The sequence below is a fragment of the Listeria cossartiae subsp. cayugensis genome (genome assembly GCF_014229095.1).
Lineage (GTDB): Bacteria > Bacillota > Bacilli > Lactobacillales > Listeriaceae > Listeria > Listeria cayugensis.
Genome location: NZ_JAARZC010000002.1, coordinates 403,699 through 461,369, shown reverse-complemented (window position 1 = coordinate 461,369; position 57,671 = coordinate 403,699). Strand labels below are relative to the sequence as shown.

Genomic DNA, 57,671 nt, shown 5'->3' with positions numbered 1-57,671 from the left:
TTAACGATGCGATAATCGAAGCCGTACCATCCGCGAGCAAGGAACGATGAAGCCCTGGGTCTTTAAAGAAGTTTTTATTTGTAATTCGATTAAGTAGTAATTGATGTCCCATATGTTCCGCCATCGTAACAAACGCAAGTGGCGCCATACTGAGAACAACTGTAACCGTGATAACTGGGTCAATATTAACGAATGGAATACTGAAATCTGGAATTTGGAAGAAAGACGCATTTTTGATTAACGTATAATCCACCATTCCGAATGCCATACTCGTTAAGTAACCGACTGTGAAGCCGAATAAAATTGGAATTAAGCCCATAAATCCTTTGAAAAACATCATTGCGATAATGGTTGCAAGGAGCGTAATTACTGCTACTGCCAAGGTTTCTAAACTGTATTTACCATTGTTCGTCCCCATCGCCATCGCCGCTGCACTTGGAGCAAGTGACAAACCGATAACCATGATTACTGGTCCAACAACAATTGGCGGTAAAACCTTTTGGATCCAGTCAACACCCGCGTAGTAAACAATCAAGGACACAATCGCGTATACAACTCCGACTGAGAACGTTCCGACCATAACAGCGCCCGGCCCTCCGCCAGATTTTGCTGCAAGTAATGCGGTGATTGGTGCAATAAAAGTAAAGGAAGACCCTAGATATGCGGGAATTTTCCCGCGAGTAATTCCTAGATAAGCTAGTGTCCCGAGCCCGCTAGATACAAGCGCTACTCCCGGACTTAACCCTGTCACACTTGGCACAAAGATAGTGGAGCCAAACATGGTGAAAAGGTGCTGGATGCTAAGAATAATCCATTTATTAAAGCTTGGTCGTTCGTGTATATCTAGTACTGGTTTTGTCACTGTTTCTGTCGTTTCTGTCATTTTCTTCCCTCTTTCTTCATAAAAAATACCCCTTGTCTGTGTCGACAAAGAGTATAGAATAATCCCCTATAGAAATTAATCACTCTTTGTCAGCCTCACAGGACTGCTTTTAAAAAAGTGTTACATTGTTATTCATTTTTGTTAATAATAACCGCATCTTCTTCGTTATCCACATCGGTTAGGCGAACTTCTACTCGCTCGTTACCTGATGTTGGAATGTTTTTTCCTACGTAGTCTGCTCTAATCGGTAGCTCTCGATGGCCCCGGTCAGCAAGTACTGCAAGGTGAATTTGCGCTGGTCTGCCTACATCCATTAATGCGTCCATTGCGGCACGCACGGTGCGACCAGTGTAGAGCACATCATCTACAAGGACGACCTTTTTCCCACTTATATCAAATGGAATGTTCGTTCCGTGTACAGCTGGCTCGCGAGATTCGTTATCTTTGAAAGATAAATCATCTCGGTAAAGTGTGATATCAATATCCCCAACAGGCACATCAATACCTTCGATTTCAAGTATCCGTGTATGCAAACGCTCTGCAAGATAGATACCACGAGTTTTAATACCGACAAGCGCTAAATTCTTCGTGCCTTTGTTTCGCTCGATGATTTCGTAACTAACCCGAGTGAGCGCACGTTTGATTGCCGCCTCGTCCATGACAACTACTTGTTTTTGCATCCGAAATCTCTCCTTTTGTGCAAAAAAATAACCCTCTGCCAGTGTAAGCAAGGGAACGCGTACGAGTATACAAATAACCCGTCAAATTATCGTCACCTTCTTAGCCTCTCTGGACTATGTTAAAGGACTTTATTTCATTAGACTTATCTTAACTGATAGAACTTCTCTTGTCAATCAAAAAAACAGAAAATATGTTATACTACATATAATAAAATAAAGGAGGCCACATCTATGGCTACATCTAAAGCAAAAAAACAGCGCCAAAAGTTAGTGCGTGAGGGTCACTTAAATCCTGAAATCAAACGCAGCCCCTTCGCCCTAATCGATTTAAGCTCGAAACAAACGAAAACAAAAAAAGGATATCTTTATAGTAAGAAACAGCAGAATCACCAAAGAGATGATTCTTTTTTTGTGACCTTTTTTAAGTTTTCACAATTTGTACATATTAGCAGCTTAAAATAATTGTCTCGGTCCGGAAATCAGTCCATTTCATTAGCGCTTTGTGCTATGCTGTAATAGCTAAAAACATGTACTTATAGAGGTGAACAAAATGAGCATTATGAAAAGCTTATTACAACAGAAAGAAACCGTTGTGAAAGGCTGGCTTACGTATTATGTATCGGTTGATGATCCGTACATTTTTACACTCAAAAACGATGAACGTTTAATGGATGAAACGGGCTTTGTTTTAGAAAATTTATTTATCGGGATGACAGAGGATTTGGGGCAAATGAACACTTTCGCCCATGAGTTAGGAAAAGCGCAGTTCATTACTTCGCTTGGCATTTCGCATATTTTATTCCATATTCGTTTGCTGGAAGAATTTCTGCTTGATTATGCTTCCGAGAATAATGTCGAACCCACGAACTTCCGCGAATTGTATTTATTTAGTATTAAACTGCATCAAGTCTTTAGTAGCTTCACCCAACATTTAATTGAAGGTTATACCTACGCGACAGAGCAAATGATGCACCAAAAAGAAAATCAACTTATTAAAGAATCCACCAAACTCATTTGGATCGCCGAAAAAGTATTTCTTTTGCCATTGATTGGTAAAATCACCGACGAGCGCGCAAAACAAATTACCGAGACGGCGCTTTATGAAGCTTGTGAACAGCCAGTGAACTATTTAATCATTGATTTATCTGGTATGCAATTAGAGTCACCACGCATCGGCGAGTATATTGAACATTTCTTCTCTTCGCTGAAATTAGTCGGCGTCACACCAATCATCACTGGTATGCAACCACAAATGGCCAAAATAATGGTACAAGCTAGTCTTACAGAACAACACGGCATCAAAACCTACGCTACTTTGCGCCAAGCAACGAAAGCACTTATGAAAGAAAAAGAAGCAAGAAACGCCCGTATATAGGTGTTCTTGCTTCTTTTTTTAATCTTCTTGTCGTAACGTTTTTAATGCTTTTTCAAACGAACTCGGTAGTGGCGCTTCAAATGTCATTCGTTCGTTTGTTGTCGGGTGGTCGAATCCTAGTTTCGCGGCATGGAGAAATTGGCCATTGCCTTTAATCGTATTTTTCGGTCCATATTTTGGATCGCCCGCTAACGGATGGCCGATATATTTCAAGTGGACACGGATTTGGTGTGTACGACCAGTGTCTAGTTTACAGTTAATTAAAGTGAAACCGGGTAAACGTTCCAACACTTCAAAATGTGTTCTTGCTTCTTTCCCATCGCGCACGACAGCCATTTTTTGACGGTCTTCTTTTGCTCGGCCAATCGGTGCTTCAATCGTTCCTTTTTGGTGAACAATGTCGCCGTGGACAAGTGCGATATATTCTCTATCAGAAGTTTTGTCTTTTAATTGCTTGGCTAATGATTCATGAGCGTGGTCGTTTTTGGCAACCATTAGTAAGCCTGATGTATCTTTATCAATTCGGTGAACAATGCCTGGACGAATTTTGCCATTAATGCCGGATAAATCATCACAGTGGAATAGTAACGCATTCACGAGTGTGCCACTTGCATGTCCCGCGGATGGATGAACAACCATTCCTTCTGGTTTATTAACAACGAGCATATCTTTATCTTCAAAGTAAATATCAAGTGGAATATCTTCCGCTAATACTTCAAGCTCTTCTGGTTCACGAGCTTCATAATGAATTTCGTCGCCTACTTGTACTTTGTAATTTGGTTTAGCAAGTTCACCATTTACTGTGATATCGCCATTTTTTAGCATGAGTTGAATCGCTGAACGACTTTTTCCCATCATTTCAGCAATCACTTTGTCCACACGTTCGCGCGCGTGGCTTTCTTCTATAATCAATGTTTCATTCTGCATTATTTAATTCCTTTCGTTTTGCGGTCGTCTACAAAAACATACACGAGCATTAGTACGACACCAACTGAAAGCGAGGCATCTGCCACATTAAAGATTGGGAAGTAATAATTTCCCCATACTGTTTGTACAAAATCTACTACCTCTTGATGCAAGACCCGGTCGATAAAATTACCAATCGCACCACCTAGAATAAACGCTAAACTAATAGAAAATAGTCGTTTTCCTTTGGCATATTTTTGCATAATATAAATTATAATTCCAATAACAACAACAGTAATAAGATAGAAAAACCACATATGCCCTTCTAAAATACTCCAAGCCGCTCCGTCATTACGGTAGCTTGTCCAGTATAAGAAACCAGGAATAACTTCTATTTTCTGTCCAATTTCCATATTTTGAACAACAATCCATTTAGTCAATTGATCTAGCGCAACTACAGCTAGGGTGATTAGATAATAATACATTTTCCGAACCCTCTTTTCACATCAGTTAGATAAAAAGTACGCGCTCCCCTGTAAAGATAAGAAGAGCGCATTACTTCTTTGTTATTGTATGATAAATTGAAGCAAAAATAAAGCTGCAATTACATACATGACTGGTGAAGTACGTTCCTCGTTTTTCGTGAAGGCACGAAGAATAGGATACGCGATAAAACCAGCCGCAATTCCGTCTGCAATACTGTACGTCAGCGGGATTAATACAATAATCAGTAGTGCTGAAAAAGTTTCTGCCGCATTCGATAAATCTATTTCTTTAAATTCTTGCAGCATCGACATACCGATAATAATTAAAATCGGCGCAATTGCACTGTTCGGAATAAAAGATAATACCGGCATTAAGAAAAGGGATGCGATAAAGAACAGTCCAGTCGTAATTGTTGCTAGACCAGTTTTTGCTCCACTCGCAAACATCGAGCCACTTTCAAGTGCAGAGATCGTTGGGCTTGTACCAAATAAGCCAGATAAAAAGGCTGTCAGGGAGCTAGCTTTTAAAATCCGTGGTAATTTTTCGGTTTGCTTGAGTTGTCTTACTTGTCCATTTGTAAGTCCAACCGTTTCAAACACAATTACCATCGTCATCGTAAAGACGGCACTCCAAAAACCAACACTCGCCATTCCGGAAAAATCAGCTTTAAAGAGCACATCGCTCCACGGCGCAACGCTTATCGAAGCACCTCCAGCTTTCCCGGCAACACCAAACATCACACCAACGATTGTTCCGATTATTAAACTCCATAAGAAAGCGCCTGGAATTTTTCGAATAACTAAAATCATCGTTAATAGTAGCGTCACAAGTGTTGCTAAAACGAATGGATCGCCTAAATCTCCAACGGCAATGATAGCATGTTTCCCGCGCGTGACGATTCCGCCCTTCTCAAGCCCTAGGAAGATTAAGAATAAACCTAACCCAACCGTAATCGCTTGTTTTAAAATCAGCGGAATAGCTTCATTTAGTTTTCCTGCCAGTGGTGTAAACGCAAGAATCATAAATAGTAAGCCACTCATCGTAACAGCAGCGAGTGCAACCTGCCAACTTAGTCCCATTCCTTGAACAAGGGTGTACGCAAAGAGCGCATTAATCCCCATCCCAGGCATTAGAATAAGCGGTGCATTTGCCCAAAATCCCATAATCAAACAACCTAACGCCGAAATAAAGATCGTCGCAAGGACTGCTCCTTGATAAGGAACTCCAGCCTCCGCTAAAATCGAGCTATTGACGACAATAATATATGCCACCGTAAAAAAGCCAATCATACCAGCCAAAAATTCGGTCCGGATATTGGTTTTATGCTCGTTCAGCCGAAATACTTTGTTGAAAAATTTCTGCATACTTTTTCCTCATTATGAAATTGTCCCTCTCCCAACCCGCAGAGTATTGCCCCTGCCACAGAACTTTATTATAACAAAGATAGTACATATACGAAAGGAAAAGTTTTTTGTTACGCCGCCAGAACGCCTTATTTGTGCTATAATCTGAATGGATGCAAAAAGGAGATGATTACTTGCAACAAACAGTCACATATGGGGCAAAATGGAAACAATTTTTAACGATATTCACACCGATAGTTATCACGCAACTCACGCTTTTCTCCATGACATTTTTCGATACGACGATGAGTGGAAATTATTCAAATCAGGCACTAGCTGGTGTCGCGATTGGGAGTTCGTTCTGGGCTCCAGTAAATGCTGCTTTTTCTGGGTTACTGATGGCCATCACGCCAATCATCGCCCAATTAATCGGGGCAAAGAAAGAAAAACAAGTCAAAAACACGGTGCATAACGGCCTATATATTGCTTTATTTTTAGCATTTTTATTAATTCTTATTAATTTTTTAGTCGTTCCAACGATTTTGACACACATGCCTGTCACAGCAGAAGTTGCGGATATCGCCCGTCATTTCTTGAATGGCATTTGTATTGGGATTCCCGCTTTCTTTATTTCTGCGATTTTACGTTCTTTCATTGATTCGCTTGGTCTGACTCGGGTGACGATGCTGATTACACTTTGTACCGTGCCATTTAATATCTTTTTAAATTATTGCTTTATTTTTGGGAACTTCGGTTTTCCGGAAATGGGTGGTGCTGGTAGTGGTTACGCGACTGGGATTACTTACTGGCTCGTTGTATTGGTTAGTGTAATTCTGATTCAAACGCAAACGAGATTGCGCAAATTTGGTATTTTTAAAAGTCTTACTGCGCTTCGTTTTTCGAAGGTAAAAGAGATTATCGGGATTGGTGTGCCAAATGGTTTAACGATCTTATTTGAAACGAGTATTTTCTCGGCGGTGACAATTTTAATGGGCGCTTTTGGGACAGAAACGATTGCGGCACATCAATCAGCAAATAGTGTTTGTACGTTGCTTTACGCCTTCCCGCTAAGTGTTGCTTCTACGTTAACCATTCTTGGTGGCTACGAAACCGGCGCGAAACGTTTAAAAGACGCCAAACAATATCGCCATATCGGCATGACCGCTGCGATTTTAATTGGTTGTGTGAACGGAGCTATCCTATTTTTCTTCCGCGATACAATTGCCGGATTTTACACGAATGATCCCGCGCTTATTGATTTAATTATGCATTTCTTAGTTTACGCTATTCTGTTCCAATTCGCAGATGCTGTCTTGTCGCCAGTTCTTGGGGCACTTCGGGGTTACAAGGATGTTACGATTACCACCATTGTCGCCTTTATTTCTTATTGGTTAATTGGTCTACCAGTAGGTTACGGATTATCCTTCACGAATTTAGGACCATTCGGTTACTGGATTGGTTTAAGTACCGGCCTATTTGTCGCCGCATTTATTTTATCGCTTCGAGTTCGGAAAACGGAGCAAAAACTTTCCTTAAACGCAAAAAACGCAGAGATTTCAAGTTAATCTCTGCGTTTTTTTATTTCATGAATTTTATCTAGTGAGCTTTACTCGTGTTTGTATGGTTTATTATAGAAGAAAGTCTATAGGCTAGTCTTTATTTTATTTGATAGTTTATTTTATTTGATAGTTTATTTTCCCATATACTTCTTCACTAAGAAAGTCTCTATACGCCAAATCCACTGGTATTTCGTCATCGTCTAATCCATACGCTATTGCGCATTTTACAGTAGCACCTTTTTTTATATCTTCTGATAATCTGGAGGCTGAATCTAAAAACTGAGCATCATCCAAAGTAGTGGATTTAAGTGTATTTAATAAATCAGACCTTGTATCTTGATAGATAGCAATATACTCCCCCCAACTCCCCAGTGCTGAAGTATATATACCTGATTTATTTGATACTTCAAACCAAAAAGCTATTATAGGTTTATTCCCAGACTCGTTGCCCTTTTCTCCAATTGGGATTATTTTATGACTCGTGATTTGGATTTTGATTCGTTCATTCTCTACCACACCATTTTCTAATGTTGGTGCTTCCTTTAATTTTTTCTTCTTGTGTTCTAGTATAGTTTCAGGGTTATATAAAGTCTGTAGAGTCTCCATATCCATTTGATTGATATAAGAAGCCCTTATATTGTTGGAATCAATTGGAGGCTTAACAGGAGATTTACTATTGAAACTAGCTCCATTTACAATTAATAAGCTTATAGCTATTACAGAAATAGTCGTTCCCGAAATGCCTACATCTTTTGGATTCTTAAAAATTCCGATTATCGATAAAATTAATCCTACTGTTAAGACTATCCATCCTAACAAGGGAGTCCACCCCGTAAACATTTCAATAATTGCATAGATTAATCCAGTTAACGCGAGGATAAATCCAGCTGAACCTAATATATTTTCTGTTGTCAAAACTTTGTATTTTTCGTCTTCCATCTTATCTCTACTCCCTGTTGTTGTTTTATGTTTAAAATCCAATTTCGTAAGGGTAACATGAATGATCCTTCTAAAAAATTGGAATGGCAGAACTTAAGTCTAGGTTGTATTCACCAGAGTATTTTACTAAAAGTGGCAAGAAATACCACGGGTATCTAAATAAATCATATCATAATTATTATATATATTATGTAATTTAAATATTCCGACTAATAAACAACTACACACTTAAGAATAATAGGATGCGTATACCCGCATTTGTTCTATACCTTCAAGTTTGGAAAACGGTACACGCAAAAAAACGCAGAGATTTTGCGTTAATCTCTGCGCCTTTTTTTAGTTAGCTAAACCATCATGAATTTTATCTAAATTGTAGCGCATCATTTCTAAATACGTGTCGCCCACTTCACCTTTTTTCGCTGTCGAATCCGTGAAAATTTTCGCGAAAATTGGTACACCGGTTTCTTTAGAGACACTTTCCATACTACGTGGATCTACGCTAGTTTCCACAAATAGATTAGGCACTTTTTCTTTTTCCACAATGCCGACAATTTGTTTCATTTGATCTGGTGTCCCTTGGCTTTCTGTGTTGATTTCCCAAATATAGGCTGCTTTCAAACCGTAGCGAGCTGCAAAATATTTAAATGCGCCTTCGCTCGTTACTAAGGTTTTTTGATTTTCTGGCAAATCAGCGTATTTTTGTTTAGCCTCTTTATCTAATGCATCCAATTTAGCGATGTATTTTGCCGCATTATCTTTGTAAAATGCCGCATTGTCTGGGTCTGCTTTTACAAGGGCATCGCGTACATTTTCCGTATAGATTATTCCGTTATGAAGATCAAGCCAAGCATGTGGGTCTGTTTCTGAGGTTTTTCCTTTTTCTGTTAAGTATTTTGGTTTTACGCCTTTACTTAACTCCACCACTTGATCCTTGTCATCTCTTGATTTGTCCGCAGTTTCAAGCATACGATCAAACCAACCGTTCCCCGTTTCCAAATTCAATCCATTGTAAAAAATTAAATCTGCATCTGCTGCACTTTGTATATTGGCTGGCAGCGGATCATATTCATGCGGATCCACACCAACTGGCACAATACTATGAAGCTCAATTTTGTCCCCACCAACATTTTTAACAATATCTGCTAAGATCGAATAAGTCGCCACTACATTTAACTTGCCATCTGTTTTTTTCGAATCACTATTTTGACTGGAACACCCCGCAAGTACAACTACTAATGCGAAAAGTGCCACAATGAGCATTTTTTTCATTCGATGACCTCCTTCTTTTTAGAAAATAATAAGCCTTGTTTTGGTGCGAATAAAAAGGCGATAAAGAAAATAATCGTCGCAACTAACACCATTGCCGCACCGGATGCTAAGTTGAAAATATAACTAAAGTAAAGTCCAATAATCGCACTAACTGCCCCAAATGTAGAAGCAAGAACAATCATTTTGGATAATTTATTCGTAAGCAGATAAGCCGTCGCTGCTGGCGTAATTAACATCGCCACCACTAAAATAATGCCAACCGTTTGCAAAGCCGAAACCGTTACAAGCGTTAAAAGTAGCATCAAGAAGTAATGCAAGAATTTCACATTAAGGCCGTAAGCTTCTGCCATCACAGGATCAAACGAACTAACGAGAAACTCTTTGTAAAATAATGCGACTAATGAAATGACGATAATGGCAATAATAATCGTCATCCACATATCCGAACTCCGCACTGCAAGCACATTCCCAAATAGAATATGATACAAATCCGTACTACTTTTCGCAAAAGAAATTAAAATAATCCCGAGTGCGAAAAATGCACTAAAAACAATCCCAATTGCTGTATCATTTTTTATCCGGCTTTTTTGATTAACAAAACCGATGCCAAGCGCCGCCGCAATACCAAACGTTGCCGCCCCTATAAAGAAGTTCATCCCCATCATGTAAGAAATCGCTACACCTGGCAACACCGCATGAGAAATCGCATCCCCCATGAGTGACATTCCGCGTAAAATAATAAAACTACCAATCACACCCGACACAATTCCAACCGTCACAGAAGTAATCAGTGCCTTTTGTAAAAAACTATATTGCATCAAACCTTCTAAAAACAACATCTTCTACACCCCCGTCGCAAATGCTACCGGCGCGTCACCGTAAGCAAATTTAATTTTCTCTTCTGTAAATGTTTGTTCTACTGGACCGTGCGCTACTAATTTTTTATTGAGTAAAATAATATCGTCGAAGTAAGCCGCTACTTTATGAAAATCATGGTGCACAACGACTATCGTTTTTCCATTGTCTCTTAGTTTTTTTAACAGTCGCATAATCAGCGCTTCACTCGTCATATCAATGCCAGCAAATGGTTCATCTAAAAAGAAAATTTCCGCATGTTGGGCAAGTGCGCGTGCGATAAACACTCGTTGCAATTGACCACCAGATAGTTCACCGATTTGTCTTTTCATAAAGCCTGTCATTTCCACTTGTTCTAACGCGTCTAATGCGAGTTGTTTCTCTTTCTTTCCGGGACGTTTAATTAGTCCAAGCGCTGGATACGTTCCGAGCAATACCATATCAAAAACGGTAATCGGGAAAGTTAAATCTACTTCACTTCGTTGCGGTACGTATGCGATTTTCTTTCTCCAGTAGGAAAGCGGTTTATCCGCTAAAGTGACTTGTCCTTGTTCGCGGGGAATTAGCCCCATCATTCCTTTTAATAAAGTTGATTTGCCAGCCCCATTTGGACCAACTATGCCAGTTAATTTACCTGCCGCTATTTGAAGTGTGACATTATCAATGGCCACTTTTTGTTTGTACGCTATCGTTAAACCTTGGATTTCCATGTAAACCACCCTTTTCCTTTAAGACTAAATTTTATACACAACTAAAAATGTTTCCTTTGAGCAACTTTCATCCAAAGTATAACGGAGAACCTTTTTGTTGTAAAGTAAAATGTTCATAAAAAAATCCCGCAGTCGATTAGACTACGGGATTTTTACTATTTATTTAATGGAACCGTCTGCTAGTTTTTTGAGTAGTTTGCGGAATTCCGCTTGTTCATACTCGGAAAAAACAGCAAAGCGTTTGACGATCATTTCTTTTTTCTTTTTATCAATTTCTTTGACAAATTCCTCGGCACTTGTGGTCAATCTTAGTTCAATAATTCGGCGGTCTACTTCAGAACGATGACGTGTAATAAATTGTTCTTCGACTAAAGTATCAGTAATGGCTGTAATGTGACTGGCTGAAACATCAAGGGTTTTCGCTAATTCTGATGTTTTCGTAAGTCCGCTAGAAATCAAACTCAAGACGCGGTATTCGCTACCACTCAATCTTTTGTCGAGTACTGCTTCGACTTCATGACGAAAACTATTAAAAATTCGCTTAATCAACGTTTCAATTTCTAAGTATGTTTCCATTTTTTTGCTACCTCCAGTTTTTCAAAAAAGTTGTACGTTTACTTCACCAAGGCTTTTGCTTTTTGTAGTTGTGGATCTATTTCTTTTAGATGTTTTTGCGTTAATTCGACTAATTTATCGGTTGTTACACCTGTCATAATTCCCGTCACATCTATTTTGTTTGCTGCTTGGAATCTCTGAACAGCATATTTTGTATCTATATCGTATAAGCCGTCTACTTTTCCAACGTTATAGTCTAGTGCTTTGAGCATGGTTTCGATGGTTCTTACATCATCACCGAAATCGCCATTTTGGTAGACTTTTGTGGAGGAAGGAATAGTCATGGTTGCGTAATTTGGCATGTTCACAACCACATCTGGCGTAATACCTTTTTCATGAATCCATTCGCTGTTTGGCGTTAACCATTTTGCGACTGTTAGTTTTAGTGTCGACTCATCAGATAAAGTAGTCGCTGTTTGAACAGTCCCTTTACCGAATGATTTTGCGCCGACAAGTTTGATGCCGCCAGATTCTTTCGCTGCTGCTGCAAGAATTTCTGAAGCACTTGCGCTCCCACCATCAATAAGCATGGTAGTTGGTACTTTTACTTTATAATCGCCATGTGAGCTACTATCGGCTTTAATGGCTGATTTACTGCCATCTTTCCCTTGTTCTTGTACGACAACTTTGCCATCAGGAACAAACAGGCTAGAAATTGAAACAGCTTGGTCGAGTAAACCACCAGGATTTCCTCGCAAGTCAATCACAAGTCCTTTCATACCATCTTTTTCAAGGGCTTTGAGTGCTTTTTCAAGCTCATCATAGGTTGTTTCTGAAAATGTGCTGATAGTGACGTGGGCAATTTTATCGCTGCCCATTTCTTTATAAACGGTTTCGATGGGAATTTCATCACGTGTAATCGTAACATCAAATGGTTTATCTTCGTTGGAACGTTGAATCGTAAGCGTTACTTTTGTTCCTTTTTCACCGCGGATTTTTTGGGTTGCTTCGGTTGCGGTATCGCCTTTAACAGACTTCCCGTCTACTTGTGTAATAATATCTTGCGGACGCAAACCAGCTTTTTCGGCCGGAGAATTTTTGATAGGAGAAACGACTACGATGGCGCCATCTTTTTCTTGAATTTCTGCACCAATTCCTTCAAAACTAGCAGAAATCGTATCGTTAAAAGCCGATGATTCTTTTTTCGACATAAAAGTGGAATAAGGATCATCAAGCGAATTCACCATACCGGTAATGGCTCCGTCGATCATGTTGCTGGATTTTGTATCTTTATAATATTTATTCGTAATTTCGTCATATACGTCATATAGTTTAGTAAATTCTTTTCGTTCTGGAATACTCACTTTTACTTGCTTGTCATCCCCTAAAGACATCACGATGGTTGTCACTAATGCCGTAACAAAGACAAAAGCGAATAATAGCATGATAAATGGGAATAACTTCATTTTTATATAACCATTGCCAGGTTTTGATTTTTGTTCTTCCTTTTTCTCCACTTTGTCTGGTTCGTTTTGTGGGGATTGTTCCATCTTTCTTCACCACTTTCTATGTAAAATGTGGCTACTACTAGCACATTTTATTTAACTCATTTATTTTACCAGTTTTCGGGTCATTTTGGTATCTTTTTTTCATGACATATAAAAAAGGAGAATTCCGCTAAGAATCCTCCTTTTTGCTTTTCAATTAAGCGACTTCATATCCTGCTTCTTCTACGGCATCAATAAGCGCATCTTCTGTTACTTGTCCTTTTTCGAATTCAACTGTAGCCGTTCCTTCATCCAACGAAACTACCGCATTTTTCACGCCACTTACTTCGGATAAAGCTTTTGTTACGCGAGCCTCACAGTGCCCACAAGTCATACCTTCTACATTTAAAATTAGTTTTTCCATATTTTTCTCCTCCTAGGATTTAAATTTATATCTTTTTAAGCGTAGTGCGTTTGTTACAACCGAAACGGAACTAAATGCCATTGCAAGACCTGCTACCCATGGTGCTAGTAGGCCTAGTGCGGCAATCGGAATACCCGCACAGTTGTAAGCAAGTGCCCAGAAAAAGTTTTGGCGGATATTGCGCATAGTTGCTTTGGAAAGTTCGATTGTTTCCGGAATCAATGTCAAACGGTGACTTACGAGTGTTACGTCACCTGTTTCAATTGCGATGTCTGTTCCTGTTCCGATACTAATCCCAATATCGCTTGCTGCAAGGGCTGGCGCATCATTAATACCATCACCAACGAAAGCAACGATATGGCCTTCTTGTTGTAATTTTTCTACTAGAGCACTTTTATCATTTGGCAATTGTTCAGCAAAAAACATATCCGTTCCTAAATCTTTCGCCATATTTTCTACAACTACGGATTGGTCCCCAGAACAAATTGCCGTTTTGATACCTTGTGCTTGCAGCTTTTGAATGGCTTCTTTCGCTTCTGGTCGTGGTGTGTCAGATAAAGCAAGTGCGCCGGCATAGACACCATCAATTGCCATCGCTACCACAGTTTTCCCAGCATGCATCCAGCTTCCGATTAACTTATCTGCTTCTTTTGGAATCGTTGTAAGGGACGAAATATAGCGATAAGCGCCCAGTTCCACTTTACTTCCATCAAGCATTCCTGTCATTCCGTGCCCAGCTTTTGCTCGAATTTTCCCTTGTTGAATCGCGGAAACATCGATATTCTCAGACGCTAACATCTTAATAATCGCTTTCGCAATCGGATGCTCTGATTGTTGTTCCATCAAGAATACATAAGGGAAAAATTGGTCATGTGCTGCTTCTTTATCACTTACTTCTAGTTTACCTTCTGTTAAAGTACCTGTTTTATCAAAAACGATAGTATCAACTTTCGATGTACGTTCTAAATGTTCGCCACCTTTAAATAATATCCCACTTTCGGCGCCTTTACCAGTTCCAGCCATGATAGCAGTTGGTGTTGCGAGCCCGAGCGCACAGGGACAGGCGATAACTAATACAGCAATCGCGGCTTCGAGTGAGCCATCCACAGTACCAGTTACAAGGTACCAAATAATAAATGTCACAGCAGCAATCCCTAGTACAATCGGAACAAAGATACCAGAGATTTTATCGGCTAAACGTTGAATTGGTGCTTTAATCCCTTGTGCTTCCTCCACCAAACGAATAATCGATTCTAAAACTGTTTCTTCCATCCGTTTCGTTATTTTTGCTTGAAAAGCCCCGTCAAAGTTAATTGTAGCCCCAATAACCGAGTCACCTGGCTTTTTCTCTACTGGCACAGGTTCACCAGTAATCATCGCCTCATCAATACTCGTTTCGCCGGAAATAATTTCTGCGTCCATTGGTACTTTTTCACCCGGACGAACTAAGATGATATCGCCAATTTTCAAGGAATCTACTGGTACTAACCATTCTTTACCTTCCCGAATAACGGTCGCTTCTTTCGCTTGTAGTTCGAGCAGACCCGCGATAGATTCTGTTGTTCTAGAAGTTGCATATGATTCTAGTAATTTACCTAATAAGATTAACGTAATCAGAACCGCACTTGTCTCAAAATAGTAATGTGGCATCACGCTTGGATCAATCATGTGACGAATATATTCCACCACACTGTAGAAATAGGCAGCTGACGTACCGAGCGCGACTAAAACGTCCATATTCGCGCTTTTACCTCGAAGTGCTTTATAAGCCCCATCATAAAACCGCCAACCAATATAAAATTGGACAATGGTTGCGAGTACTAATTGGATTGTCGGATTAATCCAATTACCAATCGTTTCCGCAAACGCCATTTCATGAATGTACGGAATATGCGTCACCATCGTAAGCAATAATGGTAATGAAAGCACAGCAGAAAGAATGAACCGTCGCACTTCTTTTTTGAAATTCTTTTCTAAAACAGCATCTTTTTCTTCTTTGGTCATTTTTTCTGCTGCATCGTATCCGGCATGTTTGACGACTTTAATTAAATCTTCTGTGGATGTTACTTCTGGATCGTAATAAACGGCCGCATTTTCTGTTACTAAGTTAACATTAGCTTTTTCTACGCCTTCTGCTTTATTTAACGACTTTTCAATTCTCGTGGAACAGGCTGCACAAGTCATCCCAAAAACATTTAAATCTTGTCTTACATATTTATCACTCATCGTATATACCCCCCTCAGGTTTTCGAAAATTGACGTATTGCTTTAAGTAAGTCCTCCATTACGTCATCTTCCCCATTTTTCGCTGCATCGACAACACAGTGTGCCGTATGATGCTCGAGCACTTGCAAACCAACATTTTTAAGTGCTTTATTGGCTGCTGAAATTTGAACTAAAATGTCTGTACAATATCTATCATCCTCGACCATTTGAGCAATACCGCGGATTTGGCCTTCGATACGTCGCAAACGATTTTGAAGTAATTTCGTTTCGTCTTCTTTGCGTGGAACAATTGGTTGGTCGTGTTTCATTTTTTCTCCTCCTTTGTTTCTACAATTAACAGTATACCCCCTATAGGTATTTTTTGCAAGCATTTAATTTCTACCCACAATAAAAAAAGCCATAAACAAATGCTTGTTTATGGCTCAAAAGCTTGTTATTTAGCGGCATCTACTTTCTTTTGAAGTGCCTCAACTTGCTCAAAAAATTCTTCCAAAGTCCAGTTGTTTTTGTAAATAATTGTTGCAGCATCTTTGCCGACATAACGATAATGCCACGATTCGTATTGATATTTTGTAATGTCTTCGCGGCCTTTCATATAACGTAGGATAAAACCGTAATTATGGGCATTTTCCTGTAACCATTTGCCTTCAGGGGTATTTCCGAAAGCTTCTGTTAGTTCATATGATTGGTTTTCTGACGAGATATCCATCGCTAAACCGGTTTGATGCTCACTTGTGCCTGGGTATGCCACTGCTTCCCTAGCTTTTTGGTCCCCTTTAGCATTTACTTCGGCTTGGAATACTTCTTGTTGGCGCTTGTATGAACGATAGCCAGAAACAGCAAATAGTTTCTTCCCATCTTTATTCGCAGCTGCAAACATCTCTTCCAAACCTTTTGCTGCATCTTTTCGAAGTTGTGCTTTTTCGACTTGCTGCTCGCCAAACGAGAACGTTACATTAGGGCGAACTAAGTCTGGGGGGGTATATGTTGGTTGCAAGGAGAAATCTTTGTTGGCCAGAACCAGCATGTTTTCCTCGTTTTCGATATACTTAATCCCATTTTTCTCCGTTAATTTATTTTGCTTATCAATATACGGATAAAGTGGGTCTTTTTCTAGTTCCGCAAGTGTTTGGTTGCTAGTCGCTTTTTGTTCTACGTTAGCATTTGTGCCACCGAAAAATTGATCTTCTACCGTGTGCACACAACTAATACTGATAGCTAAAGCGATTGTTAATAAAGAACTCATTGTGTTTATCAACCTTCCTGTATACATTAAGTCTGCTTCTAAGTTAGTAATTTAAATTTATTTAATGGCTGCTTCTAATGCTACAACAATCATATCATTAAAAGTAGTTTGGCGCTCTTCCGCCGATGTTTCTTCCCCAGTAAAAATGTGGTCACTTACTGTTAAAATGGCTAATGCACGACGACCATATTTTTGTGCCAGTGTATAAAGTGCGGCTGCTTCCATTTCGATACCAAGTACCCCGTAATCAGCTAATTGTTGTTTGTCTAGTTGATCATTATAAAAACGATCTGCTGAGAAAACATTACCGACTTTAAGAGATAATCCTTTTTCGATACCTGCATCATAGGCTTTTTTAAGAAGAGAGAAATCAGCTACAGGCGCAAAGTCTACTCCTGCAAAAGTATTGCGGTTGATTTGTGAATCTGTCGAAGCCGCTTGCGCAATAACAACATCACGAACTTTTACGTCCGCTTGAATTCCGCCCATTGTACCAACGCGAATCAAGTTTTTCACATCATAGCTTTGAATTAATTCATTGACATAAATCGAAATAGATGGAATACCCATCCCTGTTCCCATGACAGAAACTTTTTCGCCTTTATATGTACCGGTAAATCCTAGCATACCTCGCACTTGATTGAATAAAACAACATCTTCCAAAAATGTTTCTGCAATGTATTTCGCTCTTAGCGGATCTCCTGGTAATAAAATAGTTTCTGCAATTTCCCCTTGTTTTGCTTCGATATGTACGCTCATCTTTTTTTCCTCCTAGTGTTTGTTTTTCTCTTCATCTAGCAAATAAGCATCCCAAAGTTCATCGAAAATAGACATTCCCGGCAAATATGGCGCGTTAAACTCTAGATAATCACAAAGAATATGGTAATTTCTCGTTTGCTTTGGAAAACTATGATCTCGGTATGCATTGTTGGCAAATTCCGTTTTCTGATCTGTTAGTTTCGGGTCCCGATATGTCATTAAAAAATGATAAAATGATCTTCCCAACGTACAACACACTCCGCTCTTTTTATGCTTTAACTATAGTTGATTTCCTGAAAAAAATAAAGTTAATTTTCGATTTTACGTAGAATTTCTTCTGCAAGTCGGTGCGTTTCTAGTGCATCTTCCTTAGAAATTGGTGCTTTCTCGCCATTTCGAACGGCTGTTAAAAAGGCTTGGATAATTGATACAAATCCTCTTTTATAAAGTGTCGTCTCCCAGTCACCAAAACGCTCAAAACGTTCTGTCGTGCCTTCATAAATATGCGTTTCTGTGACATTTTCCACTTCATATTTGGCGTTAGGCGTCATCACTGCTAAGCGTTCTTCATTTACGCCACTATCGCGATTCATAATGGCAGTCGCCACTTTTCCTCCCGCTGAAATTTGCACGGTTACACTTGCCAGAAGCTTCTCCTGCCATACCGGAAAGACATTTAATTGTTCGATTTCGGCATCTAGTAAAAATCGCACAGTGTCAATAACATGAATAAAATCGTCATAAATAAATGTGCGCGGCTCACCTGGTTGCGATGCGCGATTTTTTTGCATAATAATCATATTGGTATCTGTTAATGTTTTTAATTCTTGGTATTTTGGCGCATAACGGCGGTTAAAACCAGTCATTAACAGCGTGTCTTGCTCTTTTGCTAGACGCGTTAATTCTTCTACTTCTGCTAAATTATCAGCAATCGGTTTATCGACATATACCGGAATATGATGCGCTAAAAAAGTCCGGATAACTTCTGGATGGCTTGCCGTAGAGGAATGAACAAACGCGGCATTCACGCCTGATTCAATCATCGAATGAATACTTTGGTGATAATGATCAAAACGATATTTCTCACTTAAATGTTTCAACTTCTGCGCATCCCTTGTATAAAGATGTACCTCGATGTTTTCCATTTCTGCAAAAACTGGCAAATAGGCTTTTTGCGCGATGCCGCCAAGACCTACAACTGCTACTTTTAACATGTATATCGCTCCTTTTCATAACAATGCCAGAGAATGATTTCGCGATATTATTCTGCGCATTTCATTTTCTGGCATCATTTGTTTATTCAAAGATTTTCTTATATGCTTGGTAGCCTTCTTCTTCCAATTTATCCACAGGAATGAATCTAAGCGCTGCAGAATTGATACAGTAGCGAAGTCCACCTTTGTCTTGTGGTCCATCTGGAAAAACATGCCCTAAGTGGGAATCAGCATCAACGGACTTTACTTCGGTCCGAATCATGCCATGGGTCAAATCTCGATGTTCGATAACTTCTGCTTCGTCAATTGGCTTAGTAAAGCTCGGCCAACCACAGCCAGCATCGTACTGGTCATTGGATGAAAAAAGTGGCTTCCCTGAAACGATATCTACATAAATGCCTTTTGCCACATTATCATAAAATTCATTTTGAAATGGGCGTTCAGTACCCGCTTTTTGGGTTACATTATATTGTATATCTGTAAGTTGTTGAAGTCGCTCATTTTTTTTACTTTCATCCATTTGACTTCACCCTTTCCAGTTGGCATCTATGAATGCAGCACGACCGGAAGCAACTTGATAACCTTCATAGTGCGCTTTTTCTTTTTTGTAGAAATCTTGGTGATATTCTTCTGCAGGATAAAATGTTTCTGCTTTAGCAATTTCTGTGACAATTGGCTTTTTAAATCTACCACTTGCATCAAGTGCTGCTTTTGATTTTTCAGCGATTTCTTTTTGCGCTTCATTGTGGTAGAAAATAACTGGTCGATACGAATCACCGCGGTCAACAAATTGGCCTGCCGCATCAGTCGGATCAGTTTGTTGCCAATATACTTCGACTAATTTTTCATATGGAAAAACCGCCGGATCAAAAGTGATTTGAATTGCTTCTGTATGTCCTGTTGTCCCGCTGCAAACTTCTTTATAGGTTGGATTAACCGTATGACCGCCTGTGTAACCTGAAACGACTTTCTCGATTCCCGGTTGCGTATCAAAAGGTTTTACCATACACCAAAAGCACCCTCCAGCAAATGTTGCTATTTCAAGTGATTCTTTTGTCATAAAAATGCCCCCTAACTAGGATTCAGCCAGCCAAATTACTTAACTGGTACTAAAAGTGTAAACGAAATATCGTCTTTCTTCAAATTTAGCGTATCGGCGCGTACTTTTGTATCCCCTTGGAGTTTTAATTTATCTAAAGATAGATAGATTTTTTCTTTTTTAGGGATGATAGTCACCCAATCTGGGAATTTAAAGTTCTTGTTTACATAGTTCATTACGTACGATACAGGCAGCGGTAAAGCTCCAGCAGACATGTCTTTAAGTGTTAATTCTACGTTGCCATTATCGACTACTTTCGGTGAGAATTTCAGATGAAGCTCCACTGGTTCACCGAAAATTTTGGCTTCTGCTGTGAAGTTAACGTTATCTGCTACGAAAACTTTATAGCCGATTTCCTGATCTTTACTAAAATCTTCTATATAGGAACTGATCAATTGGTTTAAATCTGCTTTTGTTGTACTCGTTTGAAATTCAACTGTTGATTTATTGCTAATAAGTGTTGGAGTTGGTTCTTCTTGTGGACTGAGTTTGAATACTACTACATAAACCCAACCTGCGGAAAGAAGTAACAACGTGATTAATGTAATACAAATCCATTTCCAATAATTGCGTTTTGGTTTTTTGGGAGCCGATCGTGTTTCTCTCTGCACGATTTTAACACCTTTCTATTTGGGAATATTGCCATCGTTTAATTGTTTTACAATAGCTTTGTCTAATTCCGCCGTCATTTTTTCATACCCTTTATGATTAGGATGGAAATAGTCATCTGACAGTAGCGGATTAGGTTTATCTTTACTTGCTTCATTACGATCTTCTATCACACTGGCAATTGGTACAAAATAGGCATTACTGTCTTTGGCGATAGTCTTTTTAGACGCATCGTTCCAATCTGTAATTACCTCATCAAATTGTTTAATGTGACCGAAGTAAGTCGTATATGGATTATAAATGCCCATTAAGAAAATGGCTGCATCATCGTTGTAAGAGCGAATATCTTGAAGCAGTGTTTCTAATTCTTGTTGGAATTCTTTATTGGCTTCTGTAAAATCATCCACGTCGACCTTTAAAAGACGCGATTGCAAAATAGCCATGACATCATTGCCGCCAATGGTAATTGTGATAACATTCGCCTTTTTGACGTCTTCTTGAAATTTCTCGTTGGTTTTTAAGCGCTTTTCTAATTGGCCGATTTTATTTCCGGATACGCCGTAATTACTCGTTTTTACGCTTGGAATATTGGGTTCTTCTTCTAGTTTTTCTGGAATAATACCGACATAGCCGCCTGCTTTGTTTTCATCACCAACACCTTCTGTTAATGAATCACCCATGGCAACTAGGTTAATCGGAGTTTCTTTGGATGCTTTATAATACTTGATACCAAAAACTGCGCCAACTAGAAGCGCGATAACGAGCACGCTTCCTGTTAGCCACAGCCATTTTTTCTTTGTCATATGCAATCACTCACTTAGTCAGTATAGTACATAAATGCAAACGCGCCTGTTCCAGCATGTGTGGAAATGACTGGGTCTGCAAAAAATAGTGGAATTTCTGTTAAACCGGTTATTTCTTTTGATTCTGCGATAAAATCATCCGCCAGATTCAGTCCATTCGCATGAACAACGTCTAGCTGTTGAATTTTTTTCGGCTCATCTTTAATTAAATTCAAGCAATATTGTAGCACTTTTTTGTTGCTGCGGACTTTGGTTTCTTCTTCCAGTTGTCCATCTGTTAGTTTGGCAATTAATTTGATGTTTAAAAGGCTGCCTAGGAAACCTTGCATTCGGCCAACACGACCACCTTTAATTAAATTATCGAGTGTTACAACAACGATATATAGTTTTGTTTTGTCGCGGATATCATTAATTTTGGTGTGGATTTCTTCCACGGAATAATCACCTGATTGGGCCATTTCCGCTGCTTTTAATACTTGGAAAGCTTGACCGCGCGCTGTGTAATCGCAGTCTACTACAGTAATGTTCCCTTCCACCATATCAGCAGCTTGGCGAGCCGCATTAACGGTACCACTCAATTTTTCAGTTAAGTGGATAGAAAGGATTTCGTAGCCTTCTGCTGTATATTTTTCATAGGCTTCCACGAAAGAACCAATTGCTGGCTGAGAAGATTTTGGTAATTCTTTCGTTTCTGCCATGCGCACCATGAACTCTTCTGGTGTAATGTCTGTTTTCGGGTTATAAATTTTCCCATCGATTTCTACCGTTAAGTATAAAACATCAATATTCCATTTTGCTGCTTCTTCTAATGTTAGTCCAGCAGTTGAGTCTGTGATAATTTTTATTTTCCTCATATAGCCACATCCATTTTTGCTTATTTTATCTTATTATAACATTCCCGGCGGTATACACAACCTATAAACTAGTTTTAAGAAAAGAGAAAGAATTGGTATTTGCCTTTCTATTCTTCATTTTTTATCGTATGATAGACCTATACTCATCCCAAAATTTATAGAAAAGTATGGTGATAAAATGAATGTCACTTCTTACAATTGGAAAGAAGAACTTGCGAATGCGATTACGCACGGGATTGGATTTATCCTTAGTATTCCCGCGCTCGTCTTACTTATAATATTCGCCGCTGGGAAAGATAATCCTCTTTATTTAACAAGTTTTTTAATTTATGGTATTTCACTGATGTTGCTTTATATTTGTTCCACTTTGCTTCATAGCTTTAAACCTTGCAAGGCGAGAACTGTTTTTAATATTATGGATCATGCGGCAATTTATGTGTTGATTGCTGGTAGTTACACGCCATTTGTGTTGATTACGATTCAAGGTACACTCGGCTGGACACTGTTTGGTGTTATCTGGGGGCTCGCGATTGCTGGGATTATTTATAAAATATTTATGACTGGTAAATTAAAATTGTTGTCGACGATTGTCTACTTACTGATGGGCTGGATGGTGATGTTTGCGATTAAGCCACTTTATGCTGGATTAACGCCAACTGGCTTTTGGCTCCTCGCAACTGGTGGAATCATGTTTACCGTAGGCGCGATTTTTTACAGTATTCCACGCGTTCCTTATATGCACGCAATTTGGCATGTGTTTGTCATTGCGGGAACAGCTTTTATGTATTTCTGTATTTTATTTTATGTCTAAATAACGCTTTTAAAACCTTCTCGACGGCGAGGAGGTTTTTTTATATAGTGTGACACATTTAAAGCTTGTTTTTAATTATGTCATACTATATAATGATTAGCATAACATAATAAAAGGATGTGATTCCCATCGAACTTTCTCCTAGACAACACCAAATTGTTGCCTATGTTCGCGCGAATGAGCCCGCCACTGGTGACTCAATTGCCGCCCATTTAAAATTAACACGAGCCACCATTCGAGCTGACTTATCAATTTTAACGATGACTGGAATTTTAGATGCTCGTCCAAAAGTTGGCTACTTCTACTCTGGCTTAGAAAATAACCCAATTCATTTTGATGAAATTCGTCAATTAAAAGTAGCAGATATTATGACCCAACCATTTTTCGCAAAAAAAGAAACAAGTGTGTATGATGCAATTGTCATGCTATTTATGGAAGATATCGGTAGTTTGTACGTTGTTGATGAGGACCAATTAGTTGGACTTGTCTCGAGAAAAGATTTGCTTAAAGGTGCGCTTGCTGATGCGGATACGAAAGCAACTCCGATTGCGACCATTATGACGCGCATGCCAAACCTAGTCACTGTTACGAAAAATGATAACGTCTTGCACGCCGCAGAACAACTCGTTTTCCATCAAATTGATTCGCTACCTGTTCTCGAAAATACAAAAGTCGTTGGAAAAATTTCAAAAACACGTATCACTGCACTTTTTGTCGATACGATAAAAAAGGTTTAATAGGAGGAAAATATGGAAAATCCGGTTATTATATACGTTATTTCAGATGCTATCGGTGAAACTGCTCAACACATTATTCGCGCGGTGACTGCGCAGTTTTCACTGAATAAACCTGCAGATATTCGACGTCATGCTTTTATTCGCGATGAAAGCGCTTTACTTGAAACGTTGCAAGAAGCAAAAGCAGCAGATGGAATTGTAGTCCAAACGCTTGTTCAATCCGCTTTAGCCGAATATGCAACTGACTTTTGTGCGAAAAACCACCTTCCTAACGTAGATTTATTACATACGCTAACTGCGGCTGTAGAAGCAAAAACTGGCCTAAAATCCAAACAAGATCCCGGCAATATGCGCCGGCTTGATAGCAATTATTTTGACCGTATTGCCGCGATTGAATTCGCTGTAAAATATGATGATTGCAAAGATTCCCGTGGCCTACTGGACGCTGATATCGTTCTCGTTGGCGTTTCCAGAACAAGTAAAACCCCACTAAGTAGCTACCTTGCCAATCAAAACTGGAAAGTCGCTAACGTCCCGCTTGTTCCAGAGATTCCAATACCCGCTGAACTTTTTCAAATCCCTAGCGACCGAATTATTGGCCTAACAACGACGCCTGAAAAACTAGCGCAAATTCGCAAAGTCCGCTTAAAATCTATTGGTTTAGATGAAGCAAGTAGCTATTCCAGTGAAAAACGTATTTTAGAAGAATTGGAATATGGTTACGATACATTCAAAAAACTTGGTTGCCAAGTCATCCATGTAGAAGACAAAGCCATTGAGGAAACCGCCGCCCTAATCACGGAAATTATCACGAGTTACCATTAATTAGAAGAGGTGAATAATGTGAGAAAATTTGTCTATCAGTTCAGTGAAGGTTCTAAGGAAATGAAAAATCTTTTAGGAGGAAAAGGAGCAAATTTGGCAGAAATGACGAATATTGGTTTGCCCGTCCCTCCTGGTTTTATTATTTCGACCGAGGCTTGTAATGATTACACGGCTAATAATAAGCATCTTTCCGAAGCGATTTTTGAAGAAGTGAAGATTCATTTGGCGCAACTCGAAAAGCAAACTGGAAAAATTTTCGGATTCGCGGAAAATCCACTGCTCGTTTCGGTTCGGTCTGGTGCCCCCTTTTCGATGCCGGGAATGATGGATACGGTATTAAACCTTGGCTTAAATGATCAAGCTGCGAACGGACTAGCTGCCCTAACTGGGGATGCTCGTTCGGCGTTTGATTCCTATCGCCGCTTTATTCAAATGTTCGGCGATGTTGTTTTTGAAATTCCAAGCTACCAATTTGAACAGGTGCTTGCTCGAATAAAAAAAGCAAAGGATTATCGCTTAGATACAGAACTAACTGAGGATGATTTAAGCGAACTGATAGCTACTTACAAACTGATTTTCCGGCAAGCGACTGGGAAAGATTTTCCACAAGAGCCACTTGAACAACTACGACTGGCGATTATCGCTGTCTTTGATTCTTGGATGAACCCGCGGGCCATTATTTACCGTCGATTGCATGAGATTGACGCAAGTTTTGGTACAGCGGTGAATATTCAAGCGATGGTTTTTGGTAACACAGGTGAAACTAGTGGTACCGGAATTACGTTCACTCGCAATCCATCCACTGGTGAAAAAGAAGTGTTTGGTGAATTTTTGCTTAATGCTCAAGGCGAAGATGTTGTAGCTGGCATTCGCACTCCTGAGCCGATAAGCGCGCTAGAAGAGAGAATGCCAGCCGTTTATAAAGAGTTGATTCACACATGTAAACTTCTCGAAAACCATTATTTAGATATGCAAGATATTGAGTTTACAATTGAAAAAGGCAATCTCTATGTCCTACAAACAAGAAGCGGCAAGCGCACAGCCAAGGCTGCTATTCAAACAGCAGTCGATTTTGTTCATGAAGGTAAAATTACTCGTGAAGAAGCCATTATGCGTGTGGAAACTAAACAACTGCATCAATTACTTCATCCAGCCTTTCATGAAAACGCTCTTAAAAACAGCCAAGTTATCGCAACCGGCTTACCGGCGAGTCCCGGTGCGGCTACAGGTCAAATTTTCTTTGAAGCAAAAGAAGCTGTTCAAGCAGCTGAGCTTGGAATGTCAGTCATTTTAGTTCGTAATGAAACTTCTCCTGAAGATATTGAAGGTATGGCACGGAGTAACGCTATTTTAACTGCTCATGGTGGTATGACTTCTCATGCAGCTGTTGTGGCGCGAGGTATGGGAAAATGTTGTATTGCTGGATGCGCCGAACTAACTATTAATGAAAAAGAAAAAACAGTTATCCTTGCAACTGGTGAAACACTTCATGAAGGAGATTTTCTTTCGCTTGATGGCAGTTCTGGTAAAGTGTACCTTGGTGAAATCGCGTTTACAGAAGCTTCGATTGGCGGGCATTTTGACGAGTTAATGGCGTGGGCTGATGCGGAGAAAAGATTAATGATTCGTGTCAATGCTGATACACCGACTGATTTTAAAAAGGCGCTTTCGTTTGGCGCAGAAGGTATTGGCCTATGTCGCACCGAGCATATGTTTTTTGATGAAAAACGGATTCCTTATATGCGACAAATGATTTTAGCAGAATCGTTACAAGAGCGCGAGTCCGTTTTAGCCACTTTAAAAGAAATGCAAAAAACGGATTTCAGCGAATTGTTCCGAATTGCCGATGGACGAGCGGTCAATATTCGCTTGCTTGATCCGCCACTACATGAATTTTTACCGAAAACGAGCCGTGAAATCGAGCAATTAGCGAGCGCAATGAATCGAACAGTGCCGCAACTAACAAAGCGTATCCAAGCACTTGCCGAGTCCAATCCAATGCTTGGTCACCGCGGTTGTCGGCTTGCTATCACCTTCCCAGAAATTTACCGGATGCAAGCAGAAGCGATTATGGAAAGTGCTGTTATCGTTCATGATGAAGGATTGGATGTTCACCCGGAAATTATGATCCCGCTCATCGCGACGAAAAGCGAACTCAGCTATATTAAAACAGAATTGAAACAAGCGATTCATGCCATTTTTGATAAAGAGCGCGTGGTACTTCCGTATGATATTGGCACGATGATTGAAATTCCGCGTGCTTGTGTGACTGCGGACGAAATCGCCGAAGAAGCGCAGTTTTTCAGCTTTGGAACAAATGATTTAACGCAGCTAACATATGGTTTTTCGCGTGATGACGCTACTAAATTCCTTGCCGATTATTACGAAAAAGATATTTTGCCAAAAGATCCATTTGTAACGATTGATAAGGCTGGTGTTGGTGCGCTCGTTGAAATGGCGGTGACTCGCGGTCGGATGACTTCGGAGCATTTAAAAATGGGTGTTTGCGGAGAACATGGAGGCGATCCAGCGTCCATCCATTTCTTCCATCAATTAGGATTAACGTACGTATCCTGTTCCCCGTACCGCGTCCCAATTGCACGACTAGCAGCAGCTCAAGCAGCATTATCCGAAAGACAATTAGTCGCTACTATATAAAAAATCCAGATGGCAGCCGCATTGACTGTCATCTGGATTTTTTTATTTTTCGCAAATCGCAAAATAATTCCCTTCGTTATCCGCAAAATTGAAGACACGCCCCATCGGCAAGTCCACTAAATCGCCAACCGTAATCCCTCTCTTTTTATAAATTTCATACAGTTCCGCGAGATTCGTTCCAAATAATAAAATCGATGGTGTGCCAAGATTCATATCTGGATTCATTTCCGCGACTTTCTTTTTATTTTGCAGGACAAAGCTAGTTTCTAATCCTGTTGTTGGCGCGATTTCAATCCATTGAATCTCACCATTTACAACCTCTTCTGCCACGACAACAAAATCCAATTTTTCTACCCAAAAATCTCGTACAGCTGCTTGATCTTCCACGTATAACATTACTTGTCCAATTTTTTCAATCATCGTTCATCGTCCCCTCGTCATTTCTTTTTCCTTCAAACCAAACTCCGCATAAAAGTCACGCTTCATTTCTAATAAATAGCGCAAATCATTCATAAATTGGAATAAAATCGCTCTATTTTCAAATTCTGCCCGAGTTTCTGGAAGTTTGCTGCTTCGGAATTCATGCACCATCGTTGTAATTTCTGCCACTAAATCTTCTGCCGTATTATGCTCATCTAGCGTTTGGGCCGTTTTCTCGGTAATTTCCGCTAACGCCAGACTTTGTTCCGAAGAATGATCAAACGCGATTAAATGTCGTTTCATTTGCGTCAAAATCCGGTACTGCACAAGTCGCATGTCCACATATTGCGAATAATAATGAGACGAAGCAAAAAACTGATTATCTAAGTTTCGCGCTGCTTTTTCTTGTGCATAGTCTAATGTACCCTTTAATTGATGTAATAAGCCAAATTCATCGTGATATTCCGATTGATTCCGAAGTCCTTGCGTCATTTCCGTTAAAATTTGCCGCATAATCGCTTCGATTTTTTGTTGACTGCGTTTCAATTCGTCTTCCATTTTCGGCATGTATAAATTTAAAATAATAGCAATACCCGCGCCGACCGCCATGAGTAACAGTTCATTTTTAAACCAAAAGAAAGATAGCGATTGTTCTAATAAAATGTGTGATACGAGTACGGAGCTAACAACAATTCCGTCCGCAACATGTAGTTTTACAGCAAGTGGAATAAAAATCAGTAAATAAAGTCCAAAACTCACCGCATTATAGCCAATGAGCATGAAAAATACAGCGGCAATCGAGAGCGCCAAAACGGTCGAATAAACCCGCTGAATAGCTAATTGTAAAGATCCTTTTTTTGTATTTTGCACACTTAAAATCGCGATAATACCTGCCGAAACAGCATATTCTAAATGTAACCATTCCGCTAAAATAATCGCCAGTGTTGCTGCAATCGCAGTTTTCACCGTTCGCATGCCTATTCTCATATGTCCGTCCCCTTTCTATGTCCAACTTATCATAGCACGAAAGCGAAAATCGCAAAAGAAAAACCTTGAAGATTGCTCCTCAAGGTTTCAGATTATTCTTCATCAAGTGTTTTTTTGAAACGTGCCCGGAAAAAGAAGCCTAGCCCCACAACGACAAGTATCGCAATGACACTATAAATAATCGTCGAAAAACTATCCATAAATACAACAATTTCATTCCAAGACTCACCAAGCATAGCGCCAAGTCCAATTAAAACCGTATTCCAAAGCAAGCTGCCTGCCGTCGTCAATACTAAAAATCGCGACATTTTCATTTTTGTCATCCCAGCTGGAATCGAAATCAAGCTTCGTATTAGTGGAATCATCCGACATAAAAATACCGCCCAACTACCATATTTCAAAAAGAAACTTTCCGCGCGTTCAATATCCGATGCTTTCAAACGCAAAATCCGGCCGTACTTTAATACAATTTTCGTCAGTCTTTCTTTACCAAAATACGAGGCCACTTTATAAAGCAAAATAGCTCCGACAACTGAACCAAGTGTTGCTACAATAATTACCATCACCACATTCAGCGATGAAATAGTCGTCATAAATCCACCAAAAGTTAAGATAATCTCAGAGGGAATCGGCGGAAACAAGTTCTCAACCATAATCAATAAAAAAATGCCTATATAGCCAAAATCAGCCATAATACTTGTAATCCAAGTTTCCAAAAAACACACTCCTGTACTTTATTTCCCTTTTAAAGTAAGTGCTTGCTTTTTAAGTCTACTATATTCGCTCGCTTTTTTCAATTGATTTGGTGAATAGAAAAAGAACTTGGCAGCTAAAACATACCAAGTTCTCTAATTTTCACATTTTCAAATCGGCTTTACTCGCGAAAAATTCTGCTAAGCGGTCTTTCACTTTTTGGATACCACCAGCTTCATCGCTTTCTAAATTCATTGGCATGACAGGCTCATGTAAACTCATGCGTAGCAAGAACCAACCTTCGCCAAGCGCACCGCTCGTATTCACACGAATGCCCTCTTGGTTCACAGGTTCTATTGACATATCCGAATCTGCCTCTACAAACGCCAGAAAATCAGCCAGTACTTCTTTTCCGTAGCCTTTAAAATCAGATGCTGTAATACTTAAACGAATTTCTTCGCTTTCTGCAGGTTCTTTTAAGTCGGCAATTAAATCCGGTAAATCTTGACCATTTTTGCGTAGAGTCGCATACGTCATTAAAATTTTAGCAATTAAATACGCACCGTCATCTAAGAAATAGTTTTCTTTCAATGCGGCATGTCCACTAACTTCGATTGCAATTTCCGAGGCGATTCCATTTTCATTCAGGCGCAGCGCTTCATTGATAACGTTACGATAACCACGTTTAAAGCGATGTTGTTTTCCGCCTTTCGCTTCGATAAATGCTTGTAAATGCCCGGATGTTGTCGAGTCAGTAACAATCGTCGTCCCAGGTTTTTCTTCCAAAATAATGCTCGAGATTACAGCAATTAACGGATTACGATTTAAGCTTTCGCCATTTTTATCCATAATCGCCGCTCGGTCCACATCCGTATCAAAAATCACGCCTAAATCCGCCCCGCTAGCAAGTACCGCTTTTTTCAAGCTCGCCATTGCTTCTTCGTTGTCAGGATTAGGAATATGGTTCGGGAAATTTCCGTCCGGATCTAAAAACTGACTACCCGAAATATCTGCGCCAAGCTCCGCCAATACTTTTTCGGCAAAAAAACCGCCCGCGCCATTACCAGCATCCACAATAATATGGCTACCTTGTAACGGCTTCATTGAATCAGCTGCATCCGTGATTCCCGCTCTAATTTTATCGGTTAAATCTGCTGCATATGTAGAAAGCAAGTCTTGTTTTGTCACTTTACCGGAGTTTCCGCCGTTTTCTAGGAAAGTTTTATCTGCATGTGCCACGATGTAATCAATATCCTCATGTTCCGCCCCACCAGATTTCGTAAATAATTTTAACCCATTATACATAAAAGGCAAGTGGCTCGCAGTAATCATTATGCCGGCATCGCAGTTGTAGTCTTCATATTGAGTCGCCATAAACATCGCTGGCGTCGTTGCAAGACCTACATCCACAACATCGATATCCGCAAAAGTAAGACCTTTTACGAGTGCCGCTTTTAAACGTTCCGCTGAAAGTCTGCTATCATGGCCTATTGCCACCTTCGCCCGACCTTCCACTTGTTTTTCCTCTTTTAGCCATTTCGCAAATCCATAAGCAATCTTTTCTACACGTTCATCTGTTAGCGTAATCTGATACTTTTCCGTGGCAATCGCTATTCCACGTATGTCTGATCCGTTTTGCAGTGCTTCTAACGCTTTCGTTTCTGATTGATTCATGTCATTCCTCCAGCTTCTGTATTTTCCCCCTTCATTATAGCTTATATTGCGCACAATTCACATGGCTTTTACAAAAGATGTGCTCTATTCGCGATAATGATTTGCAGGTCAACGGTTAATTCCTCTGGCGGGTTTCCCAGTAATTCGCTTTTTTTATCCGCTTCAATATGCCAACCAAGCGGCGTCATTTCCAGAAAATCAGCAAATAGATCTTTAGCAATTGGCGCTTTATATGTGATTCGCTCGACATGTTCCACCGTTAATTTTTCTGCCAACCGTGATGTAACCGATTCATTCGAATAACTGCTTTTCTCGTCCACATAAATAAATTCGCGCAATTCCCGTAAATAATTCGCCTCAGGAACTACTTTTAGCAACAAGCCATCCGTTTTTAGCAGCCGTTTAAATTCTTCATAATTCGAAGGCGATAAAATATTTAAAAGGACATCTGCTGTCTCTCTTTGGTTCGGACAATTGGCTAAATCCGCTACCGTCCAAACAATTCCCGGATAATCGCGCGCCGCCTGTTTGACGCCTTCTTTGGCAATATCAAGTCCCGCAGCATGTACTTCACGACCAATTGCTCGCAGTTCCGAAACTACTCGTGCCAAATGACTGCCCTCACCACAACCAGCATCATACATAACGATACTTTCTTTGTTTGTATCGGCAATAATTTCCGTAACCCGCTCGATTAATTTCCCAAAAAAGCCACTCGCAATGACTTTTTTACGTGACTCGAATAACGCTTGATCGTATTTTGTTTTATGCGCTTGCTTCAGCAAATTTAAGTAACCGGGTTTGGCAATATCAAAGCCGTGACGTTCCGGACATACAAACGAATTCGGCTCTTGAAACGTAAATCCCCCGCCACAAATCGGACATGCTAACAGCGCCATATTCTCTTTTATCGCCAGTTTGTTTATCTCCATTTTAGATAACACGGCATCTTCACTCCACTCGAAAAACGTTGCCCGCATTCAGGCAACGTTTTTATTAATTTCTTTCATACGTATAAAAAGTGTAATTATATTTATTTTTTTCATCTTTCTCATGTGCTTCTTTCGCGACTTCCGAAAAATTCTCCCAGTCTACTTCAGGAAATGCCGTATCTGCATCAAATTCCGCATCAATTTTTGTAACAATCAACTGATCTGCCACATCCATAAATAAACGATAAATTTCCGCGCCACCAACAACATAAATCGGTTCTCCCGTCTTAGCAAGTGCCAAAACCTCATCGCGCGAATGCAAGATTTCTGCATCGTCTAACTGCAATGCTTTATCCCGCGTTAACACAATCGTCTTCCTATTCGGCAATGCTTTACCTAGAGATTCATAGGTTTTGCGTCCCATAACAAGCGTTTTCCCAGTCGTCGTTTTTTTGAAAAACTGCAAATCGCCCGGTAAGTGCCACGGCATTTTGTTATCTTTACCGATGTTGCCCGCGCGGTCTTGTGCCCAAACAAAAATTATCATCCAAGAAAACCTCCCTTATACTGAAATTGGTGCTTTAATCGCCGGATCTGGATTATAGCCATCAAGTGAAATATCCGCGACATCAAAATCAAAAATCGTAGCCGGTTTATCGGAAAACACTAATTTTGGAAGCGCATGTGGTGTTCTCGATAATTGCTCTTTCACTTGTTCAATATGGTTATTATATAAATGCGCGTCACCCATTGTGTGGATAAACTCGCCAACATCCAGCCCAACTTCACGGGCAATAAGATGTGTCAGAAGTGCATAACTCGCAATATTAAACGGTACACCTAAGAAAATATCGGCACTGCGTTGATACAACTGGCACGATAATTTCCCGTCCGCCACATAAAATTGGAATAGCGAATGACATGGCGGCAAAGCCATATTCGGAATATCTTCTGGATTCCAAGCAGACACAATCAATCGACGCGAGTTCGGATTCGTTTTAATCATTTCAATCAAATCTGCTAACTGATCAATTGTTTCCCCTTGCGAAGTTTTCCATTCACGCCATTGTTTGCCGTAAATATTACCTAGTTCACCGTATTTATTCGCAAATTCTTCATCCTCTAAAATACGCTTTTTAAATTGTTCCATTTCCGCTTGATACACTTCTTTAAACGCCGGATCACGCTCTGCTCTCAATCCAAAATCCGTCATATCTTCGCCTTTGTAGTCAGCGCTTTTCACAAAACGCTCAAAAGCCCATTCATTCCAAATATTATTATTATGCTGTAAAAGGTAGCGAATATTCGTATCTCCATGTAAAAACCATAGCAGTTCACTTACTACAAGTTTAAATGGTACACGTTTTGTTGTCATAATCGGAAATCCTTCTTGTAAATCAAAACGCATTTGATAACCAAACGTGCTGATTGTTCCAGTCCCAGTGCGATCTCCTTTTTGTGTTCCATTCTCTAAAACGTACTTTTCTAAATCCAAATATTGTTTCATCGTTCGCACTCCTTATTCCGCATATTGTGATAAAAATTCCCAGCGTTCCATCATTTGCTCCAGCTCAGTTTCTTTTGCTGTAATGAGTTCGCTAATTTCTGCTGCTTTTGTAAAGTCGGCTCCGGTTTGTTCCAATGTTTCGTTGAGCGATTCAATCGTTTGTTCTAATTCGCTAATCGCATCTTCAATTCCGTCCCACTCCAGTTGTTCTTGGTAGGTTAGTTTGACTTTCTCCTTTTTCTCAGATGCTGACTTTTCGACCGAAGTATTCGCCATTTTTTTCATTGATTTCGCTGGTTTTCCTTTGGCCTCTAGTTCTTTCAAATAATCGCTATACTCTCCGTAGAAAATTTCTACTTCCCCAATCGCCCGGAAAACGAGCAACTTGTTCACGACTTTATCGAGGAAATATCTATCATGGCTGACCGTAATGACCGTGCCATTGAATGATTCTAAATAATCTTCTAAAACGGTTAATGTTTGCGTATCTAAGTCGTTGGTCGGCTCATCTAGTAATAAGACATTCGGACGTTCCATCAAAATACGCAGTAAGAATAAGCGGCGTTTTTCACCGCCAGATAGGCTACCGATTTTCTTCCCGTGTGAATTTGGTGGGAATAAAAATCGTTCGAGCATCGCGCTCACACTAATTACTTCCCCGCCAGATGTCGTTACTTGCTCGCCTGCTTCTTGCAAATAAGCAATCATTCGCATATCCGGGTCCATCTCTTCATTTTGTTGCGTATAATAACCGATTTGTACCGTTTGACCAGTAAGCACTTCGCCAGCGTCAGGTGCTAGTTTCCCAGCTAACATATTCAGTAAAGTGGATTTACCAGTTCCGTTATTCCCTGTAATACCAAGGCGTTCACCTGGTTGAATAATCAAGCTAAAATCTTGCAACACTTGTTTTTCGTCAAAGCGTTTTTCTAAGTTTTTCAGTTCGAAAACATCTTTTCCGAGACGACTAGTCACAAAATCAATCGCCAGTTCCGAGTCATCTACTTTCGTTTTCACTTTTTTCTCTAAGTCATGGAAACGGTCTTGTCTGGCGTTTTGTTTCGTCGCCCGACCTTGTGGGCCACGGCGCATCCAAGCCAGTTCCTTACGATAAAGGTTTTTATTTTTTTCGGATTCACGAACTTTATTTTCCATCCGAATTGCCTTGGATTCCATGAATTTCTCGTAGTTCCCAACATAGCGATAAGCCGAACCGCGGTCTAGTTCCACCATATGGTTCGTTACGCGGTCAAGGAAATAACGATCATGGGTAACGAGCAAGACAGCGCCTTTAAAGCGATTTAAGTATTCTTCTAACCAACGAATCGACTGAAAATCCAAATGGTTAGTAGGCTCATCCAAAATAAGTAAATCAGGCGTTTCGATTAAAACTTGCGCCAAACCAACTCGTTTTCGCTGCCCACCGGAAAGCGCACTTATTTTTGCTTTTAAGTCCGTAATACCAAGTCTTTCCAAAATCGTTTTCGCTTCTGTGTTCATATCCCAAGCCGCACTAGCATCCATTTCCTGGCTAGCCGCCGTGTAAGCATCATGTAATTTGGTATTTTCCGCGTCAAGCGACATCGCCAGCAAGACTTCTTCATACTTGCGCATAGCCCGAAGCGCCGCCGTATCGCCGTCAAAAACAGCCGCAAGAACCGTATCCTCTTCATTAAACTCAGGATCTTGTGCCAAATAACCAATCGTATAATCTTTTGCTTTCGTAACTGTACCTTTATCCCCAGATTCACTTCCAGAAATAATTTGCAATAACGTCGATTTCCCGGTGCCATTTACACCAATTAAACCAATACGTTCTCCCTCTGTTATCGTAAGCGAGATATTTTCAAACAGGCTTTTTTCACCATATGTTTTTGTTAAATTTTCCACTTTTAATTGTTTCATTTAGTCCCATCCATTTCCTGTTCGTCCTTATCTATTCTAGCTGAAAACATAGAACATATCAATTGCTTAAATTGAAAAAAGTTCCAAAAGCGACGAATCCACTTTTGGAACTTCTAGTTTTAAAATAAACCTTGCGCGTTACCATTTTCATCGACATCCATATTTAATGCCGCTGGTTTTTTCGGTAAGCCCGGCATCGTCATCACGTCGCCTGTTAAAGCAACAACAAATCCAGCACCAAGTTTTGGAATAAATTCGCGAATATGAATCACGAAATCAGTTGGACGACCGAGTAATGTCGGATCATCCGATAACGAATATTGTGTTTTCGCCATACAAATCGGATAGCGATCCCAACCATATTTTTTAAATTCCACGATTTGTTTTTGCGCCTTGCTAGAAAGCTCCACGCCAATACCACCGTAAACCTTCGTCACAATCGCTTCTAATTTTTCTTCAATCGACCAAGCGTCATCATAAATGCGTTTGTAGTCTGCTGCTCCACTTTCCACAGCTGCAATGACTTTATCCGCAAGTTCTAGACCACCGTCGCCGCCTTTTTCCCAAACTTCTGTTAAGGAAAACGGAATGCCATGTTCTTCGCAAAGCGCTTCTAATTTCGCCACTTCTGCGTCAGAATCAGTGATAAATTTATTGATCGCTACCACGTACGGAATACCAAATGTTTGGATAGACTCCGTATGTTTTTGCAAATTAGTAAAACCTTTAGCTAACGCATCAATATTTTCTTCGCTCAGTTCAGTTTTCAAAGCACCACCATGCATTTTGAGCGCGCGAATCGTTGCAACAATAACCACACAATCCGGTGCTTTTCCAAGTGCAGGAACTTTAATGTCTAAAAATTTCTCCGCACCAAGGTCCGCGCCAAAGCCAGCTTCTGTTACAACATAGTCGCCAAGTCTAAGCGCTGTGCTTGTCGCAGAAACACTATTACACCCATGAGCAATATTAGCAAAAGGTCCGCCGTGTACGATTGCCGGAGTATGTTCTAATGTTTGCACCAAGTTCGGTTTCAAAGCATCTTTTAAGAGTAATGTTAACGCGCCTTCATAACCCATTTCGCCAACCGTAATCGGTTCTTTTTTGTAGTTATAGCCAATCACAATTTCGCTTAAACGTTTCTTTAAATCTTTTAAATCACTTGCTAAACAAATGATTGCCATGATCTCAGAAGCAACCGTAATATCAAAACCATCTTCGCGCGGAACACCTTGAATCGGGCCACCAAGACCAACGACTACTTTTCGAAGCGTCCGGTCATTTAAATCAACCACACGTTTCCAAACGATTCTGCGACCATCAATATCTAAGTCATTTCCTTGTTGCATATGGTTATCGATAAATGCCGATAAAGCATTATTCGCTGCTGTAATTGCATGAAAATCGCCTGTAAAATGTAAATTAATATCTTCCATTGGAATAACTTGCGCATAGCCGCCACCAGTTGCCCCGCCTTTAATCCCCATGGTTGGTCCAAGCGATGGTTCACGCAGTGCGATAACTGTTTTTTTATCTTTTTTAGAGAGTGCGTCACCAAGTCCAACTGTTACAGTCGATTTACCTTCACCCGCTGGTGTTGGATTAATCGCTGTTACAAGAACAAGTTTCCCTGGTTCTTTGTCTTTTAACGAGTGAATCGTATCATAGGATAGCTTTGCTTTATACTTTCCGTAAAGTTCGAGTGCATCTGCATCTAGTCCTAAATGTTCGGCAATAGTCGTAACTGGTAGAATTTCTGCTTTTGATGCAATTTCAATATCTGATTTCACTTTATTTGACATGATATCCCCTCCGAATATGTATATTGTAAAAAAGAATTAAGATATTTTGGTCACTTCAGTGCATCAAAAAAGCGCGACACCAAGCGATGTAACACCATTTTGATTCTAAAGTAAAACCTGATTGCGCAATAATCAACATCTCAACCTTGGATTACCGTTATTCCTTTGTTTCTGGTTTCGTCGACTCCATTGCCTTGAGCGTCTTAAGCGCATCCGGATGATTTTCGAAAAACTGAACAACATCCCCGATTCGGTCAATGGAATTCCAACTCAAGTGGTGTTCAATGCCTTCTACATCATGATAAATATGGGACGGATCTACACCAATAATACTTAAAAAACTTTCTAGTAATGCGTGTCTTTCTAGGAGCCTTTTCCCCATTTGTGTTCCTTTAGGCGTCAAAATTAATCCACGGTACTTTTCATAGATTAAATACTCGTCTTTATCCAGCTTCTGCACCATTTTTGTTACAGAGGAAGGATGAACAAATAACTCATCAGCAATATCCGAAACCCTGGCATAACCTTTCGTCTCAATAAGGGAATAGATTTTTTCAATATAATCTTCCATACTAGGTGTTGGCATAGCTATACCCTCCAACTTAAATTCTTTCACATAGCCAATTGTACTATAATATCGCCCTTTCTAAAAGTAATTACCCTTTCGAAAACGAAATTTCTCCTAGGACGTCACTTTGAAAAAAATAACAATTAGTAGTAAAATGAGACAAATTAGTAAAAAGTATGCCCTTACAAGTCCAAAAATTTAAAAAATATCGAAAATCAGCTTGACGTTTATAGGTATTTTGATTTATAGTGTTAGTATCATATGCGGCAACGCTATGAACTGAAAAGGTAGTATTTGCGAGAAATTTTTTTACGCCCTAATGAAAGCGTTTTAACAACTATTTCTAGCAATTATTAGCCATACTTAGGAGGATTTATTTCAATGCAAAATGGGAAAGTAAAATGGTTTAACAATGAAAAAGGTTACGGTTTTATCGAATCAGACGGCGGCGAAGATATTTTCGTTCACTTCACAGCGATCCAAGGTGACGGCTACAAATCTTTAGAAGAAGGTCAAGCGGTAACATTTGAAGTAGTAGAAGGAAACCGCGGCGCTCAAGCAGCTAATGTAGAGAAAGCCTAATCCAGTTGCCAATTAGACACGGACGTAAAAACCGGTAGCGATTTACCGGTTTTTTTATTGCAAAAAAACAGCTTTCCTTCTATAATAAAGCCACATCATTCATACTTTAGGAGGCACAAAAGATGGAAGTTTTTGTTGATGGCGCAAGTGCTGGAAATCCTGGCCCTAGTGGTGCTGGAATTGTTCTGAAAGCAGACGGCATCTATGAGCAACTTGCAATTCCCCTTGCGATCATGACCAACCACGAAGCTGAATTTATCGCGATCAAACTCGGACTAGAAGAAGCCTTGAAAAAACAAGCAACGTTCATTCGTTTGTACTCTGATTCGAAAGTTGCCATTGAAGCAATTCATAAACGACATGCGAAGAACCCTTTATTTAAGCCTCATTTAGAAGCAATTTTAGAAATGGCAGATTCGCTAGAGTTGTTTTTTGCCGAATGGCGTAACGTTAGCCAAAATAAACAAGCCGACCAACTTGCGCGTCAGGCGATAAAAAAACAGAAGCAACCTGGCGTGAAATAACCAGATTGCTTCTATTTTTTATTCGATATCGCGTGTTAATGTTTTTAAACCGTATTTTTCTACTACTGCAAAAGCATCTTTGCGGAAACCGCTATATTTTAAGCTTGGTAAGTCTATTTCTAGTGGAACTTCGGTATGAATTCGAGCTAGTTTTTGACTTAATTCCAACATTGCTAAGTCTTCTTGAATTTTAGTTTGTTGTGCTGGTTTGAGTTTGTCGAGATTGTTTAAGACACCTTCAATAGACTCGAACTCTTGGATGAGTTTAATCGCTGTTTTTTCACCAATACCACGCACGCCAGGATAGCCATCAGAAGTATCTCCCATCAATGCTTTCACATCGACAAATTGTCTTGGGGTAATGCCCATCTCCTCAAAAAATGTTGCTTCATCATATCGTTTATAATTGCCATAACCTTTTTGCATAATCCAAACGTCATTGGTCGGAGCGATTAATTGCAACAAATCTTTATCACCACTTAAAACGGTAGTCGCAATCGTATTACTCGCTTGAACGGTAATCGTCCCAATGCAATCGTCTGCTTCAAAACCCGGCACACCTAAATTAACAAAGCCAAATCCAGCAGCGACCTCTTTCGCTAAATCAAATTGCGGAATCATTTCTTCTGGTGGTGCTGTTCTGCCAGCTTTATAGCCATCATATAATTCATTACGGAATGTTTGTGATCCCATATCCCAGCAAATCAGTGTATGCGTTGGGTTACTTTGACGGATTGCCGCAAACATATGGCGCATAAAACCTTGCACCCCATTTGTCGGTACCCCGTGTTGATTAAACATAAATTGCTTGGAAACGGCTGTTGCATAAAATGCTCGGAAAAGCAGTGCCATTCCATCAACAACGAGCAAATTTTCTCGATTTTCGGTCATATATAATCCTCCAATTTCCTTCTACTGCCATCTATTGTAGCATAATTATATCTGGCTCGCAGAAAAAAGGAGTTTTTTACCAGCTTGCTTTTGTCACGCCGGGTAACTGGCCTTGATGTGCTAGTTCACGAAAACGAATCCGTGACATACCAAATTTACGCATATAGCCATGCGGGCGTCCAGTTAGCTCACAACGATTGTGCAATCGTGATGGCGCAGAATCGCGTGGTAATTTGCGCAACTCATCATAACGACCTTCTGCTTTTAGTGTTCGACGTAGCTCCGCATATTGTTCTACAAGCGCTTGTTGGCGTTCATGTTTTGCAACTTTAGATTTTTTAGCCATAAGTTTCTCCTTCCCTTAAATAATAATCATTCCGATTTATATCATACGCCGCTTTTAAAATGAAAGCAAGTCTTCTGTTTCAAAAAAACCGATACCCACTTTAAATGTGGATATCGGCTATTAGCTTATTTGGTTCCGACAATTGGGCCATATGCGTTAGAGAAACCATTATTATAAGGCACTCCCGCTTTATTCGTACCACCATCCCAGTTAACCGACCAAGTCATGATTCCTTTCACTGGTGTCCCTTTTGCTTGTAAACGATTGAAAACATTTTTAACGATTTGTGGATCTGTGACGTAACCTGTTGCCGCTGCATCCACATTTGCTGGTAAGCCGAACACAAATTTATTCGCAGGAATTTTCAAGTAACCACGAGTCCCATTAATAAACGAGTCCGCCATATAATATAAGAAAGATTCTTTTAATGTATCATTATTTTGCGCAATCCATTGGTTTGTTTCATCGACCCAAACACCATCGCCGCCTTGGTTGTATAGTTGTGGGGCAATATAGTCATAGTAATTAGCAAGCGAAGTTAAGTAGCTTTCATAAGCACTCCCTGGTTTCAAATAAGGAAATTCTGGCGCCATCGTGATTAAGAAGTTTTTACCTTCTGCTTTATAATGATCTTTGACGATTTTTAGCGCTGCTGGAATGACCGTTTTATTATCTCCCGCGGTAATTGCACTTTGTTCTAAGTCAATGTCTAATCCGTCAAAACCATATGTTTCCACTTGGCGGATAATTTCATTTGCGAACGCTTGCTCATCCCCAGCTTTAAGTTCGACGTGGCCATCCGCTCCACCAAGCGCTAACAAAACGGCGCGACCTTCTTTATTTAATGCCCCCACTTGCGCTCTGAAATCGCTATCATTTATTCCCACTGGTTTAAAAGTTGGAATGCGATTAACCCCGTCCCCTTTCATAAAGGAAACATCTACCACGTTATAAGCTTTCGGTGTATCTTTTAATGCAATATCAGCCGAAGTTCCTTGTTGATAGCCATCTTTTCCGGAAGATTTCCAACTGTGCCAGTACCCAACTAGCACTTGTTTGTTAGAAATGTCTGGCATTACAGAAGCATCATCTGTCGCCGCTTGTGCCGTACTCCCAAATGCTCCCAGTCCCGTGCCAACTAAAAGTAAAGACAAACCACCAACCATTACTTGTTTACCATTCATCTACTTTTCCCCCTTACTTTATCTACCCCAAGCTTGCTTTTTTGGAGCTACTAGAAAATACCCAACATAATGAAAATAAAACTAGAAAAACAGCAAAAAAGCGAAATTGATATAGACCAATTCCGCTTTCAAATAAAGGATTGTGTATAAGTATATGAGAAAAAATAGCCCAATTAAAACTGTTTTATTTTTTACTCAGCATGTTGTGGTTCTGGATTAGTTGCTTTTTTATCTTTACGATGTGGAATCATATTGAAGATAATGTTCAGTGCAATCGCCGTCACACTACCTGCAACAATCCCGTTACTCGTAAATAAACGAACAAATGCTGGAAATGCATTAAATAAATCTGGTACAACCGTTACGCCTAAGCCAACGCCAACCGCACAAGCAATGATCAGCAAGTTCTCTTGGGAAGTAAAATTAACTTTTCCAAGCATCTTAATGCCTTGCGCGACAACCATGCCAAACATCGCGACCATCGCGCCACCAAGAACTGGCGTTGGAATAATCGTTGTCACTGCTCCAATTTTAGGAATTAAACCAAGGACAATAAGGAAACCAGCTGCTGCATAGATCACTTTACGTGTCTTAATACCAGAAAGCTGAACCAGTCCAACGTTTTGCGAATAAGCTGTGTACGGGAATGTATTAAAAACGCCGCCAAGCATAATCGCAAGCCCTTCTGCTCGGTAGCCACGCGTTAAATCTTTTTGCGTTAATTTTCGTTCGGTAATATCAGATAAAGCGAAGTAGACACCTGTCGATTCCACCATGCTGACAAGTGCAATTAAAATCATCGTAATAATCGCCGGCCACTCAAAAGTCGGTGTGCCAAAATAAAATGGTTTCGGCATATGGAACCAACTTGCTTCACTCACAGGTCCAAATGAAATCCCTTTGTAAAGCGCCGCAAAAAGCGAACCACCAACAAGGCCAATTAGGACAGCAATTGCCTTCGAAAAACCTTGCCCAAAACGATACACTAAAATAATTAACAGTAACGTCCCGAAGCCAAGACCAAGGTTATACATCGAACCGAAATCTTTTGCTCCAGCCCCGCCAGCAAGATTATTAATCGCCACTGGAATAAGCGTTAAACCAATCACTGTTACAACTGAACCAGTCACAACAGGAGGGAAGAATCGAACAACTTTAGAGAAAAATGGTGCTATTAATAATACAAAAAGTCCTGAAACAATAATCGATCCGTAAATCGCGCCAATCCCCATATCTTGCCCAATCAAAATAATTGGCGCAATGGCTTGAACCGCACATCCAAGTACAACTGGCAAACCAATCCCAAAGAAGCGGTTAACCGTCAATTGTAGCAATGTCGCAATCCCACACATAAAAATATCAATCGACACTAAGTATGTCATTTCTTCTCCGTTAAAACCAAGCGCCCCACCAATTAATAGTGGCACGATAACTGCCCCAGCGTACATCGCTAAAACATGTTGAAATCCTAAAGCTGCAATTTTCCCTTTACCTAACATTTATTCCTATTCCTCCTCTAAAAATAAGATTTCTTCGTTTTCAAGTGAGGCAATTCGTGCTAGTGAATAAACTGGAATCCCTGTTTTATTTAATAATTCGCGCCCTTGTTGGAAAGATTTTTCAATCACAATTCCAATACCCGCGACTTTTGCTCCGGCAAGCTCCGCAATTTCAAGCAACCCTAAAGCCGCCTGACCATTTGCAAGAAAATCATCAATGACCAAAATTGTATCATCTACTGTTAAAAATTGTTTCGACACAGAAATATCATTCGATTCTTTTTTAGTGTAAGAATAGACCGTGCTCGTATACAAATTATCCGTTAACGTCACCGATTTCTTCTTCCGCGCAAAAATGACTGGCACAGAAAGCGCAAGTCCTGCAAACACAGCTGGCGCAATACCTGATGATTCAATCGTTACAATTTTCGTAATTCCTAAATCTTGGAACCGTTTAGCAAATTCATTTCCCATGGCTTGCATTAAAACCGGATCGATTTGATGATTTAAAAATGCATCTACTTTTAAAACGTTACCAGGTAAAACTGTCCCTTTTTCTTGAATAAACTCTTCCAGTAATTTCAAGGCGATTCTCCTTTCAAAATAAAAAAACTGCTTCTCTAAATTTAGAGAAGCAGTATATAAGCCACCAATTTTTTCGAGGTGACTTCTTTATACAAACTACTCATAGTCCGGTTATTTACGGTAACCAGGTAGAAACTCGTCGCCCAATCGCAACTATTATACAAGTATTTCGGTTTTAAGTTATGTTGTTTATTATAGCTTTCTAAAGGAGCATGGTCAAGCTAATTTTTTACTTATTAAATTGGTAAACATAGGCATATCTTTTTTCTAGTAAATCTAGTAAGTACGTAGGATTCAAGCCTTCTCCAGTTGTATCTGTTAGAATTTCTAGTGGTTTCTTCGTTTTACCAAATTTATGGACGTGTTCAGTTAACCATGTTTTTAACTCCGTATAATCATCACTTGCTATAATCGCATCGATATTCGGAATTTCTTTTTGCATTTGGTTGTAGAATTGCGCCGCGTACATTAAACCTAGCGCGTACGACGGGAAGTACCCAAAATCACCACCAGCCCAGTGAATGTCTTGCAGAACACCATTTGTATCATTATCTGGCCGAATGCCTAAATACTCTTCATACTTGTCGCCCCACGCTTTTGGCAAATCTTTCACTTCAAGCTCGCCATTAATAAGCGCTTTTTCTAGTTCGTAGCGAATCATAATATGCAGCGGATAAGTTAACGTATCCGCTTCAATTCGAATCAGCGAACTCTCGGAAATATTCACCGCACGATAAAAATCTTCCAACTTCACATTATCAAAAGCCGGCTTCGTTATCGCCTGAAAATCAGCATAGTTACTTTTCCAAAACGCCAAACTCGAACCGATAATGATTTCATAAAATAGAGATTGAGATTCATGAATACCCATTGAAGCACCGTTCGCAAGTGGTGTTCCTACAAGAGAGGCATCAAAGTTTTGTTCATAAATCGCATGTCCGCCTTCGTGAATTGTACCAAACACAGCCATTTTAAAATCATTTTCATTGTAACGCGTTGTAATCCGAACATCACCAGTATTTAAGCCAGTCGCAAATGGGTGAACGGTTTCATCTAAACGCCCTGCTTCAAAATCAAAGCCCATTTTATTCAAAATACGAATGCTAAATTCTTTTTGTTTCGCTTCGGAAATTTTGGTATTTAGAATCGATGCATCTGGCTTCACGCCTTCGTTTGCAATCTTTTCACGAATCGCCATAATGCCATCACGTACTTTTTGAAAGACAGAATCAAGCACAGAAACCGTCACGCCTGGCTCATATTGATCAAGTAATGTGTCGTATTTATTTTCTTCATAGCCCCAATACTCCACAAATTGGCGTTTCATTTCGAGAATTCTAGTTAGGAATGGTTCGAATGCCGCAAAATCATTTTGTTCACGGGCAGTTGTCCAAGCTGTTTCGGCTTGCGCAACTAGTTTTGTATATTCCGCATATTCCTTGCTTGGGATTTTTTTATTTAAATCATATGTTTTTTGAGATTCTTCTAGAGTTTTACGAGTAATTTCGGATAGATTTTCTTTATCTTGGTTAAGTCCGGCAATAAAAGCAGCCATTTCTTCTGATGTTTGCATATTGAAAATCTCTTCGGAAAGAACGCCAATGACGTCTGAGCGGCCTTCCATTCCTTTTGCTGGCGCGCCTGTACGAAGATCCCAGTAAACTAATGCTAGTGCTTCTTCCAGTGCTTCCATCTTTTTAATATACGCTAAAAATTCCTCTTCTAATGTTCCTACCAAACTTAACTCCTCCATTCAATCAATCTTCTTTTTTAGGACGTGGCTTTCTTGGACCCCAGTATTGATATAAATCTGTGCGCAAGTAACCATTATATAGTTTGCGTTTTTTCGTTGCTTTCTTACCATAAACTTCTTCAAATAATTCATATGAAGTCAGCACGTAAACAGACCATGTCGGCATGCGTTTATACACAATACCCATTTCGCGGTACAGTTGGCGCACTGCTTCCTCGTCCTCTAAACGTTCCCCGTACGGCGGATTCGCAACAACGACCCCGTACTCATCTTCCGTTTGGAAATCGGCTACTTGGAGTTGTCTAAAAGTAATCAAGTCACCAAGACCTGCTTCTACCGCATTTTGTTTTGCAATTTCGATCAAACGTGCATCAATATCGCCACCAATAATATTTAGCGGTTGGTCATAGTTAGCTAAATCTTCCGCTTCTTGTCTCGCATCTGCCCAAATTTGCTTCGGCATCCAGTCCCATGTTTCTGAGACAAACTCACGGTTGAATCCCGGTGCAATATTTTGTCCAATAAGTGCTGCCTCAATTGGAATCGTCCCAGAACCACATACTGGATCGTAAAATGGTCTATCCGGGTGCCAGCTCGTAAGTAACACAAGTGCCGCCGCCATCGTTTCTTTAATCGGCGCGCTACCTTGCGCTAAACGATAACCACGTTTATGTAATCCCGCACCACTAGTATCAATTGTCAATGTCACTTCATCTTTTAAAATAGAAACTTCTAACTTAAATAACGCGCCTGTTTCCATCAAACGACCAGAACGACGATATTTTTCACTGACACGATTAACGATGGCTTTTTTCACAATTGCTTGGCAGTCAGGCACACTATAAAGCGTAGACTTAACTGATTTACCAGCTACAGGGAACTGCGCATCTAGCGGCAAATAATCTTCCCAAGGTAAAGCTTTCGTCTTTTCAAACAGTTCATCAAATGTCGTTGCTTTAAATACACCAACAACAATTTTCACTCGGTCTGCTACACGAAGCCAAAGATTCGCTCTAGCAATTGCGGATAAATCTCCTTCAAAATATACCTTGCCGTTTTCTACTTTCGGGTCATAGCCTAAACGTGCAACTTCTTTCCCAACAATCGCTTCTAAACCAGAAGCAGCCGTCGCCACCAACTGAAATGTTTTCATTGTGTCCCATCCTTTAATTAAATTTCTAATGAAAAAAAGCTGTTTTAAGAGGAGGAGATTTGTTTTAAATAGGCATTCAACCAGGTCGAACACCCACCTTAAAACTTGCGCTCCGGCCTTCTAAAACAGCCTTCAATGTTAAATTAATCCTGAAAATAACGCTCTGTAAGCCATGTTCTGTTCTTTACTACATACAGGGTAATAGTAAAGAGATAACCATCTATCTGCGCGAAAATTAATTCGCACCTCGTCCCTTGTTCTTGATTCCTCGGGAAAAGTGCCCCTACCATAAGTTTGAGTTTCTCGCTCGTGGGGTTTACCTCGTTCCACTTCCGAGCATTTCTGCCGGAACTTCGTCACTGTGGCACCTTCAAGGTTATAAGACCATATCCGAAGACTTAGGTCATTCACCTGCCGTCAAACCGGAAATCCGGAATGCCCTGGCTTATTGTTTGACCAGGCACGATCACTACGGGCATCACAGCACCGTGCGAGCATGGACTTTCCTCTGCTTTCAAAAGAAAACAGCGATTATCCGAACGTTATTCATAAATTCTTAACTTACTTATACTAGCATACCTATTCGTTATCGTCCAGCTTATTTCCAAAAACGTGTTTTTCTAAGTTAGAAAGACGTTTTAGAATATCAAAGTTGGTCGTTCCAGCAGGTTGTGCCGCTGCTTGGAAAGTTGGTGCTGGTTGTGCAGATGATCTTAGTGGCGCACTGTCAAGTTCTTGTACAAGTCGAATATTTTCAGCTTGTAGAGCCTCGATTTCTTGCGTAAACGTACTGTAATCTTTAATTACCATGTCTAAAAACTCATCAACATCTTCCGGACTATAACCACGAAGCCCAGTTTTAAATTCTTTTTCCAAAATTTCTTTACCTGTTAAGTGATACTCAAATTGTTCCGAAGTCATATAACTCCACCTCTATCTCTATTCTTACGTATTTTTGTTCTAATAATATACTTACCCTTATTTTTTCAAATCTCACACCATTTGTCAATCTATTCGAGTAATTTTTATGAAAATAACTATTTGCTTCTATATTAAAAGGTTTGATTCATATCCTCTACAACCTCTTGAAGCGCATAAAAGTCAATACATTCCAAAAAATAATTCGCTTGCTCTTTCGCTTGAGCGGCACGATCATAAAAAAATTTCGGCGAACCTTCTTTTTCTAAATCATACACAAGTAGCGCCCCGTCCGTATTATCGATAATAAAACCATCTCTAGCCGCAAATTGCGCCGGACTTTCATAAGGGCGTTTCGTAATAAACGCATGATAATCCGCTTTTTCTCGTACTTCAGTTGCCCATAATTGATTCGCTTCATTCCAATTAGCGCTTTGTTGTTCAAACGGCTCCAGAATTGCTAGTTTGACCGGATAATCTGTTTTTAATTCCGCAACTACTTCCCCTGCCCAAAGTTCAATCCCTAACTGTCCAGAAATAATCACCCATTCGAGCCCATCTTCCACGTGCGGTAGCAAATGGCGTTTAATTGTTTCTTTAATATAGACGGCTTCATCCGCATCCTTTTTAAAAATGCCAAGTTCAAAATTTTTGTATCCCGTCACTGCGATGGATTTCACATCAATTCCTCTTTTCTTTTTAAGAAATCTCTCACTCTTGTTAGTGTATACTTGGTAGACTGGTAGTGGTCTAGGAAATGTTTGTAAAAAGACTTTCCATTAAATGCACTTACTGCCGTCATCTGAACATTATCACAAGCTTGCCTTAATTGCAGTTCTCCTAAATAAGGAGGGCGCTCTTTGTTTACCCATGGAATCGCTAATTCTAAAAATGCATCCGCGCTATTTTTTGCTTCATCCACAAAAGGTTTCATATCTTTATAAAAATCAAACGGCTGTGCTTCTTCACGGTTACTTAAATAAAGTTCCCAGTTTTTTTCATTCTGAAGAAGCAATTTTTCCGTGCGGTTTAAAAGTTCCATTCTATCACTCTTTTCTTCACATTTTCAGTTACCTCAAGCATAGCATAGGACAGAAAATCTTGCCTAAAATTAGATTATTAGTTAAAATATGGTAAAATAGACGAAGGTACGTTCTATTTATGAGGTAGTTTCTTGCCGAAAAGAGCTATTCTGCATTTAATTCGTACTATCATTTTCATTTTTATTTGTTATAATAGATGATAGTCTAAATTTCAGAATAGAATTTTTCTGATAGAGGTGAAAAAAATGGCTATTGGTTATCCTAACGGCAAAAAGTATGCAGTGAGTCCTGAGGGTCTTCCTCCAAAAAAACGGAAAGCTCCTGTAACTTATGGTAAGCGCGGTATGTCTTTGGAAGATGACTTGAATGATACAATTGCGTATTATTTAACCCACGAAATTGCAGTCATCCACAAAAAACCTACGCCTGTCCAAATTGTCAGCGTGGACTATCCAAAAAGAAGTAGTGCCAAAATTAAGGAAGCCTACTTCAAAACACCATCCACAACAGATTACAATGGTGTCTATAAAGGAAAATATGTTGATTTTGAAGCAAAAGAAACCCAAAATACAACGTCTTTTCCGTTGAGTAATTTTCACGATCACCAAATGACACATATGATTAACGTCTTAAAACAAGATGGTATCGTTTTTGTCATTATTGCTTTCCAAAAACTCGGAGAAACACATTTCATTCCCTTTGAAAAATTTTATCCGTTTTGGGAACGCATGCAAAGTGGTGGTAGAAAATCAGTCACTATAGCAGAAATACAAGATGTATCGGACCAAATTCCTTATGGTCTAAATCCAAGGCTTGACTTCTTGCAATCAATAGATAAATTATACTTCTAGTCAAACCTTTTTTAAAGGAGAGAGATTTTTAATGGCAGATAAACCGCAGACAAGATCTCAGTATCGCAAAAAACCAAGTAGCAATTCTAAAAAGAAACCGCAAAAACGCGGAAAACGAGTAGCGGCGAATATTTTCAAAACTATTTTCTTTGCAGGATTATTTTTCGCTTTCTTTGGTATTGCGGCTGGTGCAACTGTTTTTTACGGTTATGCAAAAGATGCACCTAAACTGACCGACTCCAAGCTACGGGATCCGTTATCGTCCAAGTTACTTGATAAGGATGGTAAAGTTTTCGCAGAGGTTGGAACCGAACGGCGGGAATATATTGAATACAAAGATATACCAGAAACACTAAAAAATGCAATTCTAACAACAGAAGATGCGCGTTTTTACGAACATGATGGTATTGACCCTATCCGACTTGGTGGGGCAGTTGTAGCTAACGTGACAGATGGTTTTGGGGCAGAAGGCGCAAGTACCCTTTCCCAACAAATCATCAAAATGTCCTACTTAGACTACACAAACAAAACACTTGCTAGAAAAGCACAAGAAGCATGGTTAGCCCTTCAATTAGAAGAAAAATATAGCAAAAACGACATCTTAGAAATTTATGTTAATAAAGTCTATATGTCTGACCGTGTCCATGGTATGCAAACAGCTGCCGAACATTATTTCGGTAAAAATGTGAAAGATCTTACGTTAGCTGAAACAGCGCTACTTGCTGGTATGCCACAAAGTCCAAACAACTACAACCCTTACGACCATCCAGAAGCTGCTAAAAAACGTCGTGATCAAGTGTTAACAAATATGTATACACATGACAAAATCACCAAAGAACAAATGACGGAAGCTCAAAAAACACCAATTACTACTGGACTTCGCTCGAAAAAAGATCGTGCAGATAAAATTTACAAATACGATTCTTACGTAACACAAGTTTTAAGCGAAATTCCAAAAGAATATGATGTGTATCGTGATGGTTTAACTATTTACACAGCACTTGACCGTGATGCCCAAGAGTACACGGAAAAAATGCTTAATACAAATGAAATTGTGAACTTCACCGATGATGAAATGCAAGCCGGTATCGTGTTGCAAGATACAAAAACCGGTCGTGTTCAAGCAATCGGAGGCGGACGTAATCAGAAAGTGACACGTGGTTACAACTACGCAACACAAGTAAAACGTTCAGTCGGTTCAACAATGAAACCTATCGCCGATTATGGCCCTGCTTTTGAATATTTAGACTGGTCAACTGCCCATATTTTAGAAGATGAACCGTATACTTATACTGGTGGTACTCCTATTAATAACTGGGACTTCGGTTATAAAGGACCAATTTCCGTAAGACAAGCCCTTTATCAATCGCGTAATATTCCAGCTCTAAAAACACTTCAAGCAGTTGGCTTAGATAAATCTGAGCAATTTGTTAATAAACTTGGTATCACGTATGATAAAGGCCAAAACGTAGAATCCAATGCTATCGGTGCAAATAGTTCCAACCCAATGCAAATGGCTGGTGCTTATGCCGCATTCGGTAACAAAGGAATTTACAACACGCCACATACCGTTACTAAAATCGTTTTATCTGATGGCCAAACCGAAATTGATACAGAACCGAAAAGCACCGTGGCGATGAAAGAATCCACTGCTTATATGGTCTCTGATGTTTTAAAAGACGTTCTTTCTATCGGAACTGGTACCTCAGCAGCCGTACCAGGTGTTCCTGCTGCTGGTAAGACAGGTACAACGAACATCCCACCTGAATTCACTTCGAAGTACTACTACCCTAGTGGTGCAGCTCGTGACTCATGGTTTGCCGGATATACAACCAATTATTCAATCGCCGTATGGACCGGTTATGATGATAAGCAAAAATATGTTTCTGCGAGTGAACAAAAAATTGCGCAACGCATGTTTAGTAAGTTGATGGCGCATGCCTCTTCTGGCAAAACAACATCAGACTTCAAAATGCCAAGCAATGTTGTTTCCGTTCCAATTCTAAAAGGTAGTAACCCAATCGCCCGTGCCGCAGAAGGTACACCAAGCGATAAAGTAAGCTACGAATTGTTCTTATCAGGAACTGCACCAACAAAAACAGCTTCTACTCCTGAAGATGAGAAGAAAAAAGAAGAAGAAGCGAAGAAAAAAGCGGAAGAAGAAGCGAAAAAGAAAACTGAGGAAGAGAAGAAAAAAGAAGAAGAGGCTAAGAAAAAAGCAGAGGAAGAGAAAAAGGCTGAAGAAGCCAAAAATCTTACTGCCCCTGCCGGCTTAAGAGCGAGCTACAATGCCAGCTCTAAGCAAATAAATGTTTCTTGGTCTGCAGTAGATGGCGCAACCTATGAAGTAACCGTCAATGGTTCCACAACGACTGTATCTTCTACCTCTGTTTCGGTCAGTGGTGGCAATCCGGGTGACACAGTTTCCATTAATGTCGTCGCCGTAAAAGATGGCAAGAAAAGCCCCGCCGCCTCGACTAGCGTTAAAATTCCAGATAGTTAATACAAAAGAGCGAAAGATGATTTAATCATCTTTCGCTCTTTTTCTTATCGTTTCGCAATCAATTTACGTTGCTCTAACATTAATTCATTTAATTGCCTAAAGCCTAAAAATGTATTTCCACGCTTTAGCACATATTCTAACCGCTCATCTAAATTAAGTGGTTTCGTCTCCAACGTTTTAATTTGCTCCATTAAATTATCGAGTTGTACCGGCCGATGGTTACTCCAGAACAAAATAGATAAAAAAATGCCGAGCGCATCTCTGACAGTAACAGGAGATGGCTTTTTATGCACTTTTAAGTCTGCTTCCATGCTCTCCGCTAGATTGGTCATATGTTTCGCTAATTTGCGGCAAGCGCGCTCTGTTTCATTTTTCCAAGGGATAACTCCGCCACCTTTAGTAAAAAACTGTTGTTCTTGCCAAAAAGGTAAGCCGCTTACGTAAATGGATTCTGGATCATATTCTTCCAAAATAACATCAGGTGCAGGGAAATCCGGATGGGTTAATTCCACTGCATATTTAAATTCAGCCATCAAATCCCCTCACTTTCGCTTGTTTTTTTCCTTCTCTACACAAATAAAGTAAAGGGCATGTCGGGCAATCGGGGTTTCTCGCTTTGCAATGATATCTGCCAAAGAAAATCATATAGTGATGTGCATCTGACCAAAGCTCTTCTGGTAATTTTCTTTTCAGTGTTTCTTCTACTTCAACGACAGAGTCTTTCCATCTACAAATCCCTAGCCGTTTGCTAATACGTTCCACATGTGTATCTACTGCAATTGCCGGAATGCCAAAACCAACTGATAAAACTACATTAGCTGTTTTTCTGCCAACACCAGGTAGACTTTCTAGTTCGGCATGCGTCCTTGGCACTTCGCCATTAAATTCGGTTAAAATTTTCTCTGATAACCCTTGGATATTTTTTGCTTTGTTGCGATATAAACCAATTGAACGAATATCGTCCATCAGTTCTTCTAGTGGTACAGCTAAGTAATCTTCCGGAGAATGATATTTTTCAAAAAGAGAGGCAGTTACACGATTTACTAAAACGTCTGTACACTGCGCAGATAACACAACAGCCACCAGTAATTCAAACGTATTTTTATGAATGAGCTCACAATGTGCTGCTGGAAACATTTTTGCCATTTCTTCTATGCATAATACGGTTTGTTTATTTGATAACAATTTGTTTACGTCACCCTTTTCTTTTTTCAAGCCAGTCGTATAATGGAATCGAACCTGCGCTCTTTTTCACTTCACTTTGATTAATTGTTTGACTCGTGCGACCATTTTGGTGAAACTCTTCTGCTACTCGTTTGGCGTCTTCAATGGTTTTAACTCCTTGTTTCGACCAGTTCAGAAGAATTCTATCAATATAACGGAAATTTAATTTTTGGGAAATAACTGCTTCTTTTAACGCCTCTTTAATTAAATCTGGGCTAGTTCTGTCTTGCTCTACCCAAGCCGATAACATTTCCGCTTCCATTGGCGAAAGTGGTCTTCCAAACTCGGCTTCAAACAAACTATATAAATTCGTTTGCTGCTCTACTTGTTTTTCTTGCCTACTATCTGCTGCTTGATTTTCATATAAAGCGACTAATTTACCCCAAAGTGGCGCTAAATTATATTGCTCTGAAATCATTCGTGAATTATCTTGGCTTTGTTCGATGGCAATCATTCCTTTTTTAAGAAGTGAATCCATCGTTTTAATGGTTTCTTCGAGCGCAAGTGTTGTTCTATTTGCTAACATTTCCATCGAAGGGAAAAATTCTGCTTCTGCTGCAAAAGATTGTATTTGAAGTAAAAGTACTAGTTCGATTTCATTTAAGCCGATGGTTGCATAGTTTTTTACTAGCACTTGTGGCAATGTTACTTGCCCTTCAGCCATCCATTGTTCAAGAATTTTTGGATTCATTTTAAACACCTCACTACAAAATTATAACATGGTTTTCGAGGGAAAAATATAAAAGTACGGATAAAATCATGAAATCAGCTGGAAAAGATAATTTTCAACCTAAAAAATGATACAAAAAAAGTGAAGCCAGTATTTGGCCTCACTTTTTTTAATTATGGGTATAGACGATTTAGTAAACGTGGGAATGGGATTGTTTCGCGGACGTGTTCTGTTCCGGAAATCCATGCCACCGTACGTTCTAAGCCAAGTCCAAAACCGGAATGTGGTACGGAACCGTAACGAGCTAAATCAAGGTACCAGCTGTATGCTTCTTGATCTAAGTCGAAATCTTCCATTCTAGCTTGAAGTGTTTCTAAATCGTGAATACGTTCCGATCCACCGATAATTTCTCCGTATCCTTCTGGAGCAATCATATCAGCACATAAAACAACTTGATCGTTTTCTGGATCTTCCGGCATATAAAATGGTTTAATTGCTTTTGGATAATGTGTAATGAAAACTGGTTTTTCGAAGCTGTCGGCAATTGCTGTTTCATGTGGTGCCCCGAAATCATCTCCCCAAACAATATCGTCAAAGCCTAGTTCGTGTAAACGTTCGATTGCTTCTGTATACGTAATACGTGGGAACGGTGCAACCATTTTTTCTAAATGACTAACATCACGTCCAAGGCGATCTAGTTCTAAGCGACAGTTATCAAGCACTGCTTTTACTAGGAAAGCCACGTAATTTTCTTGTACTTGTAAGCTATCTTCTAATTTGTAAAACGCCATTTCTGGTTCAATCATCCAGAATTCAATTAAGTGACGGCGTGTTTTTGATTTTTCTGCTCGGAAAGTCGGGCCGAACGAGAATACTTTACCAAAAGCCATTGCTGCAGCTTCCATGTATAATTGACCACTTTGAGAAAGGAACGCATCTTCTTCAAAATATTTCGTATGGAAAAGTTCCGTTGTTCCTTCTGGTGCACTACCAGTTAAAATTGGTGGGTCGATTTTTAGGAATCCTTCTTTATTGAAAAATTCATAGCTAGCGCGGATAATTTCGTTACGGATTTTCATAATCGCGTGTTGGCGATTCGAACGTAGCCATAAATGACGGTGGTCCATTAAAAATTCTGTACCATGTTCTTTCGGTGTGATTGGATAATCATGCGATTCGCTAATCACTTCTACGCTTGATACCGCCATTTCATAACCAAATGGGGAACGCGTATCTTCGTTGATTGTCCCTGTTACATATAGGCTTGTTTCTTGTGTTAACGCTTTGGCAGTGGCAAACATATCGTCGCCAACTTCTGCTTTTACGACAACGCCTTGCATAAACCCTGTTCCATCACGTAATTGTAAGAAAGCAATTTTACCGCTTGAACGCTTATTCGCAAGCCATGCTCCAATTGTTACTTCTTTTCCGACAAATTCGGATGCTTGATTGATTGTAATTTTCACTTGTCTACACTCCCTATTTCATAAAACTTTTGATTCGATTTATAGCTTCTTGGAATAAGTCTGGATTTGTTGCATAAGAAAGGCGTATATAATCGGGCATTCCGAATCCTGAGCCTGGAATGACTGCGACTTTCGCTTCTTCTAAAAGAGCTGCTACAAAAGCATCTACATCCTGAAAACCTTTTTTATGTGCCGCTTCTTTTACTTCAATAAAGAAATAAAAGGCGCCATCTGGTTTTTTCGGTTTAAATCCTGGAATACTGCTTAATTCTGGATAAAAGCGTTCCATGCGTTCTTCAAAGGCTTTGTACATTTTTTCTGGAACTGCTTGGCTACCAACATAAGCTTCAAGTGCCGCATACTGGGCATTCGCTGTTGGGTTACTAGTTAAATGGTCCGCAAGCTTACTCATTCCAGCAATAATTTCTTTGTTCGCAGCTGCATAACCTATCCGCCATCCCGTCATAGAATAAGCTTTAGAAACCCCATTAATAACAATCGTTAAATCATATAAACGATCACTTAGGCTTGCGATAGAAACTAAATCCGCTTTGTTGCCGTAATATAATTTTTCGTATATTTCATCCGATAAAATGTAAATCTGATGTTTTTCAGCAACTTTACCAATTGCGATTAACTCTTCTTTTGTATAACACATGCCAGAAGGATTATTCGGTGAGTTTAAAACAATTGCTTTTGTTTTTTCGGTAATCGCTTGTTCAAAATTTGCTGCTGAAATTTTGAAATCGGCGTCAAAACCAGTTTCTACAAAGACAGGAATCCCACCTGCTAATTTTACTTGTTCTGGGTAAGTTACCCAATATGGAACTGGAATAATGACTTCATCGCCCGGATCTAAAATCGTTTGAAACGCAGAATAGAGTACGTGTTTAGCTCCTGTACCTACGAAAATTTGGTTCGTTTCATAGTGTAAGAACTGATCGTTTTTGAGCTTATCAACAATCGCTTGTTTTAGCTCGATGATTCCACTGGAAGGCGTGTATTTAGTGAAGCCTTTGTTCATGGACTCGATTGCTGCATCGATGATATTTTGTGGCGTGTTAAAATCTGGTTCCCCAGCGCCTAATCCGATAACATCAATTCCTTCTTGTTTCATTTGTTTTGCTTTAGCCGTAATCGCGAGTGTTGGCGACGGGGCTACTCCTTTGACACGTTTTGATAACGGTAAGTCCATGTTATTCCCTCCTCCAATTTAGTTACAAGTTTTCAATTTCTCTGTACCATTCACCTGTTTCAAAGTTAATGTCAAAGTAGTTTAGCTTGTCATTCTTATCTAAGTAGGCAACTTCCCAAATCGGTGTTTCTTTTTCCATGCCTAGGTTCACATGTAAAATTTTCTTTGGGCTTTTTTCTTTGGTTACTTTGTCACGTGCTTGTTTTTCTGTGATGCCATCAGATGCGAACTTAACATATACTTTGTCGGATTTCTTTTTTGGAACCCAGACGATGATATTCTTATTCTCACTGTTCTTGCCAGTTAATACGTAATACACTTCTTTTGGACCATTGTACAGATAAAATTGATCTGTTGTCTTTAAGTCAACTTGGCCACTTATTCGATCTAAAGCTTCGGTTTCTGCATTAGTTACAGGTTTTTCTGCCGATCTAAAATACAGAAAAATCAGCACGATAAGCACAATCATTATGCCGAGAATAATCGCTATCCATTTGCCAATCTTACGCTTAGGTTTTCTATTTCGCAAAGTAATCTCGCTCATTTCTATTTATAAATTACCGAAATTCGTCCGGCGATATGCATTTTCATTTTCGCATAGATACATTATAGCAATAGCCGCCTAAGATTTGAAGTCATATCAGGAAAAATTTAACCTTCCTTAAAGAATTCACTCACTTCTTCTAATAAATCAGCTTGATTTCCCTTTAAAATGGGGGCACTTGGGATTGATTCCAAAAAGGCTTTCCCGAATTTCGTCGTGTCCACTCGGTTATCAAAAACAAATACAATTCCTCGGTCAGATTCTCTCCTAATCAATCGACCAAACCCTTGTTTAAATCGCAATACTGCTTCTGGTAAAGAGTAGGTTTGGAAGGCATTTTCACCACGTTCTTTTCGAAGTGAAATTTGCGCTTTCGTATAAGGATCATCCATTGGTGCGAACGGTAGGCGCACAATCACGAGGCAAGATAAGTCTTCACCTGGAATATCAATCCCTTCCCAAAAACTCGTCGTTCCAAGCAAAATCGCTTTATCAAACATTTGAAATTGCTTCGTTAGTCGTGCCGCACTTCCCGCTGAAACGCCTTGCGCAAGAACAACATATTCTTCTAACGATTTCTCATTTTTCATATGATAATACGTTTTTTGTAACATATCGGAAGCGGTGAAAAGTACGAGCATCCGCCCCTTTGTTTTGACAGCTATATGACGAATATATTTAGCTAGTTCCGCCGTGTAGCGCTCGATTGGCGTATCTTTAATTGGTGGCATATCATCCGGAATCATCACGCGCGCATTTTCTTTGTAATCAAATGGCGAAGGAATGCGTTTTTCCACGATTTGTTCTTCTTCCAAACCGAGACTTTTCCGTAAATAATCGAATTTCCCTTTTACAGTTAACGTTGCCGAGGTCATAATCACGCTTTCTTTTTTCGCGAAAAATTCTTTGCCAAGCGTTGGCTCCACTTCCATGAGTACTG

At 39.8% G+C, this 57,671-nt stretch carries 61 protein-coding genes, 1 other RNA gene and 1 riboswitch (2 of these 63 only partly in view); of the genes, 11 read left to right on the top strand and 51 right to left on the bottom strand.

Features of this window, described 5'->3' with window-relative positions:
* Both HCB49_RS09400 and pyrR read right to left on the bottom strand, forming a co-directional pair.
* Nucleotides 1–883: the 5' portion of a solute carrier family 23 protein gene (locus tag HCB49_RS09400; protein ID WP_185480845.1), read on the bottom strand. Its footprint begins 404 nt before the window's first position; 883 of the gene's 1,287 nt are visible here — the first part of the coding sequence; it begins with the start codon at nucleotides 881–883; its stop codon lies off the left edge, out of view.
* A gap of 128 nt (nucleotides 884–1,011) precedes the next feature.
* On the bottom strand, nucleotides 1,012–1,563 hold the full coding sequence (pyrR, locus tag HCB49_RS09395; protein WP_185604780.1) for a bifunctional pyr operon transcriptional regulator/uracil phosphoribosyltransferase PyrR: 552 nt from the start codon (nucleotides 1,561–1,563) through the stop codon (nucleotides 1,012–1,014).
* Between the two features lie 231 nt (nucleotides 1,564–1,794).
* Here pyrR and brfA point away from each other — a divergent pair, with 231 nt between their 5' ends.
* Together brfA and HCB49_RS09385 are read left to right on the top strand one after the other, a co-directional pair.
* Nucleotides 1,795–2,025, top strand: a complete 231-nt coding sequence (brfA, locus tag HCB49_RS09390) for a ribosome rescue factor BrfA (RefSeq protein WP_185480847.1) — start codon at nucleotides 1,795–1,797, stop codon at nucleotides 2,023–2,025.
* Between the two features lie 88 nt (nucleotides 2,026–2,113).
* Nucleotides 2,114–2,938, top strand: a complete 825-nt coding sequence (locus HCB49_RS09385; protein WP_185604779.1) for an STAS domain-containing protein — start codon at nucleotides 2,114–2,116, stop codon at nucleotides 2,936–2,938.
* A gap of 18 nt (nucleotides 2,939–2,956) precedes the next feature.
* On the opposite strand, the gene HCB49_RS09380 is transcribed toward HCB49_RS09385, so the two are convergent.
* The 3 genes from HCB49_RS09380 to HCB49_RS09370 form a co-directional block, all read right to left on the bottom strand.
* A complete protein-coding gene (locus HCB49_RS09380; protein WP_185399128.1) occupies nucleotides 2,957–3,865 on the bottom strand; it encodes an RluA family pseudouridine synthase in 909 nt (302 codons plus the stop codon).
* A complete protein-coding gene (lspA, locus tag HCB49_RS09375) occupies nucleotides 3,865–4,329 on the bottom strand; it encodes a signal peptidase II (RefSeq protein WP_008948184.1) in 465 nt (154 codons plus the stop codon). The genes HCB49_RS09380 and lspA overlap by 1 nt, the downstream gene beginning before the upstream one ends.
* An 81-nt stretch (nucleotides 4,330–4,410) precedes the next feature.
* On the bottom strand, nucleotides 4,411–5,694 hold the full coding sequence (locus tag HCB49_RS09370; protein WP_185604778.1) for an NCS2 family permease: 1,284 nt from the start codon (nucleotides 5,692–5,694) through the stop codon (nucleotides 4,411–4,413).
* A 173-nt stretch (nucleotides 5,695–5,867) separates the two neighbouring features.
* Between HCB49_RS09370 and HCB49_RS09365 the strand changes: the two genes are divergently transcribed.
* Complete coding sequence (locus HCB49_RS09365; RefSeq protein ID WP_185604777.1) at nucleotides 5,868–7,238, top strand: MATE family efflux transporter; 1,371 nt, start codon at nucleotides 5,868–5,870, stop codon at nucleotides 7,236–7,238.
* Between the two features lie 108 nt (nucleotides 7,239–7,346).
* Here HCB49_RS09365 and HCB49_RS09360 read toward each other — a convergent pair whose 3' ends face one another.
* From HCB49_RS09360 to fakB, 18 genes are all read right to left on the bottom strand, one after another.
* Nucleotides 7,347–8,171: a DUF5067 domain-containing protein gene (locus HCB49_RS09360; protein ID WP_185604776.1), complete on the bottom strand. Its 825-nt coding sequence runs from the start codon at nucleotides 8,169–8,171 to the stop codon at nucleotides 7,347–7,349.
* Nucleotides 8,172–8,507: 336 nt separating this feature from the next.
* Nucleotides 8,508–9,440: a metal ABC transporter substrate-binding protein gene (locus tag HCB49_RS09355; protein ID WP_185604775.1), complete on the bottom strand. Its 933-nt coding sequence runs from the start codon at nucleotides 9,438–9,440 to the stop codon at nucleotides 8,508–8,510.
* Nucleotides 9,437–10,279 carry a metal ABC transporter permease gene (locus tag HCB49_RS09350; RefSeq protein ID WP_185403803.1) on the bottom strand — a complete coding sequence of 281 codons (843 nt, stop codon included), beginning with the start codon at nucleotides 10,277–10,279 and terminating at the stop codon, nucleotides 9,437–9,439. The genes HCB49_RS09355 and HCB49_RS09350 overlap by 4 nt, the downstream gene beginning before the upstream one ends.
* 3 nt (nucleotides 10,280–10,282) lie before the next feature.
* Nucleotides 10,283–11,005, bottom strand: coding sequence for a metal ABC transporter ATP-binding protein (locus HCB49_RS09345; RefSeq protein WP_185604774.1), 723 nt, complete (start codon nucleotides 11,003–11,005; stop codon nucleotides 10,283–10,285).
* A gap of 159 nt (nucleotides 11,006–11,164) precedes the next feature.
* Complete coding sequence (locus HCB49_RS09340) at nucleotides 11,165–11,581, bottom strand: MarR family winged helix-turn-helix transcriptional regulator (protein ID WP_185392027.1); 417 nt, start codon at nucleotides 11,579–11,581, stop codon at nucleotides 11,165–11,167.
* 38 nt (nucleotides 11,582–11,619) lie between these two features.
* Entirely contained in the window at nucleotides 11,620–13,110 is a 1,491-nt protein-coding gene (locus HCB49_RS09335; RefSeq protein WP_185604773.1) for a lmo1851 family serine protease, read from the bottom strand.
* A gap of 154 nt (nucleotides 13,111–13,264) precedes the next feature.
* On the bottom strand, nucleotides 13,265–13,471 hold the full coding sequence (locus HCB49_RS09330) for a heavy-metal-associated domain-containing protein (RefSeq protein WP_008948192.1): 207 nt from the start codon (nucleotides 13,469–13,471) through the stop codon (nucleotides 13,265–13,267).
* 12 nt (nucleotides 13,472–13,483) lie between these two features.
* Nucleotides 13,484–15,697, bottom strand: coding sequence for a heavy metal translocating P-type ATPase (locus HCB49_RS09325; protein ID WP_185604772.1), 2,214 nt, complete (start codon nucleotides 15,695–15,697; stop codon nucleotides 13,484–13,486).
* 14 nt (nucleotides 15,698–15,711) lie between these two features.
* Nucleotides 15,712–16,005, bottom strand: coding sequence for a copper-sensing transcriptional repressor CsoR (gene csoR / locus HCB49_RS09320; RefSeq protein WP_003723408.1), 294 nt, complete (start codon nucleotides 16,003–16,005; stop codon nucleotides 15,712–15,714).
* Nucleotides 16,006–16,130: 125 nt separating this feature from the next.
* A complete protein-coding gene (locus tag HCB49_RS09315) occupies nucleotides 16,131–16,943 on the bottom strand; it encodes a M15 family metallopeptidase (RefSeq protein ID WP_185604771.1) in 813 nt (270 codons plus the stop codon).
* Between the two features lie 57 nt (nucleotides 16,944–17,000).
* Nucleotides 17,001–17,702: a purine-nucleoside phosphorylase gene (deoD, locus tag HCB49_RS09310; RefSeq protein ID WP_003723411.1), complete on the bottom strand. Its 702-nt coding sequence runs from the start codon at nucleotides 17,700–17,702 to the stop codon at nucleotides 17,001–17,003.
* 12 nt (nucleotides 17,703–17,714) lie between these two features.
* Entirely contained in the window at nucleotides 17,715–17,948 is a 234-nt protein-coding gene (locus HCB49_RS09305) for a YozE family protein (protein WP_003720177.1), read from the bottom strand.
* A 62-nt stretch (nucleotides 17,949–18,010) separates the two neighbouring features.
* Nucleotides 18,011–18,916 carry a Gfo/Idh/MocA family protein gene (locus tag HCB49_RS09300; RefSeq protein WP_185604770.1) on the bottom strand — a complete coding sequence of 302 codons (906 nt, stop codon included), beginning with the start codon at nucleotides 18,914–18,916 and terminating at the stop codon, nucleotides 18,011–18,013.
* Nucleotides 18,917–18,998: 82 nt separating this feature from the next.
* The gene (gene msrB, locus HCB49_RS09295) at nucleotides 18,999–19,436 is read right to left on the bottom strand and encodes a peptide-methionine (R)-S-oxide reductase MsrB (RefSeq protein ID WP_070265564.1); all 438 of its coding nucleotides are present in this window, start codon (nucleotides 19,434–19,436) and stop codon (nucleotides 18,999–19,001) included.
* 6 nt (nucleotides 19,437–19,442) lie between these two features.
* Complete coding sequence (gene msrA / locus HCB49_RS09290; RefSeq protein ID WP_185604769.1) at nucleotides 19,443–19,976, bottom strand: peptide-methionine (S)-S-oxide reductase MsrA; 534 nt, start codon at nucleotides 19,974–19,976, stop codon at nucleotides 19,443–19,445.
* A gap of 35 nt (nucleotides 19,977–20,011) precedes the next feature.
* Nucleotides 20,012–20,626 (bottom strand): YpmS family protein, encoded by a 615-nt coding sequence (locus HCB49_RS09285; protein ID WP_185604768.1) that lies wholly within the window; start codon nucleotides 20,624–20,626, stop codon nucleotides 20,012–20,014.
* A 15-nt stretch (nucleotides 20,627–20,641) separates the two neighbouring features.
* Entirely contained in the window at nucleotides 20,642–21,427 is a 786-nt protein-coding gene (locus HCB49_RS09280) for an SGNH/GDSL hydrolase family protein (RefSeq protein ID WP_185604767.1), read from the bottom strand.
* 14 nt (nucleotides 21,428–21,441) lie between these two features.
* Complete coding sequence (gene fakB / locus HCB49_RS09275) at nucleotides 21,442–22,281, bottom strand: fatty acid kinase binding subunit FakB (protein ID WP_185604766.1); 840 nt, start codon at nucleotides 22,279–22,281, stop codon at nucleotides 21,442–21,444.
* Between the two features lie 178 nt (nucleotides 22,282–22,459).
* Here fakB and trhA point away from each other — a divergent pair, with 178 nt between their 5' ends.
* The 4 genes from trhA to ppdK all read left to right on the top strand — a co-directional run bounded on the left by trhA (nucleotide 22,460) and on the right by ppdK (nucleotide 27,312).
* On the top strand, nucleotides 22,460–23,092 hold the full coding sequence (trhA, locus tag HCB49_RS09270) for a PAQR family membrane homeostasis protein TrhA (protein WP_185392039.1): 633 nt from the start codon (nucleotides 22,460–22,462) through the stop codon (nucleotides 23,090–23,092).
* Nucleotides 23,093–23,211: 119 nt separating this feature from the next.
* Entirely contained in the window at nucleotides 23,212–23,829 is a 618-nt protein-coding gene (ccpN, locus tag HCB49_RS09265; RefSeq protein WP_185399142.1) for a transcriptional regulator CcpN, read from the top strand.
* A 12-nt stretch (nucleotides 23,830–23,841) separates the two neighbouring features.
* A complete protein-coding gene (locus HCB49_RS09260; RefSeq protein ID WP_185604765.1) occupies nucleotides 23,842–24,654 on the top strand; it encodes a pyruvate, water dikinase regulatory protein in 813 nt (270 codons plus the stop codon).
* An 18-nt stretch (nucleotides 24,655–24,672) separates the two neighbouring features.
* Nucleotides 24,673–27,312, top strand: a complete 2,640-nt coding sequence (gene ppdK / locus HCB49_RS09255) for a pyruvate, phosphate dikinase (RefSeq protein ID WP_185604764.1) — start codon at nucleotides 24,673–24,675, stop codon at nucleotides 27,310–27,312.
* Between the two features lie 42 nt (nucleotides 27,313–27,354).
* Here the strand turns inward: ppdK and HCB49_RS09250 are convergent, their stop codons facing one another.
* From HCB49_RS09250 to mntR, 10 genes are all read right to left on the bottom strand, one after another.
* Nucleotides 27,355–27,732: a VOC family protein gene (locus tag HCB49_RS09250; protein WP_185480861.1), complete on the bottom strand. Its 378-nt coding sequence runs from the start codon at nucleotides 27,730–27,732 to the stop codon at nucleotides 27,355–27,357.
* Between the two features lie 3 nt (nucleotides 27,733–27,735).
* A complete protein-coding gene (locus HCB49_RS09245) occupies nucleotides 27,736–28,719 on the bottom strand; it encodes an aromatic acid exporter family protein (RefSeq protein ID WP_185480862.1) in 984 nt (327 codons plus the stop codon).
* A 92-nt stretch (nucleotides 28,720–28,811) separates the two neighbouring features.
* On the bottom strand, nucleotides 28,812–29,435 hold the full coding sequence (locus HCB49_RS09240) for a DedA family protein (protein ID WP_185604763.1): 624 nt from the start codon (nucleotides 29,433–29,435) through the stop codon (nucleotides 28,812–28,814).
* Nucleotides 29,436–29,574: 139 nt separating this feature from the next.
* Nucleotides 29,575–31,086 (bottom strand): phosphohexomutase domain-containing protein, encoded by a 1,512-nt coding sequence (locus tag HCB49_RS09235; protein WP_185604762.1) that lies wholly within the window; start codon nucleotides 31,084–31,086, stop codon nucleotides 29,575–29,577.
* Between the two features lie 68 nt (nucleotides 31,087–31,154).
* Nucleotides 31,155–32,030 (bottom strand): putative RNA methyltransferase, encoded by an 876-nt coding sequence (locus HCB49_RS09230; protein WP_185604761.1) that lies wholly within the window; start codon nucleotides 32,028–32,030, stop codon nucleotides 31,155–31,157.
* A 52-nt stretch (nucleotides 32,031–32,082) separates the two neighbouring features.
* Complete coding sequence (locus HCB49_RS09225; RefSeq protein WP_185604760.1) at nucleotides 32,083–32,565, bottom strand: dihydrofolate reductase; 483 nt, start codon at nucleotides 32,563–32,565, stop codon at nucleotides 32,083–32,085.
* Nucleotides 32,566–32,580: 15 nt separating this feature from the next.
* A complete protein-coding gene (locus HCB49_RS09220; protein ID WP_185604759.1) occupies nucleotides 32,581–33,525 on the bottom strand; it encodes a thymidylate synthase in 945 nt (314 codons plus the stop codon).
* Nucleotides 33,526–33,537: 12 nt separating this feature from the next.
* Complete coding sequence (locus tag HCB49_RS09215; RefSeq protein ID WP_185604758.1) at nucleotides 33,538–35,430, bottom strand: ABC-F family ATP-binding cassette domain-containing protein; 1,893 nt, start codon at nucleotides 35,428–35,430, stop codon at nucleotides 33,538–33,540.
* Between the two features lie 119 nt (nucleotides 35,431–35,549).
* Nucleotides 35,550–37,232 carry a formate--tetrahydrofolate ligase gene (locus HCB49_RS09210; RefSeq protein ID WP_185604757.1) on the bottom strand — a complete coding sequence of 561 codons (1,683 nt, stop codon included), beginning with the start codon at nucleotides 37,230–37,232 and terminating at the stop codon, nucleotides 35,550–35,552.
* A gap of 157 nt (nucleotides 37,233–37,389) precedes the next feature.
* Nucleotides 37,390–37,818 (bottom strand): transcriptional regulator MntR, encoded by a 429-nt coding sequence (gene mntR, locus HCB49_RS09205; protein ID WP_061388111.1) that lies wholly within the window; start codon nucleotides 37,816–37,818, stop codon nucleotides 37,390–37,392.
* A gap of 363 nt (nucleotides 37,819–38,181) precedes the next feature.
* Between mntR and cspD the strand changes: the two genes are divergently transcribed.
* Together cspD and HCB49_RS09195 are read left to right on the top strand one after the other, a co-directional pair.
* On the top strand, nucleotides 38,182–38,382 hold the full coding sequence (cspD, locus tag HCB49_RS09200; RefSeq protein ID WP_003728273.1) for a cold-shock protein CspD: 201 nt from the start codon (nucleotides 38,182–38,184) through the stop codon (nucleotides 38,380–38,382).
* A 122-nt stretch (nucleotides 38,383–38,504) separates the two neighbouring features.
* Nucleotides 38,505–38,906 carry a ribonuclease HI family protein gene (locus HCB49_RS09195; protein WP_185392052.1) on the top strand — a complete coding sequence of 134 codons (402 nt, stop codon included), beginning with the start codon at nucleotides 38,505–38,507 and terminating at the stop codon, nucleotides 38,904–38,906.
* Nucleotides 38,907–38,924: 18 nt separating this feature from the next.
* Here the strand turns inward: HCB49_RS09195 and HCB49_RS09190 are convergent, their stop codons facing one another.
* The 11 genes from HCB49_RS09190 to HCB49_RS09140 all read right to left on the bottom strand — a co-directional run bounded on the left by HCB49_RS09190 (nucleotide 38,925) and on the right by HCB49_RS09140 (nucleotide 48,277).
* Nucleotides 38,925–39,797: a 5'-3' exonuclease gene (locus HCB49_RS09190; protein WP_185604756.1), complete on the bottom strand. Its 873-nt coding sequence runs from the start codon at nucleotides 39,795–39,797 to the stop codon at nucleotides 38,925–38,927.
* Nucleotides 39,798–39,873: 76 nt separating this feature from the next.
* Nucleotides 39,874–40,143: a 30S ribosomal protein S14 gene (gene rpsN, locus HCB49_RS09185; RefSeq protein ID WP_185392054.1), complete on the bottom strand. Its 270-nt coding sequence runs from the start codon at nucleotides 40,141–40,143 to the stop codon at nucleotides 39,874–39,876.
* Between the two features lie 125 nt (nucleotides 40,144–40,268).
* Nucleotides 40,269–41,327 (bottom strand): chitinase ChiA, encoded by a 1,059-nt coding sequence (gene chiA, locus HCB49_RS09180; protein ID WP_185604755.1) that lies wholly within the window; start codon nucleotides 41,325–41,327, stop codon nucleotides 40,269–40,271.
* A 191-nt stretch (nucleotides 41,328–41,518) separates the two neighbouring features.
* Entirely contained in the window at nucleotides 41,519–42,826 is a 1,308-nt protein-coding gene (locus tag HCB49_RS09175; protein WP_185480870.1) for a nucleobase:cation symporter-2 family protein, read from the bottom strand.
* A gap of 6 nt (nucleotides 42,827–42,832) precedes the next feature.
* Nucleotides 42,833–43,411, bottom strand: coding sequence for a xanthine phosphoribosyltransferase (locus HCB49_RS09170; RefSeq protein ID WP_185604754.1), 579 nt, complete (start codon nucleotides 43,409–43,411; stop codon nucleotides 42,833–42,835).
* 83 nt (nucleotides 43,412–43,494) lie between these two features.
* A riboswitch (purine riboswitch) is annotated at nucleotides 43,495–43,595 on the bottom strand.
* Between the two features lie 45 nt (nucleotides 43,596–43,640).
* Nucleotides 43,641–45,149 (bottom strand): carboxypeptidase M32, encoded by a 1,509-nt coding sequence (locus HCB49_RS09165; RefSeq protein ID WP_185604753.1) that lies wholly within the window; start codon nucleotides 45,147–45,149, stop codon nucleotides 43,641–43,643.
* A gap of 19 nt (nucleotides 45,150–45,168) precedes the next feature.
* Complete coding sequence (locus HCB49_RS09160) at nucleotides 45,169–46,317, bottom strand: THUMP domain-containing class I SAM-dependent RNA methyltransferase (RefSeq protein WP_003732062.1); 1,149 nt, start codon at nucleotides 46,315–46,317, stop codon at nucleotides 45,169–45,171.
* A 161-nt stretch (nucleotides 46,318–46,478) separates the two neighbouring features.
* An RNA gene (gene rnpB / locus HCB49_RS09155) (RNase P RNA component class B) lies at nucleotides 46,479–46,860 on the bottom strand.
* 36 nt (nucleotides 46,861–46,896) lie between these two features.
* Entirely contained in the window at nucleotides 46,897–47,238 is a 342-nt protein-coding gene (gpsB, locus tag HCB49_RS09150) for a cell division regulator GpsB (RefSeq protein ID WP_185420971.1), read from the bottom strand.
* Nucleotides 47,239–47,369: 131 nt separating this feature from the next.
* Nucleotides 47,370–47,915 (bottom strand): SLOG family protein, encoded by a 546-nt coding sequence (locus tag HCB49_RS09145; protein ID WP_185392060.1) that lies wholly within the window; start codon nucleotides 47,913–47,915, stop codon nucleotides 47,370–47,372.
* Nucleotides 47,912–48,277 carry a YppE family protein gene (locus tag HCB49_RS09140; RefSeq protein ID WP_185403815.1) on the bottom strand — a complete coding sequence of 122 codons (366 nt, stop codon included), beginning with the start codon at nucleotides 48,275–48,277 and terminating at the stop codon, nucleotides 47,912–47,914. The genes HCB49_RS09145 and HCB49_RS09140 overlap by 4 nt, the downstream gene beginning before the upstream one ends.
* A gap of 246 nt (nucleotides 48,278–48,523) precedes the next feature.
* Here HCB49_RS09140 and recU point away from each other — a divergent pair, with 246 nt between their 5' ends.
* Together recU and HCB49_RS09130 are read left to right on the top strand one after the other, a co-directional pair.
* Nucleotides 48,524–49,129: a Holliday junction resolvase RecU gene (gene recU, locus HCB49_RS09135; RefSeq protein ID WP_185604752.1), complete on the top strand. Its 606-nt coding sequence runs from the start codon at nucleotides 48,524–48,526 to the stop codon at nucleotides 49,127–49,129.
* A gap of 31 nt (nucleotides 49,130–49,160) precedes the next feature.
* Nucleotides 49,161–51,632, top strand: a complete 2,472-nt coding sequence (locus tag HCB49_RS09130; RefSeq protein WP_185604751.1) for a penicillin-binding protein 1A — start codon at nucleotides 49,161–49,163, stop codon at nucleotides 51,630–51,632.
* 44 nt (nucleotides 51,633–51,676) lie between these two features.
* Here HCB49_RS09130 and HCB49_RS09125 read toward each other — a convergent pair whose 3' ends face one another.
* The 7 genes from HCB49_RS09125 to dinG form a co-directional block, all read right to left on the bottom strand.
* The gene (locus HCB49_RS09125; protein WP_185392063.1) at nucleotides 51,677–52,165 is read right to left on the bottom strand and encodes a YpoC family protein; all 489 of its coding nucleotides are present in this window, start codon (nucleotides 52,163–52,165) and stop codon (nucleotides 51,677–51,679) included.
* Nucleotides 52,158–52,817 carry an endonuclease III gene (gene nth, locus HCB49_RS09120; protein ID WP_008948229.1) on the bottom strand — a complete coding sequence of 220 codons (660 nt, stop codon included), beginning with the start codon at nucleotides 52,815–52,817 and terminating at the stop codon, nucleotides 52,158–52,160. The genes HCB49_RS09125 and nth overlap by 8 nt, the downstream gene beginning before the upstream one ends.
* Before the next feature lie 10 nt (nucleotides 52,818–52,827).
* On the bottom strand, nucleotides 52,828–53,547 hold the full coding sequence (locus HCB49_RS09115) for a DnaD domain-containing protein (RefSeq protein WP_185604750.1): 720 nt from the start codon (nucleotides 53,545–53,547) through the stop codon (nucleotides 52,828–52,830).
* A gap of 152 nt (nucleotides 53,548–53,699) precedes the next feature.
* Entirely contained in the window at nucleotides 53,700–54,992 is a 1,293-nt protein-coding gene (asnS, locus tag HCB49_RS09110; RefSeq protein ID WP_185480877.1) for an asparagine--tRNA ligase, read from the bottom strand.
* 13 nt (nucleotides 54,993–55,005) lie between these two features.
* A complete protein-coding gene (locus HCB49_RS09105) occupies nucleotides 55,006–56,187 on the bottom strand; it encodes a pyridoxal phosphate-dependent aminotransferase (RefSeq protein ID WP_185604749.1) in 1,182 nt (393 codons plus the stop codon).
* Nucleotides 56,188–56,209: 22 nt separating this feature from the next.
* Nucleotides 56,210–56,731, bottom strand: coding sequence for a cell wall elongation regulator TseB-like domain-containing protein (locus HCB49_RS09100; RefSeq protein ID WP_185480879.1), 522 nt, complete (start codon nucleotides 56,729–56,731; stop codon nucleotides 56,210–56,212).
* Nucleotides 56,732–56,838: 107 nt separating this feature from the next.
* Nucleotides 56,839–57,671 carry the 3' end of an ATP-dependent DNA helicase DinG, 3'-5' exoribonuclease type gene (gene dinG / locus HCB49_RS09095; RefSeq protein ID WP_185604748.1) on the bottom strand. Its footprint extends 1,954 nt past the window's final position, so only the last 833 of its 2,787 coding nucleotides appear in the window; its start codon lies beyond the right edge, outside the window; its stop codon occupies nucleotides 56,839–56,841.

Coding starts and splice junctions, on each gene's coding strand:
- HCB49_RS09280 (WP_185604767.1), bottom strand. CDS start 21,427: ATGACAAAGAAAAAATGGCTGTGGCTAACAGGAAGCGTGCTCGTTATC.
- HCB49_RS09130 (WP_185604751.1), top strand. CDS start 49,161: ATGGCAGATAAACCGCAGACAAGATCTCAGTATCGCAAAAAACCAAGT.
- HCB49_RS09245 (WP_185480862.1), bottom strand. CDS start 28,719: ATGAGAATAGGCATGCGAACGGTGAAAACTGCGATTGCAGCAACACTG.
- HCB49_RS09235 (WP_185604762.1), bottom strand. CDS start 31,086: ATGAATCAATCAGAAACGAAAGCGTTAGAAGCACTGCAAAACGGATCA.
- pyrR (WP_185604780.1), bottom strand. CDS start 1,563: ATGCAAAAACAAGTAGTTGTCATGGACGAGGCGGCAATCAAACGTGCG.
- HCB49_RS09385 (WP_185604779.1), top strand. CDS start 2,114: ATGAGCATTATGAAAAGCTTATTACAACAGAAAGAAACCGTTGTGAAA.
- HCB49_RS09330 (WP_008948192.1), bottom strand. CDS start 13,471: ATGGAAAAACTAATTTTAAATGTAGAAGGTATGACTTGTGGGCACTGT.
- HCB49_RS09360 (WP_185604776.1), bottom strand. CDS start 8,171: ATGGAAGACGAAAAATACAAAGTTTTGACAACAGAAAATATATTAGGT.
- HCB49_RS09160 (WP_003732062.1), bottom strand. CDS start 46,317: ATGAAAACATTTCAGTTGGTGGCGACGGCTGCTTCTGGTTTAGAAGCG.
- HCB49_RS09140 (WP_185403815.1), bottom strand. CDS start 48,277: ATGGAACTTTTAAACCGCACGGAAAAATTGCTTCTTCAGAATGAAAAA.
- brfA (WP_185480847.1), top strand. CDS start 1,795: ATGGCTACATCTAAAGCAAAAAAACAGCGCCAAAAGTTAGTGCGTGAG.
- trhA (WP_185392039.1), top strand. CDS start 22,460: ATGAATGTCACTTCTTACAATTGGAAAGAAGAACTTGCGAATGCGATT.
- gpsB (WP_185420971.1), bottom strand. CDS start 47,238: ATGACTTCGGAACAATTTGAGTATCACTTAACAGGTAAAGAAATTTTG.
- HCB49_RS09350 (WP_185403803.1), bottom strand. CDS start 10,279: ATGTTGTTTTTAGAAGGTTTGATGCAATATAGTTTTTTACAAAAGGCA.
- HCB49_RS09210 (WP_185604757.1), bottom strand. CDS start 37,232: ATGTCAAATAAAGTGAAATCAGATATTGAAATTGCATCAAAAGCAGAA.
- HCB49_RS09125 (WP_185392063.1), bottom strand. CDS start 52,165: ATGGCTGAATTTAAATATGCAGTGGAATTAACCCATCCGGATTTCCCT.
- HCB49_RS09345 (WP_185604774.1), bottom strand. CDS start 11,005: ATGGAAATCCAAGGTTTAACGATAGCGTACAAACAAAAAGTGGCCATT.
- HCB49_RS09260 (WP_185604765.1), top strand. CDS start 23,842: ATGGAAAATCCGGTTATTATATACGTTATTTCAGATGCTATCGGTGAA.
- mntR (WP_061388111.1), bottom strand. CDS start 37,818: ATGCCAACACCTAGTATGGAAGATTATATTGAAAAAATCTATTCCCTT.
- HCB49_RS09195 (WP_185392052.1), top strand. CDS start 38,505: ATGGAAGTTTTTGTTGATGGCGCAAGTGCTGGAAATCCTGGCCCTAGT.
- recU (WP_185604752.1), top strand. CDS start 48,524: ATGGCTATTGGTTATCCTAACGGCAAAAAGTATGCAGTGAGTCCTGAG.
- HCB49_RS09380 (WP_185399128.1), bottom strand. CDS start 3,865: ATGCAGAATGAAACATTGATTATAGAAGAAAGCCACGCGCGCGAACGT.
- HCB49_RS09175 (WP_185480870.1), bottom strand. CDS start 42,826: ATGTTAGGTAAAGGGAAAATTGCAGCTTTAGGATTTCAACATGTTTTA.
- HCB49_RS09190 (WP_185604756.1), bottom strand. CDS start 39,797: ATGACCGAAAATCGAGAAAATTTGCTCGTTGTTGATGGAATGGCACTG.
- HCB49_RS09355 (WP_185604775.1), bottom strand. CDS start 9,440: ATGAAAAAAATGCTCATTGTGGCACTTTTCGCATTAGTAGTTGTACTT.
- lspA (WP_008948184.1), bottom strand. CDS start 4,329: ATGTATTATTATCTAATCACCCTAGCTGTAGTTGCGCTAGATCAATTG.
- HCB49_RS09325 (WP_185604772.1), bottom strand. CDS start 15,697: ATGAGTGATAAATATGTAAGACAAGATTTAAATGTTTTTGGGATGACT.
- rpsN (WP_185392054.1), bottom strand. CDS start 40,143: ATGGCTAAAAAATCTAAAGTTGCAAAACATGAACGCCAACAAGCGCTT.
- HCB49_RS09115 (WP_185604750.1), bottom strand. CDS start 53,547: ATGAATCCAAAAATTCTTGAACAATGGATGGCTGAAGGGCAAGTAACA.
- msrA (WP_185604769.1), bottom strand. CDS start 19,976: ATGACAAAAGAATCACTTGAAATAGCAACATTTGCTGGAGGGTGCTTT.
- msrB (WP_070265564.1), bottom strand. CDS start 19,436: ATGGATGAAAGTAAAAAAAATGAGCGACTTCAACAACTTACAGATATA.
- cspD (WP_003728273.1), top strand. CDS start 38,182: ATGCAAAATGGGAAAGTAAAATGGTTTAACAATGAAAAAGGTTACGGT.
- HCB49_RS09340 (WP_185392027.1), bottom strand. CDS start 11,581: ATGGAAACATACTTAGAAATTGAAACGTTGATTAAGCGAATTTTTAAT.
- HCB49_RS09250 (WP_185480861.1), bottom strand. CDS start 27,732: ATGATTGAAAAAATTGGACAAGTAATGTTATACGTGGAAGATCAAGCA.
- HCB49_RS09370 (WP_185604778.1), bottom strand. CDS start 5,694: ATGCAGAAATTTTTCAACAAAGTATTTCGGCTGAACGAGCATAAAACC.
- HCB49_RS09225 (WP_185604760.1), bottom strand. CDS start 32,565: ATGATAATTTTTGTTTGGGCACAAGACCGCGCGGGCAACATCGGTAAA.
- HCB49_RS09300 (WP_185604770.1), bottom strand. CDS start 18,916: ATGTTAAAAGTAGCAGTTGTAGGTCTTGGCGGCATCGCGCAAAAAGCC.
- HCB49_RS09105 (WP_185604749.1), bottom strand. CDS start 56,187: ATGGACTTACCGTTATCAAAACGTGTCAAAGGAGTAGCCCCGTCGCCA.
- HCB49_RS09100 (WP_185480879.1), bottom strand. CDS start 56,731: ATGAGCGAGATTACTTTGCGAAATAGAAAACCTAAGCGTAAGATTGGC.
- HCB49_RS09315 (WP_185604771.1), bottom strand. CDS start 16,943: ATGAGTTCTTTATTAACAATCGCTTTAGCTATCAGTATTAGTTGTGTG.
- deoD (WP_003723411.1), bottom strand. CDS start 17,702: ATGAGCGTACATATCGAAGCAAAACAAGGGGAAATTGCAGAAACTATT.
- fakB (WP_185604766.1), bottom strand. CDS start 22,281: ATGAGGAAAATAAAAATTATCACAGACTCAACTGCTGGACTAACATTA.
- HCB49_RS09215 (WP_185604758.1), bottom strand. CDS start 35,430: ATGAAACAATTAAAAGTGGAAAATTTAACAAAAACATATGGTGAAAAA.
- csoR (WP_003723408.1), bottom strand. CDS start 16,005: ATGAAACACGACCAACCAATTGTTCCACGCAAAGAAGACGAAACGAAA.
- chiA (WP_185604755.1), bottom strand. CDS start 41,327: ATGAATGGTAAACAAGTAATGGTTGGTGGTTTGTCTTTACTTTTAGTT.
- HCB49_RS09335 (WP_185604773.1), bottom strand. CDS start 13,110: ATGGAACAATCCCCACAAAACGAACCAGACAAAGTGGAGAAAAAGGAA.
- HCB49_RS09220 (WP_185604759.1), bottom strand. CDS start 33,525: ATGAAACAATATTTGGATTTAGAAAAGTACGTTTTAGAGAATGGAACA.